The following is a 41,781-nucleotide window of genomic DNA, read 5'->3' as shown; positions in this document are numbered from 1 at the left end:
CCGGGCTCACCGCTGCCGGGCCGTCGGCGCCGAAAGCGTTGTTGTAGTCGGTCGTGACATTGCCCCCGACGGTGGTCGTGGCGCCGTCTTCGGTCAGCGTGCCGGCATCCGCATTGTGCGCAACCGGAACGTCGTCGACGATGACGATGCTGATGGTGCCTTCGCCGTGGGTGCCGCCGATGCCGTCGACGGCGACCGCGACGCTGTCGGGCAGCGTGTTGTTGCCGTTGCCGGCGGGATGGGTCTGCGCGCCGCTGAGCGTATAGCTGTAGGCGAAGGTGGCTTCCGTGCCGCCGCCCGCCGGCGTCACGCCGGTGATCGTCAGCGTGCCTTCGCCCGTGTTGATGGTCTTGCCGAGCCAGTCGGCCAGAGTGTGGGTCTCGGTGCCGATGGTGACGTCCTTGATGCCGTCGGTGGCCGTGACCTTGAACGTGCCGGTGTCGGTCTCGCTGGTGTCGGGAACCGAGGTCAGGCCATGTTCGTAAACGACATTGGAAGCGCCATTGGCATTGGCGTCGTCGCTCGGTGTGACCACGACGGTTGAGCTGTCGTGGGCGCCATTGATCTCGAAGGTGATGGTCTTGGTGTCGGCGTCGCTGTCGTGATCGGTCAGCGTGTAGCCGAGCGAGACGTTGATCGTATCGCCGTCAGCCAGCGCCTGCGTCGCGGGCTTGCTGTTGTCCAGCACGAAGGTCCAGGTGCCGTTGGCGTTCTGCGTCAGCGTGCCGTAGTCGGCCAGGTTGACCGTGTTGACGCCCAGCGTGGCGGTCACCGTTCCCCAGCTCACCGGGCTCACCGCTGCCGGGCCGTCGGCGCCGAAAGCGTTGTTGTAGTCGGTCGTGACATTGCCCCCGACGGTGGTCGTGGCGCCGTCTTCGGTCAGCGTGCCGGCATCCGCATTGTGCGCAACCGGCACATCATCGACGATCTTGACCGAGAGCGTGCCCGGCAGCGAAACGTCGCCGTCGCTGTCGGTGACTATCACCGTCATGTTGTCGAAGATGGAATTGGTGCCGTCGCCGTCCGGATGCTGTACGCTGTGCAGCAGCGTGTAGGTGTAGCTCACCTGGCCGGTAGCGGCGTCGTAGCCGGTGATCGTCAATGTGCCGTCCGGCGTGGTTACGCTGACATGCTGATTGGCGCTGTTGGCCAGGTCGGCGCCCGAAATCACCTGGCCGTTGATGGTCAGCGAGCCGATGCCGTCGGGCGAGTTGATGGTGAAGGTACCGGTGTTGTGCTCGGATGGGTCGTTGTCGACCGCGGCGCTGGTGCCTGCTTCGCCGGACCCGGTCGCGCCGGCGGTCTCCAGGCCTTTTTCATCGACGGAGGTGTCGCCGCCCTCGACCGAAGGCGTAAGGTCGAGGATCGTCGGCGTCGAGTCGGGCAGCAGGCCCGGGAACAGCTCGCGATGGTCCGGCTGGCCGAACGCCAGGTCCGTCGGCGGCAGCAGCGACGTCAGGCCGAAGCCGTCGCCGATCCCGCCTGCGGGATGTTCGAAATTGCCGCCCGCGCTGCCCGGCGAGCCGTTGCCGCCGGCCGAGATCGAGCCGTCGGCGCCGAAGGCGACATCGATATGGCTTGCCTCGAGCGCGGCGATCAGGGCTACGCGTGGCACCTCGACGTCGCCGAGGATGAAGGTCGGAACATTCAGCGCGGCGTCCTTGATGACGATCTCGGATCCGTCGGGCTGCGTGAGGACGAGATCGTGTCCGTCGACCTTGATGTTGTCGATCGAGACGCTGGCCGGAAGCTTTACGACGTTGCCGGCCTCGACGTGATATTCATGCGGGGCATTCGCTGCGGCCGCATTTGCCGCCGGTGCGTTTGCGGGGGCGTTGGAGGCCTTGGCGTCGGCCGCCGGCTGGTTTGCTCCTTGCGCATTGGCCGCGCCCTGCGCCGGCGCGCCGCTGCCGACATCGACCGGCACCGGCTCGCTCGCCGCCTGGCCGCTGGCTGCCTGCGCGACCTGGACACCAGTCGAGATCGGATTTTCCGCAGCGTTCGAGTGCTCGTCCCAGGAATTTGAAACGGCGTCGAATTCGATATTGTTCGTCATAGCTCAAGCCCCTCCGGCGTTTCCCGGAAAGAGACATGTCAGCCTCGGGCTTTGCAACAGACCTTCAACCTATTTCATATATCCGAATATGTAGAGAATCGCATTTTTTATACTTGGTAAATCGCGATTATATATGCAGTTATGCATGCTCCCAAGGAATGCGGGATTGGCTGCGACGCGCGGCGTTGACTTGGTAAATGAGAGTATAAATTTGAATAAAATTTGACAGAAAATAGAATAGAGTGATTCGCGGAAATTTACCCACCTTCCTTTCCGATAATTTGAGACAAGATTGGTAGCGTCCACAGTCAAAGGTGGGCGTTATGAAAATACAAAAAGCAGCCCCGGGGATGACGGGGATCAAGGTACTCTTGCTGGCGATCGGCCTTGCCGTCCAGGCAAATCCATCATCCGCCAACGCGGATTCGGACGTGGATACCGCCCTGCAAAAGGTGCTTGCGCCGGCGAGCCTCGGCGGCGTTTCGCTGGCCCGGCCGCAGCCTTGGCAGCCGGCCGCCGCATACCGGATCACGGACCTTTCGGCCGGCTACGCAGCACCTTATGAGGTTCAATCGCTTTCGACCGCCACGGCCGATCCCGGCATCGACCCGATCCAGACCGCCGCGATCATCCCCGGCGTTTTCGGCTCCGTCGCCTTGTCGATGCGCAACTTTCCGGTCGCGGCGCGCTGGGCTCCCGTCTACAGGGCCATCGTCGATTGCACCGCGGGCAGTGCCTGCGATCGCGAGAACCCGGCTTTCACCGAGATCATCAACATTGCCGGTAACAAGGGCTTTCGCGACAAGCTGGCCTTCGTCAACAGCAGCATCAACCGCCTGATCGCCTATCGCAAGGACAGCGTCGTTTACGGCAAGCTCGACTACTGGGCCAAACCTTCGGAAGTCCTCGAGCATCGCGCCGGCGATTGCGAGGATTTCGCCATACTCAAGATGGCGGCGTTGGTGCGGGCCGGCATCCCGGCGCAAAGCATGTCGCTCGTGGTGCTCCAGGATCGCCGCCGCAAGTTCTTCCATGCCGTTCTGTCGGTGAGCACCGCAAGCGGCGCCTTCATCCTCGACAGCCTTGGCAACGCCGTTGTGCGCGATAGCGATCTGCCCGACTATGTTCCACTCTATTCCTTCAGCACCGATCGTGCCTGGATCCACGGGTCGAAGTCCGGCGCGCAGATCGCCGACATCGCCGGCGGCTTCGCGACGGTAGCGCCCGGTGAAGGCACTTCGCCTGATGTGGATGTGGCGTCCGCGACATCTGGTGTTGCGAAATAGGCTGCTTGTCGGGCGGAGCTATTGAAGGAAAGCGCGCCGCAACGTTCGCAATTGGACGAGGCCTCCCCAACGTCGTCATCCTTGGGCGTAGCGACGCGAAGCGGAGCGAAGACCCGAGGATCCATGCCGCTACTTTAATCGTAGCGCGCAGCGGAGCAGAATTCTGTACCGTGGACAAAGCTTCAATGTAACGGCATGGATCCTATGGTCTGCGCTGCGTCGCTCCGCTCCTTGCTTCGCCATAGGATGACGAAGACGAAGGCTTAAAGCGCGTCGCGCTGAACCGGATTCAAGCGACGCGCTTTAAGTTCTTGTTTTATGCATGTAGTTATCCCAGAACCGCTGCACACTTCTGGGCGACATGCATTAGGCGGGACTTCAACGCATTCGGCGTGCCAGCGCAAACGCTGTATGGCCCGTCGAAACTAAAGCGCGTCGCGCTGAACCGGATTCAGGCGACGCGCTTTAAGTCTTTGTGTTGATGCATGTCGTTATCCCAGAACCGCTGCACACTTCTGGGCGACATGCATTAGCCGTTGAAGACGAAGGCCATCAGGAGTTCCGGCTCGGTGACGGGCGCGCGCACGGCGCTGAGCTGGCCGCGATAGCGGCGCTCGCCGGCGCCGATGACGAAGCCTGTGCTGACTGGCGTCTCGCCATTGGCGTCGAGCCGGGCGAAGATGTCTGGAACGTTGAGGTCGAGCGCCAGCTTCAGGTCCTGCCGCCCATCCTCGCCGGGAGCGCTCGGCAATTGACGCCTGACCAGTTGCTGGAACGGCGTGTTGAAGGCCAGGATCTTCTTCGACGAAGACAGCGCGAAGGCGGGCGAGGGGCAGGCAATCAGGATCGCATTGATCGTGCGGATCGAGGCAAGCTTGCGCAGTTCCATGCTTTCCTCGGCGAGGCCGCGCATGCAGGCGACCCGGATCGCCGAGGTGAGATTGCCCTCGGGATGATGTTCGGCGATCTCCTCGACGAGCATGCCGATCGTGCATTTGCGGCTTTCCGCCATCTGTTTCAGCGACACCCAGAAGGCGCGCTCCAGGCGGATGCCGCGCCGCACGCCGCCGCGCGCCACGACGCGGAACTCCGGGCCGAAATCCTCGGCCGCGAGCGCCGGCAGCAGCCGTTCGCGCGCAGTGTCGGGGCGGATGGCGCTATCGTTCACTCATCGCCTCCTGACGCGCCTTGTTGATGGGCTTCAAAAGATAGTTGAGGATCGTCTTGCGTCCGGTCTTGATGTCGACCGAGCAGATCATGCCAGGGATGATCGAATAGGTCTTGCCGTTCCGTGCCAGCGTCGACTTATCGGTCGCAACCCGCACCTGATAGTAAGGTTCGCCGGTCTTCTGGTCGACGAGACTGTCGGCGGTGATGTTGGAGACCTTGCCCTCGATGCCGCCGAAGATCGAGAAATCATAGGCCGTGACCTTGATCAGCGCCTCCTGGTTCGGCTGGATGAAGGCGACGTCGCGCGGCGAAACCCGCGCCTCGACCAGCAGCGTCTCGGAGGTCGGCACGATGCCGGCCACCACCGCGCCTGGCTGCACGAAGGCGCCGAGCGTGTTGACGTCGAGCGTGTTGACGATGCCGTCGACCGGCGAGCGGATATCGGTGCGCGCCACCTTGTCGGTGGCGCCGCGGATGGTTTCGTCGACCACGGAAAGATCGGCGAGCGCTTGCGTCAGGTCGCTCAACGCTTCCTGCTGCAGTTGCAAGCCCAATTCGTTCACCTGAAGCTGCGCCTCGGTGATCGCCGACTGGCCCTTCTTGATCGTCTCTCCGGCAAGGGTCAGCTGTCCGTGAAGGTCGGTCTGTTCCCGCTCGACGCGGATCTGCTCGGTCCTGGCCATAAGGCCTTTCTTGACCATGGGTTCGACCAGCGCCGCTTCCTGGTCGGTGACGGCCAGGCTCTTGGACAGGCGATCGGCGTTGGCGGTGGCCTCGTCCAGTTCCTTCTCGCGCTGATCGAGGCGCGATTTGAGAACGGACAGCTTCACCTCGAAGTTGTCGCGCCGCGCGACGAGCAGCTTTTGCTCGTTGTCGCAGATTTCGGGCGCGACCTTCTGGATTTCCGCAGGGCAGGGAAACGACCCTTCGACATTGCCGCTCTGCTCAAACTGCAGCCGCGCGATGCGCGCCTGCAGCGCTCGCGCCTTGGCCTTCTCTTCGCCAAGGCTCGAAGTATTGCCCGAGTTGTCGAGGCGAATGATGAGGTCGTTCTTCTTGACGGTCTGGCCGATCAGCACGGCGATCTCCTGCACGACGCCGGGTTCGCTGGCCTGAATGATCTGCGTCTTCGAAGCGGGTATCACCTTGCCTTCGCCGCGCGCGATCTCGTCCACCTCGGCAAACGATGCCCAGGCCGTGAAGCACACGAACAGCGCCCCGACGATGTAGACGGACGCCGAGGCGAACAGTGGTGGCCGATCTTCCCTTGCAAGCATGTCTACACGTTCCGCTCAGGCATTGCCCTTCTGCAGCGCCTGGATGACTTGTTCCTTTGGCCCGTCCGCGACGATGCGGCCTTGCTCGATGACGATGAGGCGGTCGGCAAGTTCCAGCATGCTGTAGCGATGGGTCGATACGATCAGTGTCGTGTTGCGGTCGAACGCCACCTTGAGCTGCTTGATCAACTGCCGTTCGGAGGCGAGATCCATCGAACCCGATGGCTCGTCCAGGAAGACGATCTTCGGCTTGGTCAAGAGCAGCCGGGCGATTGCCACTGCCTGCCTTTGCCCGCCCGACAGATTGGTGCCTCGCTCGCCGACATTCATGTCGTAGCCGCGCGGATGCCGCGAGACGAAGTCATCGACGCCCGCGGCTTTCGCCGCATCGATGATCTCCTCGTCGGTCGCTTCCGGCGCCGCCATCAAAAGGTTTTCCTTGATGGTTCCCGAAAACAAGTCGCCGGCCTGCGCGACAATGCCGACCGCGGCGCGGACCTCCGACGGGTGATATTGGCGGATGTCGATGCCGTCGAGCAGCAACTCCCCCGACGTCGGCAGGTAGAGCCGGCCGATCAGCCGGCCCATCGTCGTCTTGCCGGAGCCGATGCGGCCGATGATGCCGACCCGCTCGCCGGGCCTGACCGCGATGTTGAGCCCGCTCAGAACCTCGTTCTCTGTGCCCGGATAGGCGAAGCCGACATTCCTGAAGACGAGGGCGCCGCTGCGGATCGGCCGGTTGACGAAACCGACCGTATCGGGGCGATCCTCCGGCTGCGACATGATCGTATTGACGATCTTGAGCGACAGCATGGCCTGCCGGAACCGCGCCAGCGTGATGGCGATCTGGCCGAGTGGGGCCACGGCGCGGCCGGCGAGCATCACGGTGCCGATGATGGCGCCTGTCGAGACCTGGCCTTCCGAGAACGCGTAGGCGCCGGCCACTACCAGGGCGACCGTCACGAATTGCTGGATGGCACCGGTGATGTTGCCTGCCGCCGCCGAGAGCTCCTTGATTTTCTCCGACGTGTTGGCCGCGTTTTTCGAGTGCTCGCCCCATTTGCGCAGCAGGTAGGCTTCGGCGCGCAGCGACTTGATCGTCTCCAGCGTCGAAATGGATTCGACCAGCAGGGCCTGGCGCTGCGACGCCTCGTTCATCGAGGCGGCGACCCGCTTGCCGATCCGCCGCTGCGTTATCAGCCCGACAATGACCGAGATGACGAAGGCCACCGCCGGTATGATCACCAGCCAGCCGCCGATGGCGTAGATCACCAGCAGGAAAACGAAGACGAAGATTGTATCGATGAAGACGCTGATGGTGTTCGAGGTGAAGAACTCGCGCACGAACTCGTATTGCGTGACACGGTTTGCATATTCGCCCGTCGATCCGGGCCGCGCCGAAAGCGAGGAATTCAGCACTTTTTCGAACAGCAGGTAGGAGATCCGCAGATCCGCCTTGCGTCCGGCATAGTCGATCAGCGACGCCCTGGCCGTCTTCAGGAGCAGGTCGAACAGGATGGCCGCGCCGATGCCGAGCGCCAGCACCCACAGCGTGGAGATCGCCTTGTTCGGCAGGATGCGGTCGTAGACGTTCATGGTGAAGATCGGCGAAGCGATCGCAAGCAGATTGATGAAGACCGCCGACAGCACCACTTTCGAATAGGTGCGCCAGAACGCCCCCATGGTGCCGGTCAGCCAGTGGCGCCTTTCGATCCGCGCGGCGGTGCCGACCGTCATCTCTTCGGCCGCGTTGGCATAGGTGATCGAAAAGGAGGTGCCGCCGCTAATATGGTTTTCGGCGAGTTCCGATCTGTCGATTGTGGTGCGGCCGTTTTCCTGGGGCGCCGTCAGATATTGCCCACCCTCGATTTCCGCCAGGAGGGCGATCGGCAATTGGCTGACGCGGAAGACGATGGCCGGAACATCGAAGCGGCCGCGCAGGAAATCGCGGTGGCTGAAATCCTGGACCTCGAGGCCGATGCGTTCGGCCAGATGGCGGATTTCATCCGGCTCGATGCGCGTCTCCGAAATCGGCACACCGGCAAACAGCACGGTTTCCGCGCTCGGCCTGCCCAGATAGGCCGCAACAGCGCAGAAGCAGGCCTTGAAGGCCTCCTTGGGCGATAGGATGTTAGGTTGCTGGTTCACGATCAGCCCCGAAGGACTTGAAGATCGATGCTTACATTGGCTACTTTTTCCTGACCGGCGCGAGGATGTCGAACGGCAGATCGTTCCTCTGCTCCGACGGCGTCCGCGCATAAGTCTCGGTATCGGCCGTTTTAGGCACTCCGAACTCCGTGCGCGCATAGGCCGTGGCCTGCTTGGCCGGCTGGATGTTGAGCGTCTTCAGCAATTCCCCGGTTGCGGCCAGCAGCCGGTATTCCGCAAACAGCGACGCGTAAGACGACGTGTCGGCCAGTGTTGCGGTGTTGAAGCGCGTGTTCTGGGCATCGAGCACGTCGAGCAGCGAGCGCTGTCCGACCTTGAACTGCTCGCGATAGGAAGCGACCAGCTTTTCGTTGGTGGCTGCCTGCTGCCGCAGCGTCTTTGCCAGGTCCGCCTGGCGGAAGCGGCGGTCCCACGAGGTGCGGACGGCTTCCTCGATCTCGCGCAGCACCTGGTGCAAAGCAAGACGCTGCTCGCTGGTGCGGCGGATCTGTTCCTGTTCATTGGCCTTGTCGATGCCGCCGCGATACAGGTTCCAGCGCAGCACCACCCGAGCCTGCAGGTCGCTCGCGTCGCCATTGTCGCCGTCGATGTCATACCCGCCCCGGGCAACACCCTCGGCGGTAATCGTCGGGCCAAATTTCGCCCGCGCCGCATCGACCAGCGAAGCGGCGGCGTCGATATCGCTGTTGGCCATATGGACACGCGGATTGTTCTGCCTGGCGAGCCCGATCGCATCGTCCAGCGACCGCGGCAGGGCGGCTGCGACATCGGCCGGGCGCGAGGCGTTGGTCAGCGGCTTGCCGACATTCTTGAAGAAGCGGATCTTGGCCGCCTCGAGTTCTTCGGTTGCCTCCTGCATCCGCGCCTTGGCCGCATAAAGGCGTTCCTCGGCCTGCTGCCGGTCGGCGTCATTGAGCGCGCCGCCCGCGATACCTTGCTTGATGTCGCCGAGAATGGACTGATGGAAGCCAAGGTTCTTCTTGGCCTCGGCCACGATCGAAGCCTGCAGCATGTATTCCAGATAGTCCTGAACGACCGCAAGCCCGATGAACTCGGACCGTTCCAGAACCCGGAAGGAAGCCCCATCGACCCGCGAGGCCTGGCGGGTCAGTTCCGCTCGCCGCGCGCCGCTGTCATAAAGCGTCTGCGAAACCGTGAGGTCGGCCTCGTTCGGATAGAGGGCTTTGTGATCCTCGTCGAGCGCGCGCCTTGTATCATTGTCCAGCCGGCGAACGCCTGTCGACGCTTCCAGATCGACGCTGGGAAGATAAAGGCCCTTTGCCTGGCGCAGCTCGAATTCAATCGCTTCGCGGTTTTCGATCGCCTGTCCAATCTCCGGATTGGACTCCACTGCGACGGCGACGGCTTCTTTGAGTGTGAGTGCGCTGGCGCTCTCGCAAGCCAGCATCGACACCGTGATGGCAAGCGCAAAGCGCCAGCCGACGGTTACTTTACCCGTCCTGGTCATTTCTACCCCGTGACTATCCCCGCGCCACTATGTTTTTTATGGGCGCTTATTTGCCCAAGCCTGCCACCAGAGCTTGTGGCCAGTATCTATCAGATTTTTCGAGGATGTGAGTGCATAATGGATTAGACACCCCCCAAAAGTGAGATTCCGGGCATTAGTGCCAAAACCTGTAGCAAAAATGGCACAGAAACCCGGCGCGGCGGGCCGGGGCTTTTCGGTTCAAGCAGGTCGCGATGGTTAATGGTCTCAAACAAATGGCGAATCGTGCGGTCGCCAAGCACAAGCTCCTGGGAAATCTGCTGCGACTTTGCAAAGCATGCGCAAGAAATCGCCATGTCGGTCTGGTTTGGTTGGCAAACGGAGATCGTTCCCTGTATTGCGAGCCGGAGCAAAAAACCGTGGATCTTCTTGCATGACCAATGTCGCCCTGACCGGGCTTGCCCGTGATCTTGCCCGACGCGCCGCCGAGGGCAAGCCGGTGCGCATCGGCGTCGTCGGCTCCGGCGAGATGGGCACGGACCTGGTGACGCAGGGCATGCTGATGCCGGGCATTTCGATCGCGGCCATTTCCACGCGGCGCCCGCACACCGCCCGCGAGGCGATCCGCATCGCCTATGGCGACGAGGCATTTGCCGCCGAGGCCGAAACCGCATCAAGGGTCACCCAGGCGATCGAGAGCGGCAGGATCGCCATCACCTCGAACGAGATGCTGGTCACCAATCCGCTGATCGACGTCGTCATCGACGCTACCGGAAAACCTGGCGTTGCCGCCGATTTCGACCTGATGGCCATGGAACACGGCAAGCATCTGGTGATGATGAATGTCGAGGCCGACGTGACCATCGGCTGCTACCTGAAGCAGCAGGCCGACCGGCTGGGCGTCGTCTACTCGGTCGGCGCGGGCGACGAGCCGTCAAGCTGCATGGAACTGATCGAATTCGCCTCGGCGCTTGGGCTAACCATCGTCTCGGCCGGCAAGGGCAAGAACAATCCGCTCAACCATGACGCCGTTCCGGACGACTACCGGGAAGAGGCGGCCCGCCGCAACATGAACCCGCGCATGCTGGTCGAGTTCGTCGACGGCTCCAAGACCATGGTCGAGATGTGCGCCATCGCCAATGCCACCGGCCTGGTGCCGGATGTTCCCGGCATGCACGGACCCAAGGCCGATCGCGATCAACTGGCCAAGGTGCTGATTCCGAAAGAGGACGGCGGCCTGCTGTCGAGGAAAGGCGTCGTCGACTACACGGTCGGCAAGGGCGTGGCGCCCGGCGTCTTCGTCATCGTCGAGGCGATGCACCCGCGCGTCGTCGAGCGCATGGACGATCTCCATGTCGGTCAGGGCCCCTATTACGGCTTGTTCCGGCCTTATCACCTGACCTCGCTGGAAGTGCCGCTCACCGCCGCCCGTATCATGCTCTACGGCAAACCCGACATGGTGCCGCTACCGAGACCGGTGGCGGAAGTCTGTGCGGTCGCCAAGCGCGACCTTGCCGCCGGCGAGACCTTCGATGCGATCGGCGAGACTTGTTATCGCTCCTGGACCATGACGATTGCCGAAGCACGCGCCAGCCGCGCCTTGCCGGTCGGCTTGCTTGAAGGCGGCAAAGTGCTGAAGCCGGTCAGGAAGGGCGAACTTCTCACGACCGATAACGCGGCTCCGGATCAGTCAACCAGGCTGTACGCCCTGCGCAAGCTGCAGGACCAGATGCTCTACGGCGCCTGACGCTTCGACACCCAATCGGTCAATCCGGCCGCGCTAGCTTTGTCATGACAAAACACTATATTGTAGTGACAGGGAACGGAGGGCCTTTAGATGAATCTCCAGATCAGGGATCCGCGGGCAAGGGAACTCGCCCGGCAACTTGCCGAAAAACGCAAAATCTCAATGACCGAAGCGGTCATCGAGGCGCTCGAATCGGAGCTGCAGCGCGAACGTGAACAAATCCCGCTGGCTGAGCGCCTAGCGGTCATTGCAAAAGAACTCAAATCCAAGGCAGCCGCCGGTGGCCGGGCGTTGAGCAAGGATGAGATCGACGAGATGTGGGGTCATTCCTGATGTTCGTCGACACATCGGTGGTCGTCGCCATCCTGGCGGACGAGGAAGACGCCGCCGACTGGAGTGAAAGGATAGGGCAGGCGACTAGCAGGATAACGTCCCCACTGGTCATTCTTGAGGCAGCTATGCGGCTTTCATCACTGCTTGTCGTGGACCCGCTCATTGCGGAGGCGGCGATAGAAGCCTTCCTTCGCCAGGCCGAAATCGAAGTCGTCCCGATTGAAAGCGGCGATGCGAGACTCGCGATCCAGGCGTTTTCGAGCTATGGCAAGGGTCGCGGCCATCCCGCCCAACTCAACCTTGCCGACTGCCTTTCATATGCATTGGCGAAGGGTCGCAGCGTGCCTTTGCTCTACAAGGGCAACGATTTTTCGCACACCGATCTCGCGTGACCGGAACAGAACCTTATTTCCCTAGCTCTATCGACCTGAGCCGCGCCGCCTCGACCGCTTCGGTAACGAGCTTCGTCAACCGGTCTCCGCCCATGAGCACGGCAAGTGCGGCGGCGGTCGTGCCGTTGGGGCTGGTCACCTGCTGGCGCAGCACGCCCGGCTCCTCGTCGCTTTCGGCGGCGAGCGAGGCGGCGCCGAAAACGGTCTGCATGGCAAGCAGCTTGGCGGTCTCGGCGGGAAGGCCGGCCTTCTCGGCCGCAACCGTCAGCGCCTCGATGAAGTGGAAGACATAGGCCGGGCCGGAGCCCGAGACGGCCGTCACGGCGTCCATAAGGCCCTCGTCGTCGATCGTCGTCACGACACCGCTTGCCGAAAGCAGTTCGGCAACGAAGCGGCGGACATCGTCGGAAACCAGCGGGTTGGAGTACACCACCATCATGCCCTTGCCGATCGCCGCCGGCGTGTTCGGCATGCAGCGGATGATGGGCGCGAGCTCGCCCAGAATTTCCTCGAAAGTCGCGACCGGCGTCCCGGCGGCAATGCTGAGAAAGCTGGTCCTGCCGTCGCCGAAGCGCTTGTAGTGCGCCGTCACCTCGCGGATCACCTGCGGCTTTACCGCAATGACCACGAGATCGGGCACGGCATCGGCCGGAATACCTGCGGCGTCGGCGGCGGCACGGCAGCCGAGATGTTCGGCGCGCTGGCGCAGTTCCGTATTGGGCTCGACCACGAACACCGCCGACGGCTCGAGCTTTGCGGATTTCAGCCAGCCCGAGAGCATGGCGTAACCCATATTGCCGCAACCGGCGAGAACGAGCCTGATCGTCATGAAAGCCTCCGCAAGATGGCTTTCCTTAGACGTTTGCGCCGCAGTGGAAAAGAGCTGTGAGCAGGAGATCGATCGGCCAGGCCCAGCATAGAAATTTTGACGGTCGGCTATGTCCGCGTTGGCAGGTCGCATGCCTTGGAGATTGGCCGAAACGTCCACCCCGCCGTCATCCTTGTGCGGAGCGGGAAGCGAAGCGTACCGCGTAGACCCAAGGATCCATGCCGGGACCTCACAGCGCTGCCACGGTGCTGAATTCTGCTCCGCTGCAGCCTTCGATCAAGGTCACGGCAAGGATCCCAGGGTCTCCGCGACGCCGTTTCGCGGCTGCTCCCCAGGGATGACGAGGTTGAGGATCAGTGAGAGACGCGAACCGGGATCGGCCGCAGCGAGACTTGTCTGAGACCAAGCACGCCGAGCACGAAGAACAGCCAGACGGGATCGCCGCGGTGGAAGAAGAAGCTTTCCAGGAAACCGTTCAGCGCCGTGAACAGCACCACCATCATGAAGAAATCGCCGAGGAAGATGTTTTCCTTGCGCGCCGGGATGCGCATGTAGTTGCGCAAAGGGGCGATCAGGAAGGTGTAGACGGCGACGCAGAGCGCCGGGATGCCCATCAGCACGGCGATGTCGAGATAGCCGTCATGGCCATGCACGATGGTGCGGATATCCCAGGGCCGGTCGAAAGGCTGGTCCTGGTTGAGCAGCAGCGGCGTCCCCCAGAAGCTCTCGTAGCCGTAGCCGGTCCATGGCTTCTTCGCCAGCATCTCGCCGGCAAATTCCCAGAGCGTCGTGCGTCCGGTATAGGTCAGGTTCGGGAAATAGATCGCCGCCAGATGTTTCACCGGCGGGATGAAGACGATGCCGAGCGTGCCGACGGCGGTGGCGATGATGGCCAGCGCAAACAGGATCGGCGTGCCGAGCCGCATGCCGATGAGGCTGGGCAGCACGACGATCATGATGGAGAACGGGATCAGTCCGGCCGTCGTCTTGGAGCCGGTATGCAGCATGAACACCATCGCCGCGCAGAAGATGCCGGCGCCCGACCAGCGCTGGCCGCGCCGAAACAGATAGAGCCCGGCGAAGCTGAAACAGGCCATCACCGGCCCGGCGATGTTCTTGTGGGTGAAGACGCCGCGCCACAGGCCGGCATGCTCGGGCTCCTGCGAATCGGCGGTATGCAGTGCCTCATGCGGAAAGACGATCAGGCCGGTATAGGAAAGGCCGATCACCACGACGGCGGTGAAGATGACCACTCGGGCAAAGGAGTCGGCGTCGCGCGGCAGCACCAGGATCGTCGCCATGGTGATGATGCCGATCATGGTGAAGGAGGCGGCGCGCATCGCCGCGGGCGGATCGGTCGCCAGCACCACCGACAGGAAGAAGAAGCCCAGCATCAGCGCCCAGGAGGGGCTGACCAGCGAGCGCACCACGCGCGGATCGGCGAAGGCGAACAGCGAGAAGATCGAGACGGCGCCGAGCGAGCCGAAGCCGAGCTGGTTGACGATGTCGCCGCCGTCGCCGGTCAGTTCCGCGCCGGCCGGCTGGAACGGCCGGAACGAGATGATGATGACGGTGAACAAAAGCGCGGCGATCGCCGTCGCGACGCCGTCGCGCGTGAAGGCGGCGCTGAGCGGCGCGCGCTCAATTCTTCTCAGGCTGTCGGTACTGCTCATTGGCATATCCGAATTCGGCAAGCACCCGGCCGAGCGCGACATAGACCGGATAGAGCCCGCTCGTCAGCGAGCCGGTGCGCGCCAGCCGGATGGCGCCGCGCAGCGGCGAGGCCGCAAGCAGCGCCAGGCTCTTCAGGAAAACCTTAAGGCCGGCAAGCGGCGTGCCGGCGCGTTTCTTCTTTTCGACCAGCGTCGAGATCACGCCGTTGCGCAGGCTGCGGGCGCGGATCCAGTCCGCCTCGACGCGCCGGGCCGGCACGGTTTCGTTGACTTTTGCGTCGGCGCACCAGCCGAGCACGAAGCCTTTCTGCGCGCAACGGCTGAGGAAGTCGGAATCGCCGCCGCCCATGAAATTGAACCGCAAGTCGAGGAAGGGCGGTCCCATGGCCTTCAGCACGTTGCGCCCGACCAGCAAATTGCCGGAGGAATAAAGCGCCGGCACGCGGCCCGTTTCCCGATAGGGCGGTGCAAAGACCGGGTGCTCGGCCCATCTGGCATGGCTGGGATCGGCAAAGACCGGCACTTGCGGGCCGCCGATAATGTCGGCCTGAAGGCTTTCCGCGGCCTTGCACATGCGCTCCAGCCAGTCGGGCTCGGCGATCTCGTCGTCGTCGATGACCAGCAGGTGCTTGAAGTTGGGAAACTGCAGCATCGCCGTCTGCCATCCGGCATTGTAGGCGCTGCAATTGCCGCGCTCATGCGCGATGATCACCATGCCGGGCATCTCGCCGCTTTCGAATAGCGGCAGCACCGCGCGGGCGCCTTCGCGCGCCTCGGCCTCGTTTTCCATGACGATGACGGCAAAGCGCCTGTCGGTCCGCTGCGCCTTGAGCGAAGCCAGGGTTTCCAGCACCCGCTCCGGCCGCTTGAAGGTCGGCAGCGTCACAACCGCCTCGACGGTCTCGGCGGCAAGCCCCGGCGACCGCCCCGCGATCGATACAGAAGCGTAGGACGGCAAGGGGATCATCCGTTTCCAGCAGCGTGGGTTTGAGCCTCGATAGCATCGCGGTGATAACGTTTCGTTAATCACCTTCTCGCCCCGGCTGTCGGAAAGCCGGGTCTTTGGCCTTCGACAGGTGCCATTTAATCAAGACTTCATCGCGTTTTGCTACCCGCTGCACCAATGGATAGGTGAAATGCATCTGCTGTTCGCCACATCGATCGTGCCCGATGGCGCTCTCGCCTCGGGCTACGAGATTGCCAACGCCGCGATCATCGACGCGCTGCGGCGTGCCGGCGTGCGCGTGACGGTGATCGGCTTCATCTGGCCGGGCAAGGCTCCGTCCGATCCACAAGACACGATCGTGCTTGGCGACGTCGAAGTCCGCACCGAAGGCGCTTCGCCTCTGAGGAAGCTTGCCTGGCTGGGCAAGGCGGTCCACTCCGGCCTCACCTTCTCCTCGGTCAAGCTGCGCGTCGTTCCTGACAGCGAAGTCCGCGCCGCCATCGAATGCGCCGGTCCCTTCGATGGCTATGTCCTGAATTCGGTCCAGTTCGCTGGTGCTTTTGAACGGGTGCTCGCCGATCGGCCATCGATCTTCGTCGCGCATAATGTCGAGCACCGTTCGGCCCAGGAAAATGCCGCCGCGGCCGGCAGCGCGCTTCAGCGCTGGATGTTCCGCCGCGAGGCGAGGCTGCTCAAGATCATGGAAGACCGCCTCTGCGGCGCCGCACGCTTTGTCTTCACGCTGGCCGAGGAAGACCGCTCAGCGCTCGACGTCGCCTCCACCGGACGCTCGGCGGTGCTGCCGCTGGTGACCCGCGCGCAGGCGCCGACAGGCAAGGCACAGCGCCACGTCGATTGCGATGCGGCGCTGATCGGCACCTGGACCTGGCAGCCGAACCGCATCGGGCTCGACTGGTTCCTGACCAAGGTGGTTCCGCATCTGAAGCCGGATTTCCGCATCAGGATCGCCGGCAACATGCCTTCCGGCATCAGCTCGCCGCATCCCGGCGTCTCCTTTGTCGGCAGGGTTCCGGATGCGCAGGCCTTCGTGCGCGGCGCCGCCGTCATTCCCTTGATCAGCACTGCCGGCAGCGGCGTCCAGCTGAAGACCATCGAGACCTTCGAGCTCGGCCTGCCGTCCGTCGCCACCAGCCGCTCGCTGCGCGGCATCGGCTATCGTCCCGACAATTGCGTGGTCACCGACGATCCGATTGCTTTCGCGGCGGCCCTCCAGGCGGCCGCGGGCAACATCCGCGACGTCGATGGCAGCGCCTTCCATCGCCGCCAGTTGAAGGCGTTGGACATCGCGATCGGGCTTGGTCTGGAGAAGCTCGGCGTCGTCAGGCGGGAGGTCACCGCATGAATTTGCGCACCCCGCGCGCCGCCTTCGGATTCGACACGCTCAAGACCATTCTGGGTATTCCGGTGCTGGCCATACGCTGGGATGAGGCCATCACCTTGCTCACAAGGCTGATCGACGAGCGTCGCTTCACCAAGGTGAGCTTCCTCAACGCCCACAATGCCAATCTGGCTTGCACCGACCCGGTCTTTGCCGAGGCGCTGGAAGACTTCCTCATCCTGCCGGACGGCGTCGGCGTCGACATGGCGGCAAAGCTGCTTTACGGCGCGCCTTTCCCCAGCAACCTCAACGGCACCGACTTCATTCCGGCCTTCCTGCAGGCGTCGTCCCACCCGCTGACGGTGGCGCTGCTCGGCACGACGCGCGCCAATGCCGAGGCCGCATGCGCGAAGCTTTCGACGCTCGCCATGCAGCACAAATTCGTCGTCATCCATGACGGCTTCTTCTCGGCCGCCGAGGAGCCGGCGATTCTGGAACGCATCGCCAGGCTGCGGCCGGATATATTGCTTGTCGCCATGGGCGTACCGCGCCAGGAATTGTGGATCGAGCGCCACATCGACAGCCGCCATTGCACGTTGCCGGTAGCCGTTGGCGCGCTGCTCGATTTCATGAGCGGCTCGGTGCCGCGCGCGCCGCTGTGGCTGCGCCGGCTGCGGCTCGAATGGCTGTTCCGCCTGTGGATCGAACCCGGCCGCCTGTGGCGACGCTATATCGTCGGCAATCCGCTGTTCCTGTGGCGCGTCGTCAAGCAGAAGCTTTCGCTAGGGCCACGGCCGGCGGAGGCGCGCCGGTGAACAGCCGTTTTGTTCCCGATATCTCCACCGCAATCGCACCGCTGCCGCGCGCGCCTTCAGCCGCAATCGTCACCGCGAGCTACGCGCCGGATTTCGAACGCTGCCGGCTGTTGTGCGAAACCATCGACCGACACGTCACCGGCATGGCGCATCACTATATCCTGACCGAGCATCGCGACGTTGCGCTGTTTCGCCAGTTGGAAGGCAGCCGCCGCAGCGTCGTCGACGAGCGGGATCTGCTGCCGCGCTGGCTGCATGTGTTCGACGATCCGCTGAGCGGCTTCCGCCGCCGCATCTGGCTGAGCCTGAAAACGCAGCCGCTGCGCGGCTGGCATGTGCAGCAACTGCGCCGCATCGCAATTGCCGGCCAGGCAAAGGAAGACGTGCTCATCTTCTGCGATTCCGACGTCGCCTTCCTGAAACCGTTCGACACCGGCGTCTTCTGGCGCGACGGCAAGGTGCGGCTGTTCCGGCGCGACGGCGTGCTGTCAAACGATGGCCACGATGAACATCGCACCTGGTCGCGCAATGCCGGCGCTGCACTCGGCATCGATGCAAGCAATATTTCGACTGATGACTACATCTCGACGCTGATTGCCTGGCGGCGCGAGACGGTCAACGCGATGTGCGAGCGCATCGAGAAGGTGCATGGCCGCGACTGGGTCAGCGTCGTCGGCCTGGCGCGCCAGTTCTCCGAATGCATGATCTATGGCCGCTACGTCGATGACGTGCTTGCGGGTGCCGGCCATTTCCACGGCTCGCAGGAGTTCTGCCGCGTCCACTGGAACGGTGAGGCGCTCTCGGACGAGGAATTCCGCCGCTTCGTCGATGCCATGGCGCCGGAACAGGTGGCGATCGGCATGCAGTCCTTCATCGGCACCGATATCGGCCGTATCCGCCGCCTGATCGCGCTTGGATAGTTCTGATAGATCCGAGACGTTGGGAACTGGCAGAGACGAACCTCTCGTCGTCATTCCAGGGCGGAGCAAGGAGCGAAGCGACGCGCGCAGACCCTGGAATCCATGCCGTTACTTCGAAGTGTCACGACGGTGCAGAATTCTGCTCCGTTGCATTCTTTGGCACTGGTCACGGAATGGATTCCAGGGTCTCCGCGACGGAGCTTCGCTCCTGCTCCGCCCTGGAATGACGACCTCGAAGGGTTCGCCCCGATCCCAAACGTTTGCGATGGTCCGCCCGGGTAAAACGAACGGCAATCCTGGCTGGCACTAAATAAGCTAGATCGCCTTGGCTGGCCTGCGCATCGCCGAGTAGGTCAAGAGCATCGAGGCGAGATAAAGCAGCAGGAAGACGATGTTGAGCGACAGCACCAGATTGGCGGTGTCGGGGATGGTCGTCAGCACATAGGTGAGCAGAACCGCCTTCAAGCCGGCGAGCAGGCCGAGATTGATCGCCCGAACCGCCGTCTGGCCGCGCGCGAAGAGCAGTTCGGCCTGGTATTCGACGAGGTTGCGCAGTCCCGGCACGCAGACCGCCAGCGCGACCAGCGGTGCTGCCTCGGCGACATTCTTGCCGAGCGCGTTCGGGAAGAAGTGCAGCACGATGCCGAGCGACATCAGCGCGAGCGTCGAGACCAGGAAGACGCCGCCTTCGATGCCGCTCTTGACCGCCAGCCGTGACAGGAGCTCCGGCGCCCGCATCATGCGCTGCACCAGCATCATCGAGAAGGTGCGGATCGGGATTGCGGTGAGATCGACCAGCCGCATGATGATGGCGTAGATGCCGGCCAGATGCGGTCCGCCGATCGACAGCACCAGGAGCTTGTCAAACTCCATCTGCAGGTAGAACAGCACCTCTGATCCGGCGACATAGATGGAATCGGCGAGCCGCCTGAAATAGAGCTCGGCGCGCAGCCTCAGCCGCTGGCGCGGATAGAAGAAGGCAAAGGCGATGACGAGCGAGGCGGCGTTGGCGCCGATGTAATACAGCGACCAAACGTCGATGGTGTGCTGCGCGGCAAGCATGAACAGGATCGCGCCGACTGCCCGTAGCGCCGTCGCCAGGATGGCGAGCACGGCCGCCCGCCCGAATTTGCCGAGCCCGTTGTTGACGATCAGCACCACTTCGACCGGCCGCCACAAAAGCGCCTCGGCAAAGACGACCGCGGCGTATGCCGACAGCGGCACGGTGCCGGAAAAGAAAATCAGGTAGACGATGTAGGATGCGGCGGCGAGGAATGGCAGCGATAACGCGCCGAGAAGCAGGAAACCGGCGGTGAAGGTGCCGATCAGATTGCGGCGGATCGTGGCGGTCCGGTAGAGCGCCGAGATGAAGCCGAAGGCGAGAATGCGCGACAGCATGATGCCGGCGGCCGAGGCGGTCGCGAACATGCCGAACTCGGCGATTGAAAGCGTGTTGGCCAAAGCGATGAAATAGGCCAGCGAGAACACCAGCCGGCCGCCGGCGCCGCTGATCGCCGAGAAATAGTCGAATACCAGTTTCCGGCGCGTGGCCACGAAGCGGCCGATCCGCGCGAAAGTCCGCCTTTGCGGCATGTCGCTGACCTGGGTCATATCCGCGGCGATACATAGGCGGGAAAGTTTAACGCGGCGTTCTGGCGGCCGCATCGGCGACGCTGAAATGCCGCGAACAAGGCAAGAAACTGTGTCCGCCATGGCGCAAAATTAACCTTTTGTTTCCTATGCCTGTTTAGCGTGGCTTAACGATTGGCCGATCCGCCGCTCCCAAGCCGCCAAAGAGTAAGTTCCAGGACAATGGTCGACAGGGATAACCGTGATGACTGGAGGCGCGAGCGTTCTCTGCTCGCGCTCGGCCAGGCTATGCGCGGCGAGGACAACACGGTTTCGATCGGCGACCGGGCCGACTCTTCGTGGCGCGAGGACGCCGCCGCGCGCCATCGCGCCGCGCGTTCCGAACGCGAGGGGAAGTCGAGTCCGCAGCCCGCCGATACCGGCGGATTTGGCCAAGCGCGGCCAGATCCGGCCTCAGTCGAAGCTGAGGACGACTGGGTCGAAAAAGATCGCTACGCGACGAGCGGGCAGGGCGATGAAAGTCTCGCATCGACTTACCAGCCGCAAGCCGCTCCCCAACCTCGCCCAGCAACGCGGTCGCTCGCCGTCGACGCTCCAGGGTCCGAGGAGTGGAAGCCGCTGATCGACCCGATGCAGGTCATTCACGGCGTCACCAGATCGAAGGCACTGATCCTGTCGACGACGATCCTGGGTGCAGCCCTCGGCGTCGCAATCGCGCTCTCGACGCCGAAGAAATACGAGGCCACCACCGACGTCATCGTCGACCCGCGCGACCTCAAGCTCACCGATCGCGACCTGACGCAGAACGTGGTCGCCTCGGATGCGACGCTCGCCATCGTCGAGAACCAGGTTCGCATCCTCACCTCGGGCACCGTTCTCAACAAGGTCGTCACGGATCTCAACCTCACCAACGACCCTGAATTCAACGGTCAGGGCACGGGCGGCCTCGGCCTGATGTCGACGCTCCGCTCGATCCTGTCGCGGCAGGATGCGAGCCCCGCCGACGAAGCGCGCCGGCGTGCGCTGTCGGTCGGCAATCTGGCGGACAGCCTCGACGTCGAGCGTGGCGGCAAGACCTTCGTGGTCTCGGTGAGCGCCACCACGCAGAACGCCGAAAAATCCGCCCTGATCGCCAACACGATGGTCAAGGCGTTCAAGCAGATTTCCAGCGAGATCCAGTCGAACACCGCGGGCCGCGCCAATGACGAGCTGACCGCCAGGCTCGATGAATTGCGCAAGGGCGTCGAGACGGCTGAACGCCAGGTCGAGGATTTCAGGGCGACGCACGATCTTGTCGACGCGCAGGGCCGCCTGATCAGCGACGACCAGATGCTGAAGCTCAACGAGCAGCTTTCCGTCGCCCGCGCTCGCACGCTCGAGCTCAATGCACGCGCCGCCTCGGCACGCTCGCTGAACGTCAATTCGGTCCTTAGCGGCACTTTGCCGGAAGAGATCAATTCCAACATGATGAGCGAGCTGCGCTCGCAATATGCGGCGCTAAAGCAGGAAGCCGACCGCGCCGAGGTCAAGCTCGGGCCGCGTCATCCGGAGATCGCAGCGCTCAACGCCCAGCTCGCCGGCGCGCGCGAGCGCATCAGCGCCGAACTGCAGCGTATCGGTTCGTCGCTGCAGGTCGACCTGAAGCGCTCCGTCCAACTCGAGCAGGACCTGTCCTCGCGCCTGGCGCAGGCTAAGGTGCAGAGCGGCGACGTCAACAACAACCTGGTTTCGCTGCGCGAGCTGGAGCGCGAGGCGGCCGCCAAGCGTTCCGTCTACGAACAGTTCCTGCTGCGCGCCAAGGAAACCGGCGAGCAAAAGGGCATCAACACCGCCAACATCAGCATCATTTCGGATGCCTATGCGCCGCTGCAAGCCAAGGGTCCGTCGCGCGCCGTGATGGCCTTGGCTGGTCTGTTCGCCGGCCTGTTCGCCGGCATCGGCCTCGGCGCGCTGCGCGGCATCCTTGCCAGCCTGCGCGAGACGGCCGATACCCGCTCGCGCCGCAGGGTCGAAGAGCGTGCTCCCATGGTGGAGAACAATTCCAACCGGGCCGTTCCGCCGCCGGCGCCGCCACCGCTCGTGACGCCGCCGCCTGTCCCTCGGCCGCCGGCCGCGTCTTTCACGCCGCCGCCGGCTCCGACATTCGCGCCGCCTCCAGCGGCATCTTACACACCGCCCCCAGCCGCTTCGTTTACGCCGCCGCCTGCCTCACCTCCGATGACGGCGATGGCGCCGTCTGCTGCCCCATCCATTGTGCCGCAACCGCCGGAGCCGGACAACGACGCCGGCCGTCCCGGGCTTTTCGGCGCGCTGGCCTCGGCGGTTCGCTATTTCGTGCGGCGCGAGCCGGCTGAAACAGTCGATATGGACTCTGTCCCGCCTGAAAGCGCCTGGCGGGCGCCCAGCCGGGAGGAGCGTTATCTCCGGGCCGAGACATCGGCGCCGGAGAATTTCCAGCCGCCATACGAGCAGAGCCATTCCTACTCATATCGGCCGGACCATATGCCGAGCGAACCCTACGAGGATCCTTATCCGGCATCGCCGGCATCCTATCATCCGCAGTCGTCGACCGCGGGCGAGGTTCGCCAGCCACCCGCCGACCAGCAGGGTCAGATCGACGAGATCCGCGCCAGCCTGCGCGAATTCCGCGAGGCGGTGCGCGAGCTGACCGAAAGCCGCGCGCGCCGCTATTTCTAAACCGCCCGTATTTCTTAACCGCTCACCGTTCGATAAAAGCGACCGGTTTCGGGTTTACGGCATCCGACGACGCTTTGACGGGATTGCCTTGTCGAATTTTCGTGAAAATGCCGCGCGGCATTTGGACCGTCCGCACCCTGCGTTGGCGGATCGAGATGCCGGATTGAGGCATGGGGCATGCATCGATGCGGCCTCAAAACGGAGAGTTCAGGATGACCGAAGTGATCGACGGAAAGCGTGTCGCCGAGGATGTGGTTTCGAAAGTCAAGGCGCTGACGTCCGAGCTTTCGGCCAAGGGCGCCACCAAGCCCGGTCTGGCGGTGGTCATCGTCGGCGAAGATCCGGCAAGCCAGGTCTATGTCGCCTCGAAATCGCGCACCGCCAAGGAATGCGGCTTCCATTCACTCCAGCACACGCTGCCGGCCGACACCACCGAGGAACAATTGCTGAAGATCATCGGCGACCTCAACGCCGATCCGTCGATCCACGGCATCCTCGTGCAGTTGCCGCTTCCCGGCCACATCGACGCCGGCAAGGTCATCCAGACGATCGCGCCGGAAAAGGATGTCGACGGCTTCCACTTCATCAATGTCGGCAAGCTCGGCACCGGTGAGCTCGAGACGGCATTCGTGCCCTGCACGCCGGCGGGCTCGATGCTCTTGATCGAGCGCGTGCGCGGCAAGGACCTGTCCGGTTTCAACGCCGTCGTCGTCGGCCGCTCCAACATCGTCGGCAAGCCGATGGCCAATCTGCTGCTCGCCGCCAACTGCACGGTGACCATCGCCCACAGCCGCACCAAGGACTTGCCGGCGCTTGCCCGCACCGCCGACATCCTGGTCGCTGCCGTCGGCCGTCCTGAGATGGTCAAGGGCGACTGGGTGAAGCCCGGCGCCACCGTGATCGACGTCGGCATCAATCGCATTCCGGCGCCCGAAAAGGGCGAAGGCAAGAGCCGCCTTGTGGGCGACGTCGCCTATGCCGAGGCAGCCAAGAATGCCGGGGCCATCACGCCGGTCCCGGGCGGCGTCGGACCGATGACCATTGCCATGCTGATGGCGAACACTGTAGCTTCCGCCTACCTCGCGGCCGGGCTGAAGCGGCCGTCCTTCTGACCGGAAAGCAGCATCCTTGCCGAACCTGATTGCCCCTGTCGAACGGCCGATCACGAGCGATGCCGTTCAGGGCGGCCGTCAGTTCGGCTTCCTGCTGGTCGACAAATTCTCGATGTTCTCGCTTGCCGCGGCCATCGACTGCTTCCGTTCGGCCAACCGCCTGCTCGGCCACGATTTCTATGGCTGGACCACGATTTCGGCCGATGGCGACGCCGTCATGGCCTCGAACGGCCTGCCGCTGAAGATCGACTACTCCGTCGCCGACATGCCGCCGGTCGATATCCTGTTCGCCTCGGTCGGCCTCACCACGGAATTCCCCGGCAAAAGCAAGGTGCTGGCCGCGCTGCGCAGTTGGGGCCGGCGCGGCAACGCGCTCGGCGCGCTGTCGGTCGGCTCCTATCTGCTTGCCGAAGCCGGACAGCTCGACGGCTATCGCTGCACCATCCATTGGGAGAACCGCGCCGGCTTCATGGAGCGCTTCCCCGATATCAACTGCACCGGCAATGTCTTCGAGATCGACCGCAAGCGCTATACCTGCGCCGGCGGCACCACCTCGATCGACCTGATGCTGGAGATCGTGCGCGGCGATTTCGGCTCCAACCTGGCCAATGGCGTCGCCAACCAGTTCCAGCACGAGCGCATCCGCTCGGCCGGCGATCGCCAGCGCGTCGGACCCGAGCGCGATCTCACCGGCAAGTCGGAGAAGCTGAGGCGCATCGTCGAACTGATGGCCGATCATCTGGATGAGCCGCTGTCGGCGGTGCAGCTTGCCAAGTCGGCCGGGCTGTCGGTACGCCAGGTCGAACGCCTGTTCCTGCGCCACCTCAGCGTGACGCCCGGCCGCTATTATATGCGGCTGAGGCTGGAACGGGCGCGCGAATTGCTGCGCCAGACCAACATGCCGATCCTCGACGTGGCCATAGCGACGGGCTTCACGTCGCACTCCTATTTCGCGCAGAGCTACCGGCTGCAGTTCGGCCGCCCGCCGTCCGAAGAGCGCCGCACCACTTATTGAGGTTCAGAAGGAGACGTGCAGTCCGGCCTTAAAGGCCTGGCTGGTCGTGCCGCCGCCGAACTGTCCCGCATAGCTCAGCCCGAGCCGTGAGGCCGCGCCGGCCTGCAAGTCGAGGCCGAGCTCGATGAGCGCCGCATCGCGGGCGATCGGCGTGCCGGCGATGGTGAACGGGTCCTGGCCGGCAAAGGCCACGCCGATCGTCGGTGTCGAATCGAAGGCATGGCGCCAGCCGACGAAGCCGCGCGCGCTTGCGGCAACGCCGCCCAGGTCGAACGCCGTCGACCCTCTTAGCCCGAGCGTCGAGAAGGTGACGGAATTGTCGAGGCCGTCGCTGGACAGCGCCGCTGCGCCGCCATCTTCGCTGAAGGCGTCGCTGCCCGTGTCGACATAGGCCAGCGCCGCGGTCGGTTCGATGGTCGTGCCACCCCTGTGGAAGGCATAGCCCGCCTCGCCGAAGACCTGACCGGTATGGCCGTCATATTTGGCCGAAAGCCGGTCGGAAAAGCCGGGGAAGGCGACCGAGCGATCGGTTTCGATCATCTGCCAGGCATAGGCCGCGCCGCCGCGCAGGCTGAAATCACCCCATTGGCCGGCGCCGTAGGCCGCCAGATGAATGCTGTCGGCCGAGCCGCTGGAAGCGCGATCGTCGGCATCGAAAGTGCTGCGGTCATAACCCGTCAGGACACCGAGACGGATGGTGTCGGCGACCGCCGCGTCGATCCCGGCGAAGAATCCGCCCGAATGGGCGTCGAAGTCGGCGGCGTTGGCGTCGCTGTCGCGGCTGCTGAAGGCGCCATGGGCCTGGCCCCACAGGCCGGGCCCGCCGGGCCTGCCGGCCTGGCGAACCCGGTCGAGTGCCGCTTCGCGCACGAAGCGGCTGTCGTCCAGCATGAGGCCGGCGGCCGAGGCATGGATTTCGCCCGAAAGCTGGTCGAAGGCGGCGCGCGCGCCGGGAACGTCGAGCATCAGCACGGCATCGAAAATCGCATTGCCGCCGCCAAGCGCCCGCACGCCGGCGCCTGCAGCCCGCTGGTTCGGCGTGCCGCCGATGGCGTCGAGGTCGATGCTGTTGCGCTCCAGCGTCAGATAGACGTTGTTGGCGTCATAGGTAAGCGTGGGCGCCAGGAAGGCGAAGTTCGAGGTGACGCCGGAAAAGGTCCCGGGCCCGGTGAGGCCCGCGGTGGTCGACACGATCGTGTAGACGGTGGACGGCGAATAAGTTCCGCCGGCGGCAAGCACCTGAACCGTGCCGCCGTTGATCGTGGCTGTGCCTGTTATGGCAACGAGATCCGCTTGGCCGCCGGGATTTACCTCGACCTGCAGCGCCGACCCCGAATTGAACACGACGCTTCCTGTTACCGACAAGGTGCCGATCGAATTGCCGGCGGCGATGGTGCCGCCGTTGGCGACGGCGCCGATGATCGTGCCCGTGCCGCCGAGCCCGGCGCCGGTGCTGACGGTCACGGTCGGGCTGGTCAGCGCTCCGTTGACGCGCAGCAGGCCGGTTTGAACGGCGGCGCTTGTCGAGAAGCCGCCGGTGCCGGTCAGCTCCCAATCGGTGCCCTGCAGTGCCAGTGTTTCAAAATTCTTGAACTTCGCGAAGGTCTCGCTGCCCGCCCCTTCCAGAATGAGGTTGTCCGTGCCGGTGCCGCCAAGAACATTGCCGTTGAGGACGGAGCCGGTCTGCAGCCGCACCGTGTGCGTGGCTCCGACCGTGCCGCCGCCTGCCGAGGTGAAAGCGATGGCATTGACCGCGCCGGTAATGGTGCCGCTGTTGATGACTTCGGCTGCCGCGGTATTGCGCGTCAGGATGCCGCTGGCATTTGTCGAGGCGATGATGCCGCTGTTGACGATAGCGCCACCGCCGGTCGCTTCGACGGCCGGACCCCGGGACGACGTGATCGAGCCGGCATTGCCGAACGACGTGAAGACCGCGCTGGCGCTGGCATAGACGCCGTTATAGTCGCCGTAAATGACGCCCGTGCCGGTGTTTGTGAATGTCGACGGCCCGCCCTGCATGAGCACGCCGGTGCTGAAGCCCGTTGTCTTTGTTGCCTTAATCGCGCCGCTGTTGAACAGAGTGCGCGATGTGCCTTGGCCGATCGAGACGGCGTTGAGGCCCGTTGCTGTCGTGATCGTGCCTCCGGCATGGTTGTTGACCGTTCCGCCAAGCCACATCGTGACGCCCTCGACGCCGCCGGTGATCGTCCCGTAATTGTCGAGAGTGCCAGGGCCGCCTGCCGGTGGCAGGCCAAACGGTTTATAGCCGAACGTGAGTGCGGTCAGGCTGCCGGTGACGGTCGCCCCGTTGGCATTGAGAAACGTGCCGCCCTGGTCGAGCTTGACCGTGTTGCCGCCGGTTACGGCCCCCTCATTGGTCAGCGTCCATGCCTGGAGCGTGGCGCTGATAGCCGGGTTCGAAGGGCCAACGGTCACGCCCGGGTTGATGTGAGCCGTGGTCCCCGCGAACGTGTCGAGATTGACCGCTCCGGTGTTGGCGGTGATCTCGACGTCCGCCGCGCGGGCCGAAACGCATATCGCGGCAAGGGCCAATGCCAGGCAGCCCGTGCCAGTTGTGCGCCTGCCGGGTCCGCCTGTCCCCCCGCGCCGCTGCAGGCTCTGCCCGCTCGGTGGACGCGATTCCTGCCCGTTTGCCCCCAACATCGCCAGCCTTCAGTCCCACCGTTAAACCCGAGATTGCGATATAGGCGAGCGGCTGGAGGGCGGTCATCCTAGCGAAATCGGGAGGGCCGTGATCTCGATGCGCGTACGGCGACCTCCAGACGGAGACGCTCGACGGACGAGCGGGCTTGTGTCCTGACGGGGCGTCAAATAGCTTTCCGGACGCGGACACGGGGTTCACTCAGGAGATTTTCATGGCGGGACTGGCACGGAGCGTCGCTGCGGCGATCCTCCTTTTGTCGATGACCACATTTGGCTTTGCCGCCAACAAGGTCATCATCATCCTTGATGCATCGGGATCGATGTGGGCCCAGATCGATGGCAAGCCGAAGCTGGAGATCGCGCGTGAATCGCTGCGAACGGTGCTGCAGTCGGTTCCGGCCGACGACGAGATCGGCTTCATGGCCTATGGTCATCGCACCAAGGGCAGTTGCGACGACATCGAGCTGATCGTGCCGCCGCAAGCCGGCTCCGCCAGCGCCATTTCGGCTGCTGCCGACAGCATGAAATTCCTCGGCAAGACGCCGCTGACGGCCGCCGTCAAGCAGGCCGCCGAAGCGCTGAAATACACCGAGGACAAGGCAACCGTGGTGCTGATCACCGACGGCCTGGAGACCTGTGGCGGCGATCCTTGCGCGCTTGGCAAGGAGCTTGAGGCCTCGGGCGTCGACTTCACCGCCGATGTCGTCGGTTTCGGCCTGACCGCCGACGAAGGCAAGCAGATCGCCTGCCTCGCCGAGAACACCGGCGGCAAATACATCCAGGCGTCTGACGAGAAAGCATTGCAGGAAGCGCTGGTCAAGACCGTCGCGGCTCCGGCACCGGCCGCTGCGCCGGAGCCTGCCCCGGCACCCGCGCCGGCTCCTGAACCGGCCAAGCCGGAATTCAATTTCATGCCGACGGTGGTGCTTGCCGAGGGCGACGATCCGATCACGGACGGCAACGCCTGGCAAATATACAAGGCGAAATCCGACGGCACACGGGGCGATTCCGTGGCCACCGAATACGGCGCCTACAAGGGCAATCTGGAGCCGGGCGACTATATCGTCGTCGCCCAGGACGGCGAGGCGAAGGTCGAGCAGAAGGTCAAGATCGAGGCGGGCCAGGTCTACAAGCCGCTCTTCACCTTGAATGCCGGCACGCTCATCATCCATCCGCGGCCGAGCCCGGGCGCTGATGTCGTCGATGGCGCGGCTGTTGTGATCGACTATCCCGGCGCCGAACATCCTGCGACCTACTATGGCACCACGAAAGTCGTGTTGCCCGCCGGCGATGAGAAGGTGACGGTCACGATCGGGCAGGGCGAGGTGACTGAAACGATCCCGCTGGCCGCTGGCAAGACGGTGGAAAAGGACATGATCGCCGGCGTCGGCCATGTCGTTGCCAACGCCTTTTACACGGCCGGCGGTGACAAGGCGGACGCATCGGGCATCGGCTTCAAAGTCGTCAAGGCGAAGAAGAAGATCGACGGAACCAGGGACGACGTGACCTATGCCTATGGGCCCGACAGCAAGTTCGATCTGCCGCCCGGCGACTACGTGCTGATCGCGACGGTCGATCTCGCCGTCGTCGAGCAGCCTTTCACAGTCAAGGTCGGCGAGCTTCAGGACGTGAAGGTCACCATGAATGCCGGCGTGCTGGCGATCACCGCGCCCGGTGCCTCGAAGATCGAGATCTTCGAAATGGAAAAGGACATCAACGGCAACCGCAAGTCGCTCGGCTACGCATACGACCAGAAGTATCAGGCGGCGATACCAGCGGGCGACTACACTGTCGTCTCGGAGAAATCGGACAACAGCTCAAAGGAAGGCACTGTGACGGTCAAGGCCGGCGAGCGGGCCGAACTGACCGTGCAATAGGATTGCATGGACGAATGCAAAAAGGGCGGCCAACGAGCCGCCCTTTTTCATGAGGAGGACAAGACGTCCTTCACGCGTTGCCGAATGCCGCGGCGCCATGGTCGGCGCGGCCGACCAGTTGCCGGAAGCCGGCAAACAGCTCGCGGCCGAAGCCGAACTCGTTGCCGATGAGATCGGCATCCGCCGTGCGGCGCAGCGCGAATTCCGTTCCCGGCACCAGCACCTCCAGCGTGCCGGCATCGGCGTCGAGGCGGATGACGTCGCCGTCATGGATTCTCGCGATCGGTCCGTCCTCGACTGCTTCCGGCGTCACATGGATCGCCGCCGGCACCTTGCCGGAAGCGCCCGACATGCGCCCGTCGGTGACAAGCGCGACGCGCTGCCCACGATCCTGCAGGATGCCGAGCACGGTGGTCAACTTGTGCAGTTCCGGCATGCCGTTGGCCTTCGGTCCCTGGAAACGGATGACCGCGATGAAATCGCCGGTCAGCGTGCCGGCCTTGAAAGCGTCGTTCAGCGCCTGCTGGCTGTCGAACACTTTTGCCGGCGCCTCGATGAGGCGACGCTCGGGCTTGACCGCCGAGGTCTTGATGACGGCGTGGCCGAGATTGCCGCCAAGCACTTTCAGGCCGCCTGTCGCCTGGAACGCTTTCCTGACCGGCGCCAAAACCTTCTCGTCGCCGCTCTGCAGCGGCGCTGCTTCGCGCACCACGCCGCCGTCGTCGCCAAGCTTCGCTTCGACCGCGTAAGGCCGCAGGCCTTCGCCCCACACCGTCTGCACGTCCTCGTGCAGCAGGCCTTCGTCGAGCAGCTCGCGGATCAGGAAGCCAAGCCCGCCGGCGGCGTGGAAATGGTTCACGTCGGCAAGCCCGTTCGGATAGACGCGCGCCAAGAGCGGAACTGCTTCCGAGAGATCGGAAATATCCTGCCAGGTCAGCGCGATACCCGCCGCGGCGGCCATCGCGATCAGGTGGATGGTGTGGTTGGTGGAGCCGCCGGTGGTGTGCAGGCCGACAACGCCGTTGACGATCGAACGCTCGTCGATCATGCGGCCGACCGGCGTATAGGCGTTGCCGAGCGCGGTGATCGCCAGCGCCCGCTTTGCCGCTTCCCTCGTCAGCGCGTCGCGCAGCGGCGTGCCTGGATTGACGAAGGAGGCGCCCGGCGTGTGCAGGCCCATGATCTCCATCAGCATCTGGTTGGAGTTGGCGGTGCCGTAGAAGGTGCAGGTGCCTGGCCCGTGATAGGATTTTGACTCCGCCTCAAGCAGTTCGGGGCGGCCGACCTTGCCTTCGGCATAAAGCTGGCGGACCTTGGCCTTCTCGTCATTCGCCAGGCCGGTCGTCATCGGTCCGGCCGGGATGAAGACGGCCGGCAGGTGCCCGAAGGTGAGCGCGGCGATCACCAGCCCGGGCACGATCTTGTCGCAGACGCCGAGGAAGACGGCGGCGTCGAACATGTTGTGCGACAGGCCGATCGCCGCCGCCATGGCGATCACGTCGCGCGAGAACAGCGACAGCTCCATGCCGGGCTGGCCTTGCGTGACGCCGTCGCACATCGCCGGCACGCCGCCGGCCACCTGGGCGATGCCGCCGGCCTCGCGCGCCGCTTCCTTGATCAGCGCCGGAAACGTCTCGAAGGGCTGATGCGCCGACAGCATGTCGTTGTAGGAGGTGATGATGCCGAGATTCGGCACCCGGTCGCCGCCGAGCGCGATCTTTTCGGACGGGCTGCACACGGCAAAGCCATGCGCAAGGTTGCCGCAACCCAGCACCGCGCGGTTGGCGGTGCGGCTGGAAGCCTCCGCGATGCGGCCGAGATAGGCTTCGCGGCCGGCTTTCGAACGTTGGCGGATGCGTTCCGTGATGGCTTCGATATCGCGTCTGGCTGTCATGGTCCGTCCTTTCGAGCCCGGCAAGCGTCCTCCCAGCGCCGTCGGGCCGTCATGTTGCAATCAGGGTGCCCAGAACACCTCTATCGGTCTCGGCGCCGCCTCGATCACTCTGCGGATGGGCTTTTTCGCGCCGGGTCCCATCGCGCCGTCAAATGCGGTGCGCTTGTCATCGCCTTCGATGTGCAGCGCGACGAAGCTGGAGGCAACGATGCGCGCCATCGACAGCGTGAGCCGCGGCTCGCCGCCGCTTGCCGCGTGCACCGGCAGCACGATCCGCTGCGAGGTCGGATCGAGCAATTCGCCGAGGTTGCCGGCGTCGGGAAAGAACGAAGCCGTATGGCCGTCGCCGCCCATGCCGAGGATGACCACGTCGAGTGGCCAGGGCAGCGATCGCAGCGCTTCGCCATCCGCCGCCGCGGCGTCCTCGATGCTCTCCGCCTCATGGTAAAGCGGCACGAAACGCGCCGCCGCGGCCTCGTTCTGGAGCAAGTTCGCCGCCACCAGTCCGGCATTCGAGCGCGGCGAGGACGGCGGCACGAAGCGCTCATCGACCAGCGTCACGGTGACCTTGTCCCAGGCGATGGGAGTGGTCGACAGCACGGCGAACAACTTCGCCGGCGTGGTTCCACCGGACACCGCGAGCAGCGCGGTGCCGCGCTCCGCGACGGCGCCGGCCAGCCGGTCGGCAATCTGTCCGGCCAGCGCCGTCGCCAGGTCCTGGCGATCGGCAAAGCCGTTCCAGTTGTAGCGGGCCGCGCTCAATTGCTCTCGTGCCATGTCCGTCCGTCACGTTCGATGAGCGCGATGGAGGCCGACGGTCCCCAGGTTCCGGCTGTATAGCCTTGAGCCTCCTGCCTGGCGCTCTCCCAGGCGTTCTGAATCGGGTCGATCCATTTCCACGCCGCCTCGACCTCGTCGCGACGCATGAACAGAGTCTGGTTGCCACGCACCACATCCATGATCAGCCGTTCATAGGCATCGGGCGCGCGTCCTTGGAAGGACTGCGCGAAGCTCATGTCGAGCGAGATCTGGCGCAGCCGCATGCCGCCCGGTCCCGGATCCTTGATCATGATGTACTGTTTGACGCCTTCGTCCGGCTGCAGCCGGATCACCAGCTGGTTGGCGAAGATCGGCCCGGCGCTGTCACCGAAGATCGAATAGGGGATCGGCTTGAACTCGATGACGATCTCCGAGACGCGGGTGGCGAGCCGCTTGCCGGTTCTGAGATAAAAGGGAACGCCGGCCCAGCGCCAGTTGCCGATCTCGGCCTTGATGGCGACGAAGGTTTCGGTGTTGCTGTCCTTGCCCAGTTCCTCGACATAGCCCTTGACCGGCCCTCCGGCGGAAGCGCCGGCGCGATACTGGCCGCGCACCGTGTGCTTCGGCGCCTCATTGCCGTTGATGCGCTTCAATGCCCGCAGCACCTTCAACTTCTCGTCGCGAACGGCGTCTGCGTCCATCGAGGACGGCGTTTCCATGGCAACGAGGCATAGTAGCTGGAGAATATGGTTCTGCACCATGTCGCGCAGCGCGCCGGCCTTGTCGTAATAGGTTACGCGATCCTCGAGCCCCACTGTTTCGGCGACCGTGATCTGGACATGGTCGATTTGGGCCGAGTTCCACAACGGCTCGTAAAGCGCATTGGCAAAACGCAGCGCCATCAGGTTCTGCACCGTTTCCTTGCCGAGATAGTGATCGATGCGGAAGATCTGGCTTTCGTCGAAGTCGTCGCCCACCGCGTCGTTGAGCGCGCGCGCCGAGGCCAGATCCCTGCCGATCGGCTTCTCCAGCACGATGCGCGAGTTCGGCGTGATCAGCTTGTGCTCCTTGAGCTGGTGCGAGATGTCGCCGAACAGCGCCGGCGCCACCGCGAGATAGAAGGCGCGTATGCGGTCGCTGTCGCCGATCGCCTTCTTCAGCTTGTCGAAGCCGGCGCCCGTGGTCGCGTCCGCCGAGACATAGGAAAGCCTGGCCAGGAAGCTCTCCAGCTCCTTGGCGTCGATATCGGCCGGCTTCACATGCTGGGATATCGCCTTCTTGGCGAACGCCTGGAACTCTGCGTCGGTCATCTTCGCGCGCGAGGTGCCGATGATGCGGGTAGGCTCGGAGAACTGGTGGCCGCACTGGCGATAGTAGAGCGAGGGCAGGAGCTTGCGTTCCGACAGGTCGCCGGTACCGCCGAAGATGATGAAGTCGAAAGGATCGACAGGGATGATCTGGCTGGTCATGGTCAGTCCGATTTGATGCCCGTTGGCGGCAGCGTGGTTGGTATATGCTAATCGATTTAAATTTTCCAGTGCCATGGTGTCACATGTGAGGACCAATCGCTTGCTCTTGCATCGGTCCGCATGTTTCCCGACACTCGCGCCGCCGGCAGGCTCGTCGGCAAGCCATGGCTTCCGGAAGCGTTCGCGATTGCACCATAGAACGCGAATGTGACGAAAGCTAAGGGAGAAACAGCGGCGCTCGCGGCTGCCATCTCCCGCCAATTCAGGATGGTCTCAATGAACGGGAAAACCATGCGTCTGGAAAACAAGGTCGCCATCATCACCGGTGCCGCGTCGGGCTTTGGCGAAGGCATGGCCAAGCGCTTCGCCGAAGAGGGCGCGCGCGTGGTCGTCGCCGACCTCAACGCCAAGGGCGCCGAGCGGGTGGCCGAAGAGATCGGCGGCAACGCGATCTGGACCCAGACCGATGTGTCCCTGCGCTCCGAATTCGACGAGATGATCTACGCCGCCAAGAGCGCCTTCGGCCGCATCGACATCATGGTCAACAATGCGGGCTTCACCCATCGAAACGACGACATGCTCGGCGTCGATGAGGAAACCTTCGACCTGATCACCGCCGTCAACATGAAGGCTATCTATCACGCGGCGCTTGCCGTCGTGCCGATCATGGACCGGCAGGGCGGCGGCGTCATCCTGACCACAGCCTCCACGGCTGGGCTAAGGCCGCGGCCGGGCCTGACCTGGTACAATGCCTCCAAGGGCTGGGCGATCACCGCCACCAAGTCGATGGCCATCGAGCTGGCGCCGAAGAACATCCGCGTCAACTGCCTCTGCCCGGTCGCCGGCGAAACCGGCATGCTGGAGAAATTCATGGGCGCCGACACGCCACAGATCCGCGAAAGATTCCGCGCCTCGATCCCGCTCGGCCGGCTCTCGACACCGCTCGACATCGCCAACGCGGCACTCTGGCTGGCCTCCGATGAAGCGGCCTTCATCACCGGCGTGGCGCTGGAGGTCGATGGCGGGCGCTGTATCTGAGCAATCTGCGCCCAAACACCGGTTGACGTGCCAGTTACGTCAGGCAAACCGCTGTGCCAGGCGAGCTGATGTTTCTCAAAAGTGCGCCCAAACTGCATCTGGAACGGGTGGCACCAGCCTGGACCCATGAAGTCAAGCGCTGGATACCGGCATGCGGCAAAGGACAAGGCTGCCAAGATTGCGGCCTCCACAAAGTGCCGTTCGAGGATCACCGGGACTTTGTGAGGCAGCGCAAGTTGGATCGCCGCTGGCAGCGGGTCCGCCGGCTCTTTGGCGGGTGACTCTCCGCCGGCGCAACCCGTGTCACGCGCCGGTCTTGACGTAGCTTTTGTAGACCCAGCCGTGCTTGCCGTCATAGACGATCTCGCACCACTGCTTGCAGCTCATCACTTGCACCGACGATTTGGCGGGTATGGTGACGATCGCGGCTGCACCCTTCTTCGGCCCGGAGCGCATGGTGACGGCCCTCAAAATGCGTCCGTTGGCGGCCGCGCCGACTTTTTGAGGTTCCGGCTTGGGCTGGGCCGCGCTGTCCGTCGCTGCCGGCTCGGCATCGGGATCCTGCGGCTTGGCATCGGGAATGGCGGCGGTTTGGGCGCCATCCATCTTGTCGCCCGGCTTCTTCGCGGCCGTCGGCGTCTCGTGCGCGGGTGCGGCAACCTGCGATAGCGCATCCGAAGCATCGTTCTCGGCAGTGGGCTCGGCGAAGGCGGTATCGGTCGATTGCGCGGCGCTCGGCTCGGCGGCCTGCTTGGATGGAGCCGGTCGATCCTCGGCCTGGTCCGGCGGGGTCTTGGAGTCTGAAGCCGTCCAGCGCGGGCTGTTCGACGCCAGCGCCGGAATGCTGGCTTCGCGAGCCGCTCTTGCCGGCGAAACCGCATCCGCCTTGCGCGCGGCTTGCGGCGCCGCTGCCACGGTGATCGCCGCTGCCGCCGGAGCGATCTTCGTGGTCTTCACCGGAATTGTCGGAACGGTCTGCTCGGCACTGGCCGCGGCCACTTGCCGGTCACTGCCCGGAACGCTGAGCCAAAGCGCCACCGCGGCCACGCCGAGCAGCGCGGCGGTACCAATCGCTGCAATGACCAGATGCGCGTTCGACTGCACCTTCTGCCAGAAGGATGGCCGTACGTTATAGCCGAACTGCATTGTAAAGCGCTGCCGTTCCGGCATGCCGAAACTGAAGGGCTCGTTCACTCAAACCACCTCCAACAAGCGGGCCGACGTTCTTTCGATCGTTGCCGCGAGGGTTGGCTTCGATCGGCATCGGTCCCGAAATCACTGCGGACAGGTCCGCGAAGTCCCCGGATTTTCGCCCATGATGGCATCTTTCACTGCTGATTATGGCATGAGTGAGCCATTTTGCGAAATCGTTGCGCGCTTGTTGAGGCATGTCGCCCAGAAGTGTGCAGCGGTTCCGGGACAACGACATGCGTCAAATCAAAACTTAAGCGCGTCGCCTCACTCCGTTCAGCGCGACGCGTTTTAGGGCTTCCACAACCTGCGGCGCGGAAGCCACTCGCGTCGAATCGATGGCACCTGCCGGGCGACCGGCTTCAAATCCTGTCCCGTAACGCGAACCAGCTGAGCGCGAGAAACAAGAGCGGCGCGCGCAAACGCCGGCCGCCGGGGAAAGCAGGGATCTTCAGATCCTCGATCAGTTTCAGGCGGTCGCGATTGCCGGCGACGGTCTCGGCATAGAGCTTGCCGAAGAAGTTCGACAGCATGACGCCGTGGCCGGAATAGCCGCCCATCGAAATCACCTTCGGCATCACCTCGCGCACGAACGGCTTTCTCGGCACCGTGATGCCGACATAGCCGCCCCAGCCATGCGTGATCTCGACATCCTTCAGCGCCGGATAGAGCTCGGCGATCTGCTTGCGGATGTGGATATGGATGTCCTTCGGATCGTTGACGGCATAGACCTCGCGTCCGCCGAACAGCAGCCGGCCGTCTTTCGACTTGCGGAAATACCGCACCACGAAGCGGGAATCGTCGACCGACTCGCCGCCCGGCAGCACTTTGGAGGCGGCACCGAGGGCCACGGTCGCGCCGATGAAGGAGCCGATCGGCATGATGTGCGCAGCGCTCACCGGCTCGAGGTTGCCGCCATAGGCGTTGACCGCGATCAGGCATTTGTCGGCGGTGATCGTGCCCCTGGGCGTCGTGACCTTCACCTTGCCGCTGCTGGAAATGATGCCGGTGGACGGCGTCTGCTCGAAGAGATGCGCGCCGGCCGCTGCAGCCACTTTTGCCGTGCCGATCACCAACTTCAGGGGGTGGATGTGGCCGGTGCCGATATCGCGGGTGCCGCCGAAGTAGCGCGTCGAGCCCAACCGCTCCGCTGTTTCAGCCGCATCCATGAAACTGATGTGCTGATAGCCGAAGCGGCTCGCCATGAGCTCGGCGTGGCGCTTGTAGTCGTCGACATAGCGCCGCTTGTGGGCCACGGAAAGCTGACCCGGCATATAGTCGATGTCGATCGCGTTGGCGGCGGCGAAGTCAAACAGATGCGCCTTGGCTTCCTCGGCCATGTCGAAAAGCGCCTTGGCGCGGGAAAGGCCATATTCGGCCTCCATCTCCTCGGCCCAGGCGCGCTGGCCGGTGCCAAGCTGGCCGCCATTGCGTCCCGACGCGCCATCGCCCAAGCGATAGGCTTCGATCAGCACGACATTCGTGCCTGCCTTGGCAAGATGCGCGGCTGCCGACAGCCCGGTAAAGCCCCCGCCGACGATGACGACATCGCAGGTCCGGTCGCCGTCGAGAGCCGGATATTCAGGCCGGGGGCCGGCCGTGTCCTCATACCAGGAACGGCCGGGAGAGATGGGGGATTGGTAGGGTAGGGTCATCATGGGAGTAGGGGAGTATGGGAGTAGGGGAGTAGGGGAGTACCTAGTCGGCTGCCAACTTTCGGATTAGAAGTCGAAGGAGCTTGCCGACACTTTCGGTGCTGGCAAGTAATGGGTCCGTCGTTGCTCGCGGTGCAATGCCGGTACGTTCAGCGATCAGAAGCTGAGTTTCTAATTCCTTCAGCGACCCTTGAGCGATGCGGAGAAACTGCTGATAGGAACCTCGAATCTCCCTGCCGTAACCCTCTGCTATATTCGAGGGTACCGAAGTTGCGGAGCGGCGCGCTTGGCTGGTCAGTCCATAAAGCTCCTCCTTAGGCCAGGATTTCGTCGCGCTGTAAACTGACACAGCCAAATCCATCGCCTGCTGCCAGACCACCAAGTCCTTGTACGAGCCTGTTTTTTCGGCCACCCGTCCCTACTCCCCTACTCCCCTACTCCCCTACTCCCCTACTCCCCTACTGCCTTACTCCCTATTCCACTCACACATTCAGCAGCAGATATTCCCGCTCCCACGGGCTGATCACTTCCATGAAAGTCTCGAACTCGGCCCGCTTGATCGCCGCGAAGGTGGCGGCGAAGGATTTGCCGAGGATTGCGCCGAGCTCCTTGTCGCCCTCGAACAGGTCGACGGCCTCAAGCAGGCTGCGCGGCAGGTCGATCTCGTCTTCGTTGGCGGTGGTAAGCACCGGCGCGGAAGCCTTTTCCTTCTTCGTGATGCCGATCAGCCCGCAGGCCAGCGACGCCGCGAGCGCCAGGTAAGGATTGGCGTCGGAAGACGGGATGCGGTTTTCGACGCGCCGCGCCGCGGGATCCGAGCGCGGCACGCGGAAAGCTGTCGTGCGGTTGTCGTAGCCCCATTTGGTGTTGACCGGCGCGGAAGCCGCCTGCGTCAGCCGACGGTAGGAATTGACGTAGGGCGCAAACATTACCAGCGCGTTCGGCACATGCTTTTGCATGCCGCCGATGAAATGGAAGAACGCGTCGGTCTCCGAGCCGTCCTCCGCCGAGAAGATGTTTTTGCCGGTCTTCTTGTCCACGATCGACTGGTGGATATGCATGGCCGAACCCGGCTGTCCCTGGATCGGCTTTGCCATGAAGGTGGCGTAGATTTCATGCTTCAGCGCCGCCTCGCGGATGGTGCGCTTGAACATGAAGACCTGGTCGGCGAGCTCGATCGGATTGCCGTGCCGCAAATTGATCTCAAGCTGGCCTGCGCCCTCTTCGTGGATCAGCGTGTCGATCTCCAGGCCCTGCCGTTCCGAGAAATGGTAAATGTCGTCGATCAGTTCGTCGAACTCGTTGACGCCGGCGATCGAGTAACCGGCGCCGCCGCCGATCGGCCGGCCCGAGCGCCCCACGGGCGGCGTCAGCGGATAATCCGGATCGGGGTTCTTGCGCACCAGATAGAATTCGATCTCGGGCGCTACGACCGGCCTTAGCCCACGGTCGTCATAGGCGGCAAGCACGCGCCTCAGGACATTGCGCGGCGTGAACTCGACCGAGCGGCCGTCCTGGTGGACGAGGTCGCAGATCACCGCCGCCGTCGGGTCTTCTTCCCAGGGCACGACGGTCAGTGTCGAAAGATCGGGCAAGAGCTTCAGGTCGCCGTCATCTTCCGGATAGTGGAAGCCGTTGCCGTCCTCGGGATAGCCGCCCGAGATCGTCGTCATGAACACTGCCGAAGGCAGTGCCAGCGAAGTGTTGGAGGTGAATTTCTTCGACGGCATCATCTTGCCGCGGGCAACGCCTGCCTGGTCGGGCGTGATGCATTCGATGTCCTCGATGCCGCGCCATTCGAGCCAGGCGCTGGCTTCCTTCCAGTTCTTCACACCGCGTTCGCTTTTCAGGAACGCAGGCGTGCGGGCGCGTCCCCCCCGGCTTGACGGACGGACTTCCTTTTTTTCAGGCGGCATCATTCACCAGATTGTGTTTGCGGATTTCGAAGTATAGCCGGGCGCCATGGCGGAAGGGAAGGGGAGGCGCCCACGTCGCCTCGGGAGGATAACCGTCTTCAGGCTGGCGGCGTGGTGCAACAGCGTTTACACCACCCACCGGCAAAGAATGGTGTCCGCTCATGTCAGCCCCTCATTTGACGACGATCGGTTTCGATGCCGACGACACGTTGTGGCAGAACGAGCAGTTCTTCCGCATGACCGAACGGCGCTTCATCGCCATGCTTGCCGAACACGGCGAGGCAAGCCACGTTTCGGCAAACCTGCTTGAAGCCGCAAAGCGCAATCTCGGCCTCTATGGCTTCGGCATAAAGAGCTTCACGCTGTCGATGATCGAGACGGCGATCGAGGTTACCGAGGGGCGTGTTCCGGCCTCGACCATTGCCGAAATCCTGGCTGCCGGCCGCGACATGCTCAGCCACCCGATCGAGCCGCTGCCGCATGCGCGCGAGACGGTCGAGAAGCTCGCCGGCGCCTATCGCCTGGTGCTGATCACCAAGGGTGACCTCATGGACCAGGAGCGCAAGCTCGCGCAATCAGGACTGGGCGAGCTCTTCGACGCTGTCGAGATCGTCAGCGACAAGAGCGCCGCCACCTATGCCCGCATCTTCAGCCGCCATGGCGACGGGCCGCAAAAGAGCATGATGGTCGGCAATTCGCTCAAGTCGGACGTGGTCCCGGCCATCGACGCCGGCGGTTGGGGTATTTATGTCCCGCACGAATTGACCTGGGCGGCCGAGCATGCCGAGGTGCCGGTCGCGGCGCCGCGTTTCCGGCAGATCGCCGACTTGAGCGAGCTGCCGGCGCTGCTCGAAAGCATCGCCACGACCGGTTAATGGCCCCGTGGGGGCACTTGTGCCTAGCCGCGACCGACCAGGCGATCGACCACCGGTTGCAGCCTATCGGGCGTGATCGGCTTGGCCACCACGGCATCGATCACGCTCGACAGGCCAAGGCTTTCCGGCGTGCCTGTGCTGGTTGAGAGCAGGATCACCGCGGGCAACGGCTTGCCGGAGGCGCGCCGCAGCGCGTCGATGGCCGACATCAGCCGGTCGCAATCCTTGTTGTCGGGCCCGCCGTCCAGGATGATTGCCCCGGGCAGATGGCCGGTCAGGGCTTTTTCGGCGGTCTCGGGCGATTCCGAGATCGGCTTCAGTCCCGATTTCTCGACTATTTTCGACACCACGACCCGGTTGATCGACGACTTCCCGACGACGAGCACCTTGGAAAAGTCCGCCGCCATCGCGCCAAGGCGGGCCGCCTGTTTCGGGTGTTTTTCGGAGTCGTCACGATTGGCGGGACACATCGGCGGCAGGCACTCCGGTTCAATGCAGGGTTGAAACCTGAGGCACAATTGGGTGAGATCGCGGCCGGTGTCAACCTGAAAAGGTCGAACTCGAAAATAGAGCAAGAATTCTGGAATTCAGCTCAAGTCGTGTCTCTCGGCGATGAAGGCAAATCGAAAAATACGACAGTCTCCCGAACGTATAACGCGCGAGAGACCATCGCAGAGACTGTTGACGTTACGTCAAGTATGGGTCTGCTGCGTAACGATCACCGGGATCAAAAGGTCACCCCAGTTGCCGTCGCCGCCATGGTGCCTGGCCGAACGCACCAGCTCCACCGAGACGCCCGCTTCGACGGCCTTCATGACCGACTGGTTGAGCCTGTGCAGATCGTTGGCGAGCATGCGGATCGTCGCCTGCTGGTCGACGCTCATCGTGCTCGATTGCTCTTCTGCCCTTTCCTTGACGCGGCTTATCGATGCCATTGGTCTTCTCCTCGATGTAAATGCCCTGCGGGCGTTTCCTCTGGTTGTTATCCGCTACTCGGCCGCCGGCCTGAACTGGGCGTGCTCGGTCGATTCATGCATGGCGGTGGTCGAAGACTGGCCGCCGGTGATCGCCATTGACACGGCGTCGAAATAGCCGGTGCCGACCTCGCGCTGGTGCTTGGTCGCGGTATAGCCGCGGGCCTCGGCCGCGAACTCGGCCTCCTGCAGTTCCGAATAGGCGGCCATCTGGCGGTCCTTGTAGCCGCGCGCCAGCTCGAACATGCCGAAGTTCAGCTGGTGGAAGCCGGCGAGCGTGATGAACTGGAACTTGTAGCCCATCGCGCCAAGCTCCTTCTGGAACTTCGCGATCGTCGCGTCGTCGAGGTTCTTCTTCCAGTTGAAGGACGGCGAGCAGTTATAGGCGAGCAGCTTGCCCGGATGATGCTTGTGCACGCCTTCGGCGAACTTCCTGGCCTGCGCCAGATCCGGCTTCGAGGTCTCGCACCAGATAAGGTCGGCATGCGGCGCGTAAGCCACGGCGCGCGCGATGCAAGGCTCGATGCCGTTCCTCACATTGTAGAAACCTTCGACCGTGCGGCCTGCGTCGTAGTCGACGAAAGGCCGGTCGCGCTCGTCGATATCGGAAGTCAGCAGCTTCGCCGCTTCCGCGTCCGTGCGCGCCACGACCAGCG

General features: G+C 63.8%; 33 protein-coding genes (1 of these 33 running past the window's edge). 13 read left to right on the top strand and 20 right to left on the bottom strand.

Annotated elements, in window-relative coordinates:
• Positions 1-2,056, bottom strand: a 2,056-nt coding sequence (locus RFM98_RS06820) for a VCBS domain-containing protein (RefSeq protein ID WP_320308120.1), incomplete at its 3' end; no start/stop codon positions are given.
• Between the two features lie 350 nt (positions 2,057-2,406).
• Here RFM98_RS06820 and RFM98_RS06815 point away from each other — a divergent pair.
• The gene (locus RFM98_RS06815) at positions 2,407-3,342 is read left to right on the top strand and encodes a transglutaminase-like cysteine peptidase (RefSeq protein WP_320308119.1); all 936 of its coding nucleotides are present in this window, start codon (positions 2,407-2,409) and stop codon (positions 3,340-3,342) included.
• A 529-nt stretch (positions 3,343-3,871) separates the two neighbouring features.
• Here RFM98_RS06815 and RFM98_RS06810 read toward each other — a convergent pair.
• From RFM98_RS06810 to RFM98_RS06795, 4 genes are read right to left on the bottom strand one after another with little or no spacing between them, the layout of a single operon-like run.
• On the bottom strand, positions 3,872-4,510 hold the full coding sequence (locus RFM98_RS06810; protein ID WP_320308118.1) for a ribbon-helix-helix domain-containing protein: 639 nt from the start codon (positions 4,508-4,510) through the stop codon (positions 3,872-3,874).
• Positions 4,500-5,789 carry an HlyD family type I secretion periplasmic adaptor subunit gene (locus RFM98_RS06805; RefSeq protein ID WP_320308117.1) on the bottom strand — a complete coding sequence of 430 codons (1,290 nt, stop codon included), beginning with the start codon at positions 5,787-5,789 and terminating at the stop codon, positions 4,500-4,502. Before RFM98_RS06805 ends, RFM98_RS06810 begins: the two co-directional genes overlap by 11 nt.
• Before the next feature lie 15 nt (positions 5,790-5,804).
• On the bottom strand, positions 5,805-7,937 hold the full coding sequence (locus RFM98_RS06800; RefSeq protein ID WP_320308116.1) for a type I secretion system permease/ATPase: 2,133 nt from the start codon (positions 7,935-7,937) through the stop codon (positions 5,805-5,807).
• 40 nt (positions 7,938-7,977) lie between these two features.
• Positions 7,978-9,426 (bottom strand): TolC family protein, encoded by a 1,449-nt coding sequence (locus tag RFM98_RS06795; protein WP_320308115.1) that lies wholly within the window; start codon positions 9,424-9,426, stop codon positions 7,978-7,980.
• 412 nt (positions 9,427-9,838) lie between these two features.
• On the opposite strand from RFM98_RS06795, the gene RFM98_RS06790 reads away from it, so the two are divergent.
• The 3 genes from RFM98_RS06790 (at position 9,839) to RFM98_RS06780 (ending at position 11,877) form a co-directional block, all read left to right on the top strand.
• Positions 9,839-11,152, top strand: a complete 1,314-nt coding sequence (locus RFM98_RS06790; protein ID WP_320308114.1) for an NAD(P)H-dependent oxidoreductase — start codon at positions 9,839-9,841, stop codon at positions 11,150-11,152.
• A 90-nt stretch (positions 11,153-11,242) separates the two neighbouring features.
• Positions 11,243-11,485 carry a type II toxin-antitoxin system VapB family antitoxin gene (locus RFM98_RS06785; RefSeq protein ID WP_320308113.1) on the top strand — a complete coding sequence of 81 codons (243 nt, stop codon included), beginning with the start codon at positions 11,243-11,245 and terminating at the stop codon, positions 11,483-11,485.
• Complete coding sequence (locus RFM98_RS06780) at positions 11,485-11,877, top strand: type II toxin-antitoxin system VapC family toxin (RefSeq protein WP_320308112.1); 393 nt, start codon at positions 11,485-11,487, stop codon at positions 11,875-11,877. The genes RFM98_RS06785 and RFM98_RS06780 overlap by 1 nt, the downstream gene beginning before the upstream one ends.
• Positions 11,878-11,890: 13 nt before the next feature.
• On the opposite strand, the gene proC is transcribed toward RFM98_RS06780, so the two are convergent.
• From proC to RFM98_RS06765, 3 genes are all read right to left on the bottom strand, one after another.
• Positions 11,891-12,706, bottom strand: coding sequence for a pyrroline-5-carboxylate reductase (gene proC / locus RFM98_RS06775; RefSeq protein ID WP_320308111.1), 816 nt, complete (start codon positions 12,704-12,706; stop codon positions 11,891-11,893).
• 353 nt (positions 12,707-13,059) lie between these two features.
• Positions 13,060-14,379 (bottom strand): O-antigen ligase family protein, encoded by a 1,320-nt coding sequence (locus RFM98_RS06770; protein WP_320308110.1) that lies wholly within the window; start codon positions 14,377-14,379, stop codon positions 13,060-13,062.
• A complete protein-coding gene (locus RFM98_RS06765; RefSeq protein WP_320308109.1) occupies positions 14,348-15,346 on the bottom strand; it encodes a glycosyltransferase family 2 protein in 999 nt (332 codons plus the stop codon). Before RFM98_RS06765 ends, RFM98_RS06770 begins: the two co-directional genes overlap by 32 nt.
• Positions 15,347-15,515: 169 nt before the next feature.
• On the opposite strand from RFM98_RS06765, the gene RFM98_RS06760 reads away from it, so the two are divergent.
• From RFM98_RS06760 to RFM98_RS06750, 3 genes are read left to right on the top strand one after another with little or no spacing between them, the layout of a single operon-like run.
• On the top strand, positions 15,516-16,688 hold the full coding sequence (locus RFM98_RS06760) for a glycosyltransferase (RefSeq protein WP_320308108.1): 1,173 nt from the start codon (positions 15,516-15,518) through the stop codon (positions 16,686-16,688).
• Positions 16,685-17,479 (top strand): WecB/TagA/CpsF family glycosyltransferase, encoded by a 795-nt coding sequence (locus RFM98_RS06755; protein WP_320308107.1) that lies wholly within the window; start codon positions 16,685-16,687, stop codon positions 17,477-17,479. Before RFM98_RS06760 ends, RFM98_RS06755 begins: the two co-directional genes overlap by 4 nt.
• Positions 17,476-18,399 (top strand): DUF6492 family protein, encoded by a 924-nt coding sequence (locus RFM98_RS06750; protein WP_320308106.1) that lies wholly within the window; start codon positions 17,476-17,478, stop codon positions 18,397-18,399. The genes RFM98_RS06755 and RFM98_RS06750 overlap by 4 nt, the downstream gene beginning before the upstream one ends.
• Positions 18,400-18,714: 315 nt before the next feature.
• Here RFM98_RS06750 and RFM98_RS06745 read toward each other — a convergent pair whose 3' ends face one another.
• Positions 18,715-20,010: a lipopolysaccharide biosynthesis protein gene (locus RFM98_RS06745; RefSeq protein ID WP_320308105.1), complete on the bottom strand. Its 1,296-nt coding sequence runs from the start codon at positions 20,008-20,010 to the stop codon at positions 18,715-18,717.
• A 201-nt stretch (positions 20,011-20,211) separates the two neighbouring features.
• Here RFM98_RS06745 and RFM98_RS06740 point away from each other — a divergent pair, with 201 nt between their 5' ends.
• The 3 genes from RFM98_RS06740 to RFM98_RS06730 all read left to right on the top strand — a co-directional run bounded on the left by RFM98_RS06740 (position 20,212) and on the right by RFM98_RS06730 (position 24,813).
• A complete protein-coding gene (locus tag RFM98_RS06740) occupies positions 20,212-22,686 on the top strand; it encodes a GumC family protein (RefSeq protein WP_320308104.1) in 2,475 nt (824 codons plus the stop codon).
• A gap of 212 nt (positions 22,687-22,898) precedes the next feature.
• A complete protein-coding gene (gene folD, locus RFM98_RS06735; protein ID WP_320308103.1) occupies positions 22,899-23,798 on the top strand; it encodes a bifunctional methylenetetrahydrofolate dehydrogenase/methenyltetrahydrofolate cyclohydrolase FolD in 900 nt (299 codons plus the stop codon).
• Positions 23,799-23,814: 16 nt separating this feature from the next.
• Entirely contained in the window at positions 23,815-24,813 is a 999-nt protein-coding gene (locus tag RFM98_RS06730; protein ID WP_320308102.1) for a GlxA family transcriptional regulator, read from the top strand.
• Between the two features lie 3 nt (positions 24,814-24,816).
• Here the strand turns inward: RFM98_RS06730 and RFM98_RS06725 are convergent, their stop codons facing one another.
• The gene (locus tag RFM98_RS06725) at positions 24,817-27,366 is read right to left on the bottom strand and encodes an autotransporter outer membrane beta-barrel domain-containing protein (RefSeq protein WP_320308101.1); all 2,550 of its coding nucleotides are present in this window, start codon (positions 27,364-27,366) and stop codon (positions 24,817-24,819) included.
• A 323-nt stretch (positions 27,367-27,689) separates the two neighbouring features.
• On the opposite strand from RFM98_RS06725, the gene RFM98_RS06720 reads away from it, so the two are divergent.
• Entirely contained in the window at positions 27,690-29,354 is a 1,665-nt protein-coding gene (locus tag RFM98_RS06720) for a vWA domain-containing protein (RefSeq protein ID WP_320308100.1), read from the top strand.
• 70 nt (positions 29,355-29,424) lie between these two features.
• Here RFM98_RS06720 and edd read toward each other — a convergent pair whose 3' ends face one another.
• Genes edd through zwf form a run of 3 tightly spaced genes read right to left on the bottom strand, consistent with a single transcriptional unit; the run spans position 29,425 to position 33,476 of the window.
• Positions 29,425-31,248, bottom strand: coding sequence for a phosphogluconate dehydratase (edd, locus tag RFM98_RS06715; RefSeq protein WP_320308099.1), 1,824 nt, complete (start codon positions 31,246-31,248; stop codon positions 29,425-29,427).
• 60 nt (positions 31,249-31,308) lie between these two features.
• Positions 31,309-32,025 carry a 6-phosphogluconolactonase gene (gene pgl, locus RFM98_RS06710; protein WP_320308098.1) on the bottom strand — a complete coding sequence of 239 codons (717 nt, stop codon included), beginning with the start codon at positions 32,023-32,025 and terminating at the stop codon, positions 31,309-31,311.
• On the bottom strand, positions 32,007-33,476 hold the full coding sequence (zwf, locus tag RFM98_RS06705) for a glucose-6-phosphate dehydrogenase (protein ID WP_320308097.1): 1,470 nt from the start codon (positions 33,474-33,476) through the stop codon (positions 32,007-32,009). Before zwf ends, pgl begins: the two co-directional genes overlap by 19 nt.
• Before the next feature lie 291 nt (positions 33,477-33,767).
• Between zwf and RFM98_RS06700 the strand changes: the two genes are divergently transcribed.
• Positions 33,768-34,514, top strand: coding sequence for an SDR family oxidoreductase (locus RFM98_RS06700; protein ID WP_320308153.1), 747 nt, complete (start codon positions 33,768-33,770; stop codon positions 34,512-34,514).
• 303 nt (positions 34,515-34,817) lie between these two features.
• On the opposite strand, the gene RFM98_RS06695 is transcribed toward RFM98_RS06700, so the two are convergent.
• The 4 genes from RFM98_RS06695 to RFM98_RS06680 all read right to left on the bottom strand — a co-directional run bounded on the left by RFM98_RS06695 (position 34,818) and on the right by RFM98_RS06680 (position 39,279).
• Complete coding sequence (locus RFM98_RS06695; RefSeq protein WP_320308096.1) at positions 34,818-35,708, bottom strand: SH3 domain-containing protein; 891 nt, start codon at positions 35,706-35,708, stop codon at positions 34,818-34,820.
• Positions 35,709-36,067: 359 nt separating this feature from the next.
• Positions 36,068-37,360: an NAD(P)/FAD-dependent oxidoreductase gene (locus RFM98_RS06690; RefSeq protein WP_320308152.1), complete on the bottom strand. Its 1,293-nt coding sequence runs from the start codon at positions 37,358-37,360 to the stop codon at positions 36,068-36,070.
• A 43-nt stretch (positions 37,361-37,403) separates the two neighbouring features.
• Positions 37,404-37,772: a four helix bundle protein gene (locus RFM98_RS06685; RefSeq protein WP_320308095.1), complete on the bottom strand. Its 369-nt coding sequence runs from the start codon at positions 37,770-37,772 to the stop codon at positions 37,404-37,406.
• A 70-nt stretch (positions 37,773-37,842) separates the two neighbouring features.
• Positions 37,843-39,279: a glutamine synthetase family protein gene (locus RFM98_RS06680; protein WP_430681740.1), complete on the bottom strand. Its 1,437-nt coding sequence runs from the start codon at positions 39,277-39,279 to the stop codon at positions 37,843-37,845.
• Positions 39,280-39,437: 158 nt separating this feature from the next.
• Between RFM98_RS06680 and RFM98_RS06675 the strand changes: the two genes are divergently transcribed.
• Entirely contained in the window at positions 39,438-40,151 is a 714-nt protein-coding gene (locus RFM98_RS06675) for an HAD family hydrolase (protein ID WP_320308094.1), read from the top strand.
• Between the two features lie 23 nt (positions 40,152-40,174).
• Here RFM98_RS06675 and RFM98_RS06670 read toward each other — a convergent pair whose 3' ends face one another.
• The 3 genes from RFM98_RS06670 to aceA form a co-directional block, all read right to left on the bottom strand.
• On the bottom strand, positions 40,175-40,621 hold the full coding sequence (locus RFM98_RS06670; protein ID WP_430682262.1) for a response regulator: 447 nt from the start codon (positions 40,619-40,621) through the stop codon (positions 40,175-40,177).
• Positions 40,622-40,843: 222 nt separating this feature from the next.
• Complete coding sequence (locus RFM98_RS06665; protein WP_320308093.1) at positions 40,844-41,086, bottom strand: SMc00767 family acetate metabolism repressor; 243 nt, start codon at positions 41,084-41,086, stop codon at positions 40,844-40,846.
• 54 nt (positions 41,087-41,140) lie between these two features.
• Positions 41,141-41,781: the 3' portion of an isocitrate lyase gene (gene aceA, locus RFM98_RS06660; protein ID WP_320213396.1), read on the bottom strand. 649 nt of this gene lie beyond the right edge of the window; 641 of the gene's 1,290 nt are visible here — the last part of the coding sequence; its start codon lies off the right edge, out of view; it ends in the stop codon at positions 41,141-41,143.

It is taken from the genome of Mesorhizobium australafricanum, assembly GCF_033977265.1.
GTDB classification, from domain to species: Bacteria; Pseudomonadota; Alphaproteobacteria; order Rhizobiales; family Rhizobiaceae; genus Mesorhizobium; species Mesorhizobium australafricanum.
Note: the sequence above shows the minus strand (reverse complement) of the source record. Positions and strands in the feature narration are given on the sequence as shown.

Excerpts from the sequence above, each read along its gene's own strand:
- RFM98_RS06815 (WP_320308119.1), top strand. The coding sequence starts at position 2,407 with ATGACGGGGATCAAGGTACTCTTGCTGGCGATCGGCCTTGCCGTCCAG.
- RFM98_RS06805 (WP_320308117.1), bottom strand. The coding sequence starts at position 5,789 with ATGCTTGCAAGGGAAGATCGGCCACCACTGTTCGCCTCGGCGTCCGTC.
- RFM98_RS06795 (WP_320308115.1), bottom strand. The coding sequence starts at position 9,426 with ATGACCAGGACGGGTAAAGTAACCGTCGGCTGGCGCTTTGCGCTTGCC.
- RFM98_RS06790 (WP_320308114.1), top strand. The coding sequence starts at position 9,839 with ATGACCAATGTCGCCCTGACCGGGCTTGCCCGTGATCTTGCCCGACGC.
- RFM98_RS06785 (WP_320308113.1), top strand. The coding sequence starts at position 11,243 with ATGAATCTCCAGATCAGGGATCCGCGGGCAAGGGAACTCGCCCGGCAA.
- RFM98_RS06780 (WP_320308112.1), top strand. The coding sequence starts at position 11,485 with ATGTTCGTCGACACATCGGTGGTCGTCGCCATCCTGGCGGACGAGGAA.
- proC (WP_320308111.1), bottom strand. The coding sequence starts at position 12,706 with ATGACGATCAGGCTCGTTCTCGCCGGTTGCGGCAATATGGGTTACGCC.
- RFM98_RS06770 (WP_320308110.1), bottom strand. The coding sequence starts at position 14,379 with ATGAGCAGTACCGACAGCCTGAGAAGAATTGAGCGCGCGCCGCTCAGC.
- RFM98_RS06765 (WP_320308109.1), bottom strand. The coding sequence starts at position 15,346 with ATGATCCCCTTGCCGTCCTACGCTTCTGTATCGATCGCGGGGCGGTCG.
- RFM98_RS06760 (WP_320308108.1), top strand. The coding sequence starts at position 15,516 with ATGCATCTGCTGTTCGCCACATCGATCGTGCCCGATGGCGCTCTCGCC.
- RFM98_RS06755 (WP_320308107.1), top strand. The coding sequence starts at position 16,685 with ATGAATTTGCGCACCCCGCGCGCCGCCTTCGGATTCGACACGCTCAAG.
- RFM98_RS06745 (WP_320308105.1), bottom strand. The coding sequence starts at position 20,010 with ATGACCCAGGTCAGCGACATGCCGCAAAGGCGGACTTTCGCGCGGATC.
- RFM98_RS06740 (WP_320308104.1), top strand. The coding sequence starts at position 20,212 with ATGGTCGACAGGGATAACCGTGATGACTGGAGGCGCGAGCGTTCTCTG.
- folD (WP_320308103.1), top strand. The coding sequence starts at position 22,899 with ATGACCGAAGTGATCGACGGAAAGCGTGTCGCCGAGGATGTGGTTTCG.
- RFM98_RS06720 (WP_320308100.1), top strand. The coding sequence starts at position 27,690 with ATGGCGGGACTGGCACGGAGCGTCGCTGCGGCGATCCTCCTTTTGTCG.
- edd (WP_320308099.1), bottom strand. The coding sequence starts at position 31,248 with ATGACAGCCAGACGCGATATCGAAGCCATCACGGAACGCATCCGCCAA.
- pgl (WP_320308098.1), bottom strand. The coding sequence starts at position 32,025 with ATGGCACGAGAGCAATTGAGCGCGGCCCGCTACAACTGGAACGGCTTT.
- zwf (WP_320308097.1), bottom strand. The coding sequence starts at position 33,476 with ATGACCAGCCAGATCATCCCTGTCGATCCTTTCGACTTCATCATCTTC.
- RFM98_RS06700 (WP_320308153.1), top strand. The coding sequence starts at position 33,768 with ATGCGTCTGGAAAACAAGGTCGCCATCATCACCGGTGCCGCGTCGGGC.
- RFM98_RS06690 (WP_320308152.1), bottom strand. The coding sequence starts at position 37,360 with ATGACCCTACCCTACCAATCCCCCATCTCTCCCGGCCGTTCCTGGTAT.
- RFM98_RS06680 (WP_430681740.1), bottom strand. The coding sequence starts at position 39,279 with ATGATGCCGCCTGAAAAAAAGGAAGTCCGTCCGTCAAGCCGGGGGGGA.
- RFM98_RS06675 (WP_320308094.1), top strand. The coding sequence starts at position 39,438 with ATGTCAGCCCCTCATTTGACGACGATCGGTTTCGATGCCGACGACACG.
- RFM98_RS06670 (WP_430682262.1), bottom strand. The coding sequence starts at position 40,621 with ATGTGTCCCGCCAATCGTGACGACTCCGAAAAACACCCGAAACAGGCG.
- RFM98_RS06665 (WP_320308093.1), bottom strand. The coding sequence starts at position 41,086 with ATGGCATCGATAAGCCGCGTCAAGGAAAGGGCAGAAGAGCAATCGAGC.